Annotated in this window: 35 protein-coding genes, 1 pseudogene and 1 riboswitch; of the genes and pseudogenes, 15 read left to right on the forward strand and 21 right to left on the reverse strand. The window is 72.4% G+C overall.

Annotation, left to right across the window (positions count from 1 at the left end; genetic code table 11):
• Nucleotides 1-975, reverse strand: a 975-nt coding sequence (locus ABD811_RS23060) for a hypothetical protein (RefSeq protein ID WP_344951323.1), incomplete at its 3' end; no start/stop codon positions are given.
• Between the two features lie 1,070 nt (nucleotides 976-2,045).
• Between ABD811_RS23060 and ABD811_RS23065 the strand changes: the two genes are divergently transcribed.
• Nucleotides 2,046-2,927, forward strand: coding sequence for an SCO4651 family lipoprotein (locus tag ABD811_RS23065; protein WP_344951326.1), 882 nt, complete (start codon nucleotides 2,046-2,048; stop codon nucleotides 2,925-2,927).
• 135 nt (nucleotides 2,928-3,062) lie between these two features.
• Here ABD811_RS23065 and ABD811_RS23070 read toward each other — a convergent pair whose 3' ends face one another.
• From ABD811_RS23070 to ABD811_RS23085, 4 genes are all read right to left on the reverse strand, one after another.
• On the reverse strand, nucleotides 3,063-3,452 hold the full coding sequence (locus ABD811_RS23070) for a hypothetical protein (RefSeq protein ID WP_344951329.1): 390 nt from the start codon (nucleotides 3,450-3,452) through the stop codon (nucleotides 3,063-3,065).
• A gap of 39 nt (nucleotides 3,453-3,491) precedes the next feature.
• Complete coding sequence (locus tag ABD811_RS23075) at nucleotides 3,492-5,132, reverse strand: polymorphic toxin-type HINT domain-containing protein (protein ID WP_344951331.1); 1,641 nt, start codon at nucleotides 5,130-5,132, stop codon at nucleotides 3,492-3,494.
• 141 nt (nucleotides 5,133-5,273) lie between these two features.
• Nucleotides 5,274-5,927 carry a hypothetical protein gene (locus ABD811_RS23080; protein WP_344951334.1) on the reverse strand — a complete coding sequence of 218 codons (654 nt, stop codon included), beginning with the start codon at nucleotides 5,925-5,927 and terminating at the stop codon, nucleotides 5,274-5,276.
• Nucleotides 5,928-5,971: 44 nt separating this feature from the next.
• Nucleotides 5,972-6,388: an RNase A-like domain-containing protein gene (locus ABD811_RS23085; protein WP_344951337.1), complete on the reverse strand. Its 417-nt coding sequence runs from the start codon at nucleotides 6,386-6,388 to the stop codon at nucleotides 5,972-5,974.
• Here ABD811_RS23085 and ABD811_RS23090 point away from each other — a divergent pair.
• On the forward strand, nucleotides 6,369-6,902 hold the full coding sequence (locus tag ABD811_RS23090; protein WP_344951340.1) for a hypothetical protein: 534 nt from the start codon (nucleotides 6,369-6,371) through the stop codon (nucleotides 6,900-6,902). The two genes, ABD811_RS23085 and ABD811_RS23090, sit on opposite strands and share 20 nt — an antisense overlap.
• A gap of 13 nt (nucleotides 6,903-6,915) precedes the next feature.
• Nucleotides 6,916-7,587: a hypothetical protein gene (locus ABD811_RS23095; protein WP_344951343.1), complete on the forward strand. Its 672-nt coding sequence runs from the start codon at nucleotides 6,916-6,918 to the stop codon at nucleotides 7,585-7,587.
• A gap of 122 nt (nucleotides 7,588-7,709) precedes the next feature.
• Here ABD811_RS23095 and ABD811_RS23100 read toward each other — a convergent pair whose 3' ends face one another.
• Complete coding sequence (locus ABD811_RS23100; protein ID WP_344951346.1) at nucleotides 7,710-8,393, reverse strand: hypothetical protein; 684 nt, start codon at nucleotides 8,391-8,393, stop codon at nucleotides 7,710-7,712.
• Nucleotides 8,394-8,747: 354 nt separating this feature from the next.
• Between ABD811_RS23100 and ABD811_RS23105 the strand changes: the two genes are divergently transcribed.
• The 6 genes from ABD811_RS23105 (at nucleotide 8,748) to ABD811_RS23130 (ending at nucleotide 16,791) form a co-directional block, all read left to right on the forward strand.
• On the forward strand, nucleotides 8,748-9,215 hold the full coding sequence (locus ABD811_RS23105) for a DUF4282 domain-containing protein (RefSeq protein ID WP_344951349.1): 468 nt from the start codon (nucleotides 8,748-8,750) through the stop codon (nucleotides 9,213-9,215).
• Nucleotides 9,216-9,417: 202 nt separating this feature from the next.
• Nucleotides 9,418-11,661, forward strand: a complete 2,244-nt coding sequence (locus ABD811_RS23110) for a protein kinase domain-containing protein (protein WP_344951352.1) — start codon at nucleotides 9,418-9,420, stop codon at nucleotides 11,659-11,661.
• Nucleotides 11,662-11,728: 67 nt separating this feature from the next.
• Nucleotides 11,729-12,877, forward strand: coding sequence for a response regulator receiver protein (locus ABD811_RS23115; protein ID WP_344951355.1), 1,149 nt, complete (start codon nucleotides 11,729-11,731; stop codon nucleotides 12,875-12,877).
• 94 nt (nucleotides 12,878-12,971) lie between these two features.
• A complete protein-coding gene (locus ABD811_RS23120) occupies nucleotides 12,972-14,873 on the forward strand; it encodes an AAA family ATPase (RefSeq protein ID WP_344951358.1) in 1,902 nt (633 codons plus the stop codon).
• Complete coding sequence (locus ABD811_RS23125) at nucleotides 14,870-15,607, forward strand: 4Fe-4S single cluster domain-containing protein (protein WP_344951361.1); 738 nt, start codon at nucleotides 14,870-14,872, stop codon at nucleotides 15,605-15,607. Before ABD811_RS23120 ends, ABD811_RS23125 begins: the two co-directional genes overlap by 4 nt.
• Nucleotides 15,595-16,791, forward strand: a complete 1,197-nt coding sequence (locus ABD811_RS23130) for an FHA domain-containing protein (RefSeq protein WP_344951364.1) — start codon at nucleotides 15,595-15,597, stop codon at nucleotides 16,789-16,791. Before ABD811_RS23125 ends, ABD811_RS23130 begins: the two co-directional genes overlap by 13 nt.
• 1,075 nt (nucleotides 16,792-17,866) lie before the next feature.
• Here the strand turns inward: ABD811_RS23130 and typA are convergent.
• Nucleotides 17,867-19,720 carry a translational GTPase TypA gene (gene typA / locus ABD811_RS23135; RefSeq protein ID WP_344951367.1) on the reverse strand — a complete coding sequence of 618 codons (1,854 nt, stop codon included), beginning with the start codon at nucleotides 19,718-19,720 and terminating at the stop codon, nucleotides 17,867-17,869.
• A gap of 195 nt (nucleotides 19,721-19,915) precedes the next feature.
• Nucleotides 19,916-20,100, forward strand: a riboswitch (cyclic di-AMP (ydaO/yuaA leader).
• A gap of 40 nt (nucleotides 20,101-20,140) precedes the next feature.
• On the opposite strand from typA, the gene ABD811_RS23140 reads away from it, so the two are divergent.
• Nucleotides 20,141-21,115, forward strand: a complete 975-nt coding sequence (locus tag ABD811_RS23140; RefSeq protein WP_344951369.1) for a C40 family peptidase — start codon at nucleotides 20,141-20,143, stop codon at nucleotides 21,113-21,115.
• 54 nt (nucleotides 21,116-21,169) lie between these two features.
• Here the strand turns inward: ABD811_RS23140 and ABD811_RS23145 are convergent, their stop codons facing one another.
• The 3 genes from ABD811_RS23145 to ABD811_RS23155 all read right to left on the reverse strand — a co-directional run bounded on the left by ABD811_RS23145 (nucleotide 21,170) and on the right by ABD811_RS23155 (nucleotide 23,736).
• Entirely contained in the window at nucleotides 21,170-21,553 is a 384-nt protein-coding gene (locus ABD811_RS23145; RefSeq protein WP_344951411.1) for a (deoxy)nucleoside triphosphate pyrophosphohydrolase, read from the reverse strand.
• A gap of 29 nt (nucleotides 21,554-21,582) precedes the next feature.
• Complete coding sequence (locus ABD811_RS23150; protein WP_344951414.1) at nucleotides 21,583-22,374, reverse strand: Mut7-C RNAse domain-containing protein; 792 nt, start codon at nucleotides 22,372-22,374, stop codon at nucleotides 21,583-21,585.
• Between the two features lie 66 nt (nucleotides 22,375-22,440).
• Nucleotides 22,441-23,736: an amidohydrolase family protein gene (locus tag ABD811_RS23155; protein ID WP_344951372.1), complete on the reverse strand. Its 1,296-nt coding sequence runs from the start codon at nucleotides 23,734-23,736 to the stop codon at nucleotides 22,441-22,443.
• 59 nt (nucleotides 23,737-23,795) lie between these two features.
• Here ABD811_RS23155 and ABD811_RS23160 point away from each other — a divergent pair, with 59 nt between their 5' ends.
• Together ABD811_RS23160 and ABD811_RS23165 are read left to right on the forward strand one after the other, a co-directional pair.
• Nucleotides 23,796-24,320, forward strand: a complete 525-nt coding sequence (locus ABD811_RS23160; protein ID WP_344951375.1) for a MarR family winged helix-turn-helix transcriptional regulator — start codon at nucleotides 23,796-23,798, stop codon at nucleotides 24,318-24,320.
• 11 nt (nucleotides 24,321-24,331) lie between these two features.
• Nucleotides 24,332-24,802: a YkvA family protein gene (locus tag ABD811_RS23165; protein ID WP_425549449.1), complete on the forward strand. Its 471-nt coding sequence runs from the start codon at nucleotides 24,332-24,334 to the stop codon at nucleotides 24,800-24,802.
• On the opposite strand, the gene ABD811_RS23170 is transcribed toward ABD811_RS23165, so the two are convergent.
• The 10 genes from ABD811_RS23170 to ABD811_RS23215 form a co-directional block, all read right to left on the reverse strand.
• Nucleotides 24,791-25,024 carry a Tn3 family transposase gene (locus ABD811_RS23170; protein ID WP_344951378.1) on the reverse strand — a complete coding sequence of 78 codons (234 nt, stop codon included), beginning with the start codon at nucleotides 25,022-25,024 and terminating at the stop codon, nucleotides 24,791-24,793. The two genes, ABD811_RS23165 and ABD811_RS23170, sit on opposite strands and share 12 nt — an antisense overlap.
• A 391-nt stretch (nucleotides 25,025-25,415) precedes the next feature.
• The gene (locus tag ABD811_RS23175; protein WP_344951380.1) at nucleotides 25,416-26,480 is read right to left on the reverse strand and encodes a C40 family peptidase; all 1,065 of its coding nucleotides are present in this window, start codon (nucleotides 26,478-26,480) and stop codon (nucleotides 25,416-25,418) included.
• On the reverse strand, nucleotides 26,477-27,124 hold the full coding sequence (locus ABD811_RS23180; RefSeq protein ID WP_344951382.1) for a hypothetical protein: 648 nt from the start codon (nucleotides 27,122-27,124) through the stop codon (nucleotides 26,477-26,479). The genes ABD811_RS23175 and ABD811_RS23180 overlap by 4 nt, the downstream gene beginning before the upstream one ends.
• Nucleotides 27,125-29,572: a type IV secretion system protein gene (locus ABD811_RS23185; protein ID WP_344951384.1), complete on the reverse strand. Its 2,448-nt coding sequence runs from the start codon at nucleotides 29,570-29,572 to the stop codon at nucleotides 27,125-27,127.
• Nucleotides 29,573-29,898: 326 nt separating this feature from the next.
• Nucleotides 29,899-32,400: an ATP-binding protein gene (locus ABD811_RS23190; protein WP_344951387.1), complete on the reverse strand. Its 2,502-nt coding sequence runs from the start codon at nucleotides 32,398-32,400 to the stop codon at nucleotides 29,899-29,901.
• Nucleotides 32,397-35,450: a TcpE family conjugal transfer membrane protein gene (locus tag ABD811_RS23195; RefSeq protein WP_344951390.1), complete on the reverse strand. Its 3,054-nt coding sequence runs from the start codon at nucleotides 35,448-35,450 to the stop codon at nucleotides 32,397-32,399. Before ABD811_RS23195 ends, ABD811_RS23190 begins: the two co-directional genes overlap by 4 nt.
• Nucleotides 35,451-35,539: 89 nt before the next feature.
• A complete protein-coding gene (locus ABD811_RS23200; protein ID WP_425549450.1) occupies nucleotides 35,540-35,824 on the reverse strand; it encodes a hypothetical protein in 285 nt (94 codons plus the stop codon).
• 72 nt (nucleotides 35,825-35,896) lie between these two features.
• Nucleotides 35,897-36,928, reverse strand: a complete 1,032-nt coding sequence (locus tag ABD811_RS23205) for a conjugal transfer protein (RefSeq protein ID WP_344951393.1) — start codon at nucleotides 36,926-36,928, stop codon at nucleotides 35,897-35,899.
• A 544-nt stretch (nucleotides 36,929-37,472) separates the two neighbouring features.
• Nucleotides 37,473-38,564 carry a redox-regulated ATPase YchF gene (ychF, locus tag ABD811_RS23210; protein ID WP_344951396.1) on the reverse strand — a complete coding sequence of 364 codons (1,092 nt, stop codon included), beginning with the start codon at nucleotides 38,562-38,564 and terminating at the stop codon, nucleotides 37,473-37,475.
• A gap of 67 nt (nucleotides 38,565-38,631) precedes the next feature.
• Nucleotides 38,632-39,639 (reverse strand): alpha/beta hydrolase, encoded by a 1,008-nt coding sequence (locus tag ABD811_RS23215; RefSeq protein WP_344951399.1) that lies wholly within the window; start codon nucleotides 39,637-39,639, stop codon nucleotides 38,632-38,634.
• 155 nt (nucleotides 39,640-39,794) lie between these two features.
• Here ABD811_RS23215 and ABD811_RS23220 point away from each other — a divergent pair, with 155 nt between their 5' ends.
• Both ABD811_RS23220 and ABD811_RS23225 read left to right on the forward strand, forming a co-directional pair.
• The gene (locus ABD811_RS23220) at nucleotides 39,795-41,177 is read left to right on the forward strand and encodes a DNA recombination protein RmuC (protein WP_344951402.1); all 1,383 of its coding nucleotides are present in this window, start codon (nucleotides 39,795-39,797) and stop codon (nucleotides 41,175-41,177) included.
• 56 nt (nucleotides 41,178-41,233) lie between these two features.
• Nucleotides 41,234-41,806 (forward strand): DUF6542 domain-containing protein, encoded by a 573-nt coding sequence (locus tag ABD811_RS23225; protein WP_344951405.1) that lies wholly within the window; start codon nucleotides 41,234-41,236, stop codon nucleotides 41,804-41,806.
• 45 nt (nucleotides 41,807-41,851) lie between these two features.
• On the opposite strand, the gene ABD811_RS23230 is transcribed toward ABD811_RS23225, so the two are convergent.
• The gene (locus ABD811_RS23230) at nucleotides 41,852-42,811 is read right to left on the reverse strand and encodes a 4-hydroxy-3-methylbut-2-enyl diphosphate reductase (RefSeq protein ID WP_344951408.1); all 960 of its coding nucleotides are present in this window, start codon (nucleotides 42,809-42,811) and stop codon (nucleotides 41,852-41,854) included.
• 244 nt (nucleotides 42,812-43,055) lie between these two features.
• Here ABD811_RS23230 and ABD811_RS23235 point away from each other — a divergent pair.
• A pseudogene (locus ABD811_RS23235) lies at nucleotides 43,056-43,424 on the forward strand (hypothetical protein); the annotation flags it as partial.

Below are 43,424 nucleotides of genomic sequence, written 5' to 3' on the forward strand. Positions count from 1 at the left end.
GGGAGGCGCCGCGGCGAACGGCGCCGCACCGGGGGCCGCCGCACCCGGCTGGGCCGGTGCGGGCTGGGCCGGTGCGGGCTGGGCCGGTGCGGGTGGAGCACCGCCCGGCGGGTGCGGCGGGTGCGGCATCTGCGGCAGGCCCGCCTCGGCCGCGGTCTCGGGCTTGACCATGCCGCAGAACGGGCACGCGCCGAACATCACCATCTCGCCGCACCATCGGCACGGGACGCACGGCTGGGAGCGCAGCAGCCCGGGCAGTTCCTGCGGATGGCCGCTGAAGGCGACGAACTCGACGTACTTCTTGGTGCCCCAGTACGCGGCGCTGCGGGGCTGCTCTTCGACGAGCAGCAGGCGGGACACGCCCAGCGCGGGCTGCAGCCGCTCGCGCAGCCAGTCCATGTCGCCGTTGCCCCGCGCGGCCAGCAGCAGGACTGGGTCGATCGGCCGGTGGGGAAGCTCGGAGACCGGTTTGGAGGAGGTCACCCGGTGCACTCCCGGCGCGGGGGCGGCGGTCACCATGAACCCGCTGCCGGGCAGATACGAGGTGACGTGCTGGCCGATCCCCGTCTTGACCCGTTCCAACTTGGCCACGCTGTTGACCCACGCGCCGGCGACGATGCGCTGGGTCAGCGGCGTGGCGATGCTCGCGACGACGCCGGGCCTGACGTACCGCGCGACGAAGGCGAGCTGGTCGGCGATCAGGGACAGGGCCAGCGGGGGCAGCTCGAGGGGCACGCCCGCGATGCGGTCGGTCCTCAGCAGCCCGCGCGCCATCCGCAGGATCCGGCCGACCTCGGGCTGTTCGGTGGCCGAGTAGACGGCCACGACGGCGCCGCTCTGGCCCAGCAGATGCGTCATCTGGTCGACGAAGGCCAGCAGGCCCTCGGGCGTGTCCGCCACGGGCAGACGAGCGGCGCTGACTCCCTGGATGACCTGGGTGCTCGGAACGTCCCCGAGCAGCACCACCGCTGTCATGGCGACCCCAGATGGTTCACGAGCCTCACTGCGTCGCTCCTCCGTCCACCCGACGTCGTATTGACGGCTGACCGTGGCTTCTGTTATGCGGATCCCGTTGACGGTAACCAGCACGTTGATAACAACTCAAGGCGCTTTCTCCGCGATGGGGCGCCGCCGACACCATCGGCTCACCGCTCTCTGATGCACGCTGCGCTGATCTGGTTCGCGGTGAGAGTCGAGCATGCCGGGGCTCCGTGTCAGGATCTCCTGGGATCGCCTCTGGAGATCACGTCCAGACCTTCCACCCCGATGTCGCCGACTGGGTCCAACATTAGCCCCCAGGGCCCTTGACAGCATTCCTGCTCGACGCTAGAGGAAATCCTCGTTCGCCCCCGTCGCCGCGCACACCGGGAGCAGTGCGCCGCCGGACGCCGTTCACGGCCGGATCCCGTCGGCCCCGCCGGACCTCACGCACGGTCACCTGTCTCCCATGTCCCCCGTCAAGCCACGGATGCGGGCCCTCCCTTCGGCAAAACGCAGACGACGTTAGCGGCTGACCGAAGACGATCTCAAGAGTAAGTTTGTAACGCTGAAGAGAACTTTCGGAACGGCGGCCTTACCCCCGGGGCCACCGTCAACGCGGAAGAAGCCGTAAGGCATACGACGGGGCACCCCGCCGGGTCCGCCTTCCCGCACGTGTCCCCGGCCCAAGACCAGCATGCTCCGCACCGCCGGAGGGCCGGCTCGACTTCCACAACCGGCCACCGGCCGCTTCGCCGTCGAGTGATCGACACCACGCAATGACGAGCCGCCGCGATGAATTGCCTCTTCACCGTCGACTTCCCGACCGTCATTCACTTTTCAAGCAAATTCCGCCGCCCAGCGGATGCTCAGGCGGGGGGCGGTCACAGGGGCGGGCCGTGGTCCCCGGCGGCGGTCCACCGAGCACGCCGTCCCCTGGCAGCGACGTCCGAGCGTCACACCCGGCCGGCGCGGCCGGCGCGGCACGCAGGCCCGAGGACCCAAATCCGGCCCCAAAAATCGGTTGAACGTGTCGTAAGGCGACACCGCCTCCTAGGCTTCTCGCCATGAGGCTCCTCACGACCGCCCTCGCCGTCAGTGCTGTCGTCGGCATGGCGGCGGCGTGCTCGGGCGGGGAGGAGCCGAAGAAGAACGGCGGCTCCCGGGCGAGCCAGGCCGCGCTGCCCGCCCCGGTCCCGGCCGCCTCGCTGCGTCCGGTCGCCCTGCCCGACCAGCCGGGACCGCTCATCGACACCATCGCCCGCCAGGTGCGCACGGCCGGGACGGTCCGCACCGACGTGGTCTCCAGCGGCGAGGAGGGCGGCGGGGCGCGGCAGCAGGAGAAGATCAGCGCGCAGGTGCGGATCGGCGCCCGGCCGCCGCAGGCGCAGATGACGATCGTCGACCAGGACCCCGCCGACCCCTCCACCACCGAGGCCGTGGTGACCGGCGGCATCGTCTACACCCGCGTCGACGGCCAGGAGCAGGCGCCGGGCAAGCCGTGGGTGCGGCTGTCCCGCCAGGACCTGCGCAACCCCGAACTGGGGCCGTTCGCCAAGATCCTCACCGGGATCCTGGACTCGGTCGACACCGGCCTGGCGCAGATATCCGTCGACAGCGGGTTGCAGGTGGTGCGCGCCGGACGGTTCGACAAGGCCGCCGTGACGGAGACCGTGGACGGGGTGCGCACCCGCCGCTACTCGGGCCGGACGCCGACCGCCGAGCTCGCCAAGACCGACACCGCCTACAAGGCCATCGCCCAGCTCGGCGGCGACGAGGTGCCCTGGACGCTGTGGGTGGACGACAAGGGCCTGCCGCGCCGCTTCCGGGTCGACATCAGGACCGAGCGCGGCCTCGGCGCGACGCAGGACGTCCGGTACCGGCAGTGGGGCGAACCGGTCAGCATCCAGGCCCCGCCCGCCGCCCAGGTCCACACCATCGGCTCCTGAGACCTCGGCGGCACGAGCGATCCCCGACGCCTCACGCGCGCCAGAGGCGCAGGGGATGGCGCGTCCCGACATCGTCGGCCGTCACCGAAACGGCCACCTGTCCCCCGTTCGGGACGGCCGGCCACCGGGCGTTCATCATTCCGTCAGCCCGCGCTCCGGCGTGTAGACGGCCTCCAACGTCTGAAGGTCGTCGGTCAGGAACGCCCGCCACCGACCTGCGCGCACGACGGCGTCGAAGACGCTCCGTGCGACCTCCATCTGCCGCGCGTAATTCTTGTCCAGGTCGCGCACCTCGAACCAGTAGGGATGCGCCTCATAGCACGGGAAGTCGTCGTCGGCCTCGGGATCGTCCCTGAAACCGTGCCGGCTCAGGTTCACCGCCACCGCACCACCGCAGGTCACCAGTACGAGCGTCCCGTCGGCGTCCGGAGCGAAGGAGCCGCCCAGGGCCTTGGCGCCCACCGCCGCCAGGTCCTCAAGCGTGGCGTCCGCCCCGCCGACGAACACAAAAGCATGTCGCGACATGACTCCCCCTCCACCGACATCCGCCGACACGCCAGGTCATCATGTGCACCACATCTGTCCGCCATGCTCAGGAGACGGGGCACAGTTGATCTCCCAGCCGTCGCCGAACACCCGGATGCTTTTCTGGTTGGCATGCGGCTGGCCGAGGTATCGTCTGATCCCCTTCATCGCCTGGTCGCGCGACATGCCGGAGCCCTGCGCGTTGAGGACGGAGTGCTGCGCCTGGCCGGTGGCGCTGTCGAGGGTCCGCTTGACCGTGTTGTGGTTCGGAGTCGGATTCTTCTTGTCGCCTCGGAGCGTCTTGAACTCGGTCGGCACCCCGTCGACCTCCGAGTCCCCGGTCCGTCCGGTCTCCCCGCGCTGTGCCCTCTCCTCCTTGGCCTTGACGATCTTGCCCTCCTCGGCAAGCTTCTCGGCGATCTTCCGCTCGTCGTCGTCGAAGCCCTTCTCCGACTCGTCGATGATGCCCCTGCCGTGACGACGCACTCCCGACGGCAGCGGATCCGTGTACCCGGCTTCACGGATCTTCTTCTCGATCGGGTCGTTCGGGTCGACCCCACAGCCCCCAGGGCCGGGCGTGGGGTCGTTGTGGACGAGGAGGTGCCGGGGGCCTGCCGCGACGAAGTAGGTGTGGAGATCCTCGACGGTGAGGTTGTAAACCGTCAGGTCGCGGTGGCGGTGTCGGAAGTCGATGACCATCGCTCGCCCGCTCCGGGCGCCGAGGGCGTCCCCGAAGACGAGGTCACCCGCGTCGATCCAGTCGTCGGCGCCGACCACCCAGAACGGGTGGTTCGCGGTCGCGGTGACGTGTGCGGTCGGGCCGCCCAGCACCCCGTCGAGATCAACGGTGACGTCCACCAGGTCCTTCGCCCCGGTGCCGACGATGCGGGCGGTGACCCGTCGTGGGCCGCCGCGGCCGGTCAATGGGTCGTTCGCCCACACCAGATCGCCGACCCGGACCCGTTCGATCGGTCTTCGCGTGCCATCGGCCATCAGTACCGGTGTCCCCGGTAGGAAGCTGTTGCCGGGCTTCTTGCGCTGACATGCCTCCAATGCCCTGTCCAGGCGGGACCTGGCATCCTTACGGGCCTTACGGGCCTTGTCCAGCCGGCGTTTCAGGTCGAGGAACCGGTCGATCAGCTTGGCGATCTTGGGAATCGACTTGAGGAACTTCCCGATCTTCCCCCACGGGACGATGCCGATCAGGGCCCAGATGCAGTCGCCGAAGTTGGGCTTCTTGACGCAGTTGATGATGTCCCCGGCCAGGAAGTCGAGACCGAGCTTGCCGATCTCGGCGAGCAGGTTGAAGTTCGCCCATTCCTGTTCGAGCGGTCCGAGCTCGTTCTCGGCTCGGCTCAGGGCGTTCTGGGCCGCCTCGTACTCCTGCTGCTCCGGCGTGGTCGTGCCCGCAGGGGAGACCGAGGGGGCGGCCGAGGGGGACGATCCCGACGTGGACGGCTCTGCAGACGGCGACGGGCCGACATCGCCCCCTCGTCCGTCACCGCCGCTCGGATCGCAGTCGCCGCCGCGGGTGATCTCGCACACGCCGGCCCTGATGTTCGCGATGACCGAGTCGGGGATCGCCACCACCGTCACCGCGGCGGCGATCGCACCCACCAGAAGGGCGATCGCGACGTACGAGAGCGCGCCCTCGCCCGAGTCGCCGAATCGTTGCAGCATGCCATGTCCCCGCATCCAACGCCGCAGCGCAACAGACAAAGGCAAGCAGACAAGCTCCCGCCGCGCATGAGCCCCTGGGCCCAAACCGAACCCGAGATCACCGCACGGGCGCGGAATGCGAACGGCCGGGCTCCCGCGGGTTCACCCGCCGGAGGTCTCCTCCTCGGCGCCGATGTCGATGACGTCTTCGAGGCGCTCCACGATGAACGGGCCGTAGCCGAACGCGGCGCCCACGCGCTTGATCTCCGCATACAGCGACCGCGGGACGGGGCTCAGATGTTCCATGGCGAGGCTCAGGAAGAAGCGCAGTGCCAGTTCGGGGAAGCCGCCCTCCGCCAGCTCCACGAGCGCCCGGCGCAGGTGCCGTTCGTCGACGGGTGCCGCCCCGAGGTCCCGGCGCACCGACAACGTGCGGACGACGGCGACCACGCCCGACACCGCCTCGGGCCGCAGGTCCCTGGCCGCGTCGGCGTCGAACACCGCCGCGTCCGGCACGGCGGGGGCCAGGATCTCGGCCATCCGCGCGAACCACTGCCGTCCGTCCCGGCCCTCGACCGACGGCGCGTGGTGCCCGCCGGTGGCCGACGTCCACAGCGCCGCCAGCTGCGCGCCCGTGAGCGGGGACGCCACCAGCGACGACGCGTCGTGGACGTACTGTTCCAGGACCTCGGGCGGCGTGCGCCGCGCGACGTCCCGCAGCAGCGCGTCCGCCGAGGCGTGGCGGTCCCACCAGCCGGGGACGAACTCTCCCGCCGCGAGGCGGGTCAGCCCGAAGTCGTCGGACCTGTCCTCCACGTCACCGCCCTCGTTCGTCGTCTGCGAACCGCCGCCGAGGCGGGTCACGGCTCGGGATAGGCCGTGTAGACGTAGTAGCCGGGACTGTGCCCGGGCGCGCGTTCCAGCACGATCGTGTACCTGTTGCCGGACGCCACCTTACGCCCGTCGGCGTACATGACCTCCCCGAGCGGCGAGCTGCCCCGCGGCCCGAACTGCCCGGACAGGGACAGCCGCGGGTTGCCGCCGCGGCCCTGCCGCAACCAGTTCTGGATGCGCCGCTGGTTGCGGGCCTCGGCCAGCGCGTAGTCGATGACCTGTTCGGCGGTCGAACGGTCGGCCCACCGGCTCGCCCGGCCGGAGGGGTTGTTGGGTGCGCGCGCGTGCCGCAGCAGCTCGTCGTCGGTGGCGTCGACGTGGTCGCGCAGGGTGTGCCCGAGGCGCAGCGGGTCGGGCCGTCCCGTGCGGGTCGGCGGGTCCACGCTGCGCGCCCCCGGCGGCGAGATGCTGCGGGTGCTGCGCACCGCGCACGTCCCCGGCCACCCGCTGGTCTACGACATCACGGTCGCGGACCTGCACACGTTCTACGCCCGGGCCGGGGGCGCGGCGGTGCTGGTGCACAACGAGGCGCCCGCGTGCATCGCCCTCAGCAAGCTGCCCGGCCCCGGCAACCGGTACCGGTCGCCCAGCGGCTTGGTCTATGGCGAGGGGTCGAACGAGGGGCACCGGATCCTTCACGTGCTCGAACACGGGCGGGAGAACCCCAACAAGCCCCTGCACTCGGTGTTCAAGCACGACAAGGGCGTTCTCGACTACGTCGATGAGGCATGGTCCAAGCGGTACAACGTCACCCCCATCCAGCAGGGCAACCGGCAGGTGTACATCGTCCCCATGGGTCGGACCGTGGGAACGCAAGGGGAGAAGTACATTCGTATAGTCGTACAGAACGGCAACGAGGTGGTCACCGCCTTCCCGCAGAAGACCGGCCACCTGTAGGCGCGAGGGGACGATGAAGCCAACGGACCGGGAACCGAGGGACGGCGTCGAGGTCTGCCCCGACTGCGGGCAGGACATCATTCGCCGCTACCGGGTGCGCGCCACCGGCGAGCAGTTCTGGCTGTGCGAGGAATGCGACGCGGTCTGGCGCGCGGGCGCCGACCGTTCGGTGGCCGACTTCTTCTACCTGTCCGACTTCCTCCCCGCCGAGCCCGACCCGTGGAAGGTGATCGAAAGGGCGGAGGGCACGCAGCAGCCGGGGCCCCTGCAGGCCCTGGTCGATCTGGCGGCGAAGGGCGAACTGTCCGGGCTGGCACTGGGCATGCACCGCGCCGACGCCCTGACCGTCGTCGGCGTCCCACCGGATCCGGCACCGATCGGCGTCGTAGAGGCCGGTGACGTGTCACTGACCTTCGAGGCCGACACGCTGGTGGGAGTCTCGGTCCGCTTCCCGCCGACCGGCGTCCGCTGGCCCGGCCTGATGCCCGCATCGACCGCGCCCCGCCTGACCCCTGTCCCCCGGCCCGAGGCCCTGGCCGCCCTACGGGACGCGGGCGTGGAATCCCTGTCCGCCACCTGGCCCGACGACCGCGCCGCCGAGTTCTGGATCGACGGACGGCGCGTGCGCCTCGAATTCGATCAGGGTCTGCTGAGCGCCGTCGGCGTCTCCAGGGCAAGTAACTGACCACCGGATCCCCGGGGCGCGGGGCCGCGCCGCTCTCACCGTCGGGTCATCCGATCCGGCCCGACGGTCGGCACCGCGCGCATGACCCCCTGCCCCCGGCAAAGGGGCACGGACGGCGCGGGTCATGCCAGGGTGAGGGAGGCGGCGATCCGGTCGGCTTCGGGCGGCATGGCGCCCTGGCGGGATTCGATGTCGACGTAGCAGAAGCGGTCGGCCGACAGTGGGACGCGGACCGTCAGCCCGCTGACGGGGCCGGACTTCTTCGTCGAGTCGTAGGCGGCCCGGAAGGCGGGCTTGCCGCCCACGGTGACGTCGGTGATGCGGGACGTGGGTTCGAGGGCCTTTTGCTTGGCCTTGAGCTGTTCCAGCGACGCGCCCACCGCGCCGCCCCGGTCGCAGCCGGCCGACAGGTGCGGCGCGAACCCGGAGGCCGCCGAGCCGTCGATGGCGAAGACGACGCCCTGCTCGATCTGCTGGGTGGTCAGCTGCCGGACCAGTTCGCCCATCTCGTCGTCGAAGCCGAAGGACGTCCGCACGACCGGCGAGGAGTCCTTGGTGGGGTCGACCTGCCGCCAGCCCGAGGGCAGGGTCAGGGTGACGCCGGTCTTCGGGCCGCCGATGCGGGTGCCGCCGCCCGGCCGGGCGGCGCTGGGCGACGGCGCCGCGGCGGACGCGGTCGAGGACGCGGCGGAGGGCGTCGCGCTCGCCCGGCCATCGCCGCCGCCGGAGTCGTCGCCGCAGGCGGCGAGGGTCAGCGTGACGAGCGTGCCGATCACGCCCGCGGCGAACGCGGTGAGACGGCTCATGAGGGCGCTCCGTGTCCGGTCGGGGGTTGCGCCCGGACCATAGCAGGAAGGTCACGAAGGAGTCAGGTTCTTTCTGACCGGCCAGGTCCGGTGCGGGGGCCGCGGGCAAGTCGGCGGCGGCGCGGTTCGGTGTCTCGGAGACACGGGCCGGTCGGGGGTTGGCGCCCGGACGATACCAGGAAGGCCGCGGGGACGGTCGAGCCCTTTCTTCTTATAGGGGCGAGGAGCCCGGTGCGGTGCGGAGACGGCGACGAGACGCGGAAGGGGCGGTTCGGTGTCTCGGAGACTCGCTCCGCTCGGCCTAGAGTCTTCCTGTAGGCGGAGCCTTGGTGGACGATCCAGGAGTCGACGGCGATGACGAACCCTTCCGATCCCGGCCAGTACCAGCGTCCTCCCGGGCCGCCGGGCGGTCCGTACATGCAGCCGCCCCAGCCGCAGCCGGCGTACGGCGCCGGGCCCGGCACGCCCGGCGCGGGGCAGACGGCGTTCGGGCGGCAGGGCGAGATGGGCGGCGTCCCCGAGAACAAGGGGCTGCTCGGCGCGCTGTTCGACGCGAACTTCGACCATCTGGTGACGCCCAAGCTCATCAAGCTGTGCTACGTGCTGGCACTCCTGCTGGTGACCCTGTCCGCGCTGATCGTGCTGGTCCTCGGCGTGTGGGTCTTCCAGCTGCGCAACGGCTGGCTGCTGGGGCTGCTGATCATGCTGTGCGCCCCCGTCATCTGGATCTTCGAGGCCGTCCTGGTGCGCATCTTCATGGAGGCGGTGGTGGTGCGCTTCAAGGGCGTCGAGCATCTGCGGGTCATCAAGGACAAGATCTGAACGGCCGGGTTAGGCTCCCCAGGAGTCACGCGACATAGACGGGGCAGTGCAGGTGGCCGACTTCGAGCCTCAGGGTGGCGGCGAGGACGCTCCCCCACGCGAGACACGGCGGGACCCCGGTGTCACACGGCGCGAGGCGCACGTGCCGGGGCCGCGGCCCGGGGAGACCCGGCGGGACGGAACGGCGGCCGGCGATCCGCTGATGCGGCTGCCGGCCGTGCTGGCCGAACGGTTCGAGACGGTGGCCGAGCTGCCCGTGCAGGGCGCCGAGTCCGACCTGCTGCTGGTGCGGGACGCGCGGGGCGTCCAGTACGTGGTGAAGGTGTTCCGCCGCGGCTTCAACGCCGACCGCGACGTGTGGGCGAAACTGCCCGCGCTGGACTCGCCGCACGTGGTGCGGGTCCTGGAGACCGGGCACGCCGAGGGACGCGACTACGAGATCACCGAGTACGCGCCCGCCGGGAACCTGCGCGCGCTGGCGGACGGCCCGCTGCCGCCGGGCACGGTCGCCGCGGTGGCCGCCCAGCTCGCCGACGGGCTGGCCGCGCTGCACCGGGCGGGCATCGTGCACCGCGACCTCAAACCGGAGAACGTGCTGGTGACCGGCACCGATCCGGTGCGGGTGGCGATCACCGACTTCGGGCTGAGCCGGGTCATCGAGCAGAGCGTGGTGTTCGCCTCGGCGTCGCGCACGCTGGCGTACGCGGCGCCCGAGTCGCTGTCGGGGCAGGTGTCCCCGGCGCGGGACTGGTGGTCGCTCGGCATGATCCTGCGCGAGCTGGCGACGGGACGGCCGCCGTTCGCGGGGCTGAGCGAGACCGCCGTGATCGACCATCTGGCGACACGTCCGGTCACGGCGGACGACGTGGCCGAGCCCCGGCTGCGGCTGCTGTGCCGAGGGCTGCTCACCCGCGACCCGCGGCGGCGGTGGGGCGCCGAACAGGTGGCGCAGTGGCTGGACGGGGCGTCGCCGCCGGTCGCCGAGCCGGCGCGGCCCGTCCCTGAGCCCGGGCCGGGCGTGCCGTTCGCCGGGCGCCGTTTCACCGACCGCGGCGAGTTCGCCCGCGCGCTGGTCGAGCGGTGGGACGAGGCCGCGCGTTACTTCTTCGGCGGCGGCCAGGAGGCGTTCCGCGTCCTGCGCGAGTGGCTGTCGGGCCTGCCGGACGACAGCCGTATCGAACTGGTCGACGGGCCGTTGTCGTCCAGGCAGCCGCCCGACGTGAAGCTGCTGCACCTGGTGCGCTGGCTCGACCCGTCGCTGCCCCCGCACTATCTGGGGCGGCGCGTCACCGCCGACGACCTGGCGGGGCTCGCGGTGTTGGCCGGTGACGCGACGCACCCCGACCACCGCACCGCCTGCCTGCTGGGCCGGAACCTGTGGGAGCACCGGCTGTTGCCCGTCCTGGCGGGCTTCGAAGGCGCGCACGACTTGGCGCGCGTCGACGAGCAATGGCGCGCGCACGTGTCCGCGTGGAACGACCTGGCGCGGTGGCTGCGCACCCAGAACGCGCTACCGGCCGGGGCCAAGGCGCGCTTGCCGGATGCGGGGACGACGTCCGACACGCGTGTGGCCGGTCCGCCCGCCCCGGCCGACGACCCGCCCGTGGTGCTGCTCACGTTGCTGGCGCTGGCCGTCCAGCCCGGACAGACACGTCAGATGTTGAGCGATGCCGCCGCCCGCGCGCGCGCAGGTCTGCACGAGCCGGTGCCGTGGCTGGAGTGGCTCGCCGACGGCGCGGGGGACGATCCGCTTCGGCTGCTCGCCGTGGCCCGCACCTCCCCCGAGGCCGTCCTCGAACTGGAAGCTCGGTCCCGTGACGTCAGAGCGGCCGAGCAGCGAGCCCAAGCGTTGCGCGAGCGTTGGGCCGAACGCGAACGCCGGCGCCTGGCCGGACGCAACAGCGCCGTGGCACGAGCCGTGGGCTGGTCCCTGCCCCTGCTCGCTTTCTGGCTGCTGGGCAGCTGGATCGTCGGTGCGCTCTTCGGCGGGGAGGACCCCGATGTCCAGTCGGTCTACACCTTCCTGCCCGGTTCCGGCGTGCCGTTCGGGGCGCTGGCGGTGTTGTCCGTGCTCGCGTGGGGCATGCAGTGCGGCAGCGAGGTTCTGCTCGCCCGCGCCCAGGGACGCGACTACCTGCCCTATGGCCCCTGGTCCTGGCTGTCACGGGTGCTCGGGGCCAGCGGCCGCGGCCTGTCGAAGGCGTCGCAGACGGTGTCGGGCGCGGCGCGCCGTACGGGCGGACGCGGCTGCGGGCTGCTGCTGCTCGCCGGGACCGTCCCGCTCCTGCTGATCCTCCTGCTCCTGGCCGCGCTCACACCGGTGGCGAGCCTGCTGTGGCTGCTGCTGCTCGTCGCCGGCCCGGCCGCGCACGCGGTGGCCGCGGGCGTACGGCTGCACCGGTGGCGGCAGCGGCACGCGGAGGACGAGCGGAGGGCGCTGGCGTGACGCCCCACATCCACGGCCCCCGACGCACGACGGCGGGGGCGACCCAGCACGGCCCTGGAGGAGCATCATGAGCAGTGGTGTCGAGGCCGACATCGCGTTGGACGCGGCAGTGGTCCTGACCCTGGGAATGAACCGGGCGCTGGGCCGTGCCGCGGGCGTGGCCGGACGCGGCGCCGAGGCGCTGGCGGCGCTCGCCGCGGGAAAGGCGGAGGAGCGGGCGGCGGCCCTGGCCGCAGTCGAGGCGTACGAGCGCGCACTGCGCAAGGTGCTCGAACGCAACGCGCGCATCGCCGCTCTGGCCGAGACGAGGGAGCGCCTGAAAGCCGACGTGGCGCTCCCCCAGCCCCTCCAGCCGGACGAGCAGGATATCGCCGAACTCGACGCGTGGTGCGCCGCGGCCGACACCGCCCTGGACGAGGCCGAGGCACGCCTGTCGCACCACCTGGCCTCCGAGATCGGCGCGCAGATCTTCCCGCGCGCCGCGACGTCACTGCGCACCGAACTGGGCCCCAGCGGCGAGCGTCCAACGCAGGGGGAGACGCGACCGGCGCAGGCCGAGGCCGTTCGGCAGCGCCTTGAGCGGGTGGTGGGCCGCCTGCTGCCGGACGTCTCGGCCGAGGACCGGCGCGCGGTCGCCGAGGCGGCCGCGCTGCTGCCCGGCGCGTCCGGCGAGGAGGAGGCCGAGGGGGTGCTGACCGAGGTGCGGCTGCGGGTGCAGGCGGCCAACGCCCGCACGCGGCAGCGGCGCGAGGAGGAACGGCGGCGCGCCGCCGAACGCGAGGCCGCCGAGCAGGCCGAGGCCGAGCGGCGCTACGTGCTGGACTCGATCACCTCGGCGTTCCAGGACCTGGGCTACGAGGTCCAGGCCGGGTTCGAGACGCTGACCGCCGCCGGCGGCGAGGTCGTCCTGACCCGCGGGTCGTGGCCCGACCACGGCGTGCGCATGCGCATGGACGACGCGGCGCAGATCCGCGCGGCCATGGTCCGCACCCGTCCCGCCGAGAGCGAGGACGACCGCAGGCTCGACGTCGAACGGGAACGGGAGTGGTGCGAGGCGTTCGAGGCCGCGCGCGCACGGCTGGCCGACGCGGGTGTGCGTTCCGAGGTCACCTGGCGGCTGGAGCCGGGGGTGAAGGAACTGCCCGTCACCGACCGGGCGCGGCAGACCGGGGCCCGTACGGCCGCCCCGCGCGAACGCCGCCGGGAACGCGGATGAACCCCGGAGCGGGGGACGCGGAACAATGGGACGTGCTTGAAAGGGACGCGAACGACCAGGACGCGGCCACCGCGGGCCGCGAGCGGAGCGAGGAATGACCACTGAATCACCCACCCTCGGCGGGCGGCTGCCCGGCTGGCCGCCGTTCATCCGCGAGCTGGACGCGACCCTGTCCGTGCACTCCCAGTACGTCCTGTCGGGAAATCTCTACGACAGCTTCCTGGCCCCTCCGCTGGACGCCGCCGGGGCGGGCCGGCTGCTGCCGCTGCGCGACCTGCTGTGGGAGTCGCTGCACTCCAGCGGCTACTCCTGCCTGGTGGTGTACGACCCGGTGGACGGCCTGCAGGTGCACCCCGACACCGAGGACGAGGCCGGCGACGAGGCGGCGGAGGCGGCCGAGCGGCTGCTGGGCAAGCTGAAGGGCGAGCAGAAGCCGTCCCTGGAGGGGCTGACCAAGCATCTGGCGGCGGTGGCCCGGCCGTCGGACAACGTCCGCGCCGCCGTGCTGATCGACTCGGCGTCCCGGATCGCCCGCAGCCCCACCGACCTGGAGCCCGCCGAACGCGACTTCTTCCGGTTCTGCGCCAAGCTGTCGCGCACCGCCCGGCCGGTGCGGGTGGTGGGCGCCCGGCCCAAGCCGCTCTACAACCCCGTCATCTGGCTGGTGGAGCGGCCCGGCGACCTGCCGCCGTGGCTGACCGCCGACAACGAGAACATCCGCGAGATCACCATCCCGCGGCCGCATCTGGGCGACCGGCAGGAGACGGCGCGGCTGCTGGCCCGCGCGTTCGGGATCAGCGACGTGGACGCCGACCAGGCCGCCGCCGAGGCGTGCGACGCGTTCGCCGAGCAGGCCGACGGGCTGACCCTGCAGTCGATGATCGAGGTGACCCGGCTGGCCAAGGAGCGCAACGTCCAGCTGGCCGACCTGCCCGACGCGGTGCGCACCTACAAGCTGGGCGTGCTGGACAACCCGTGGAACCGCGGCCACCTGCGCCGCCGGGTGCTGGACGGCGAGCGCCGCGTCCCCGAGCGGGTGATCGGGCAGCCGCAGGCCGTCACCAAGACCCTGGACATCCTCAAGCGCGCCGTGCTGGGCCTGTCGGGCGCGCAGGCCACCCGGTCGGGCAGCCGCCCGCGCGGGGTGCTGTTCTTCGCCGGTCCGACCGGCACCGGCAAGACCGAGCTGGCCAAGGCCATCACCGAGCTGGTGTTCGGGGACGAGTCGGCCTACCTGCGCTTCGACATGAGCGAGTTCTCCGGGGAGGGCTCGGGCGACCGGCTGATCGGCTCGCCGCCCGGGTACGTCGGCCACGAGGCGGGCGGTGAGCTGACCAACGCGGTGCGCGAGGACCCGTTCCGGGTGATCCTGTTCGACGAGATCGAGAAGGCGCACCCGCGGATCCTGGACAAGTTCCTGCAGATCCTGGAGGACGGCCGGCTGACCGACGGACGCGGCAACACCGTCCACTTCTCCGAGTCGATCCTCATCTTCACCTCCAACCTGGGCATGTTCGTGCGCGGTCCGGAGGCCGGACCGGACGGCGCGCCCGTCCGCGTGCGCAACATCACACCCGGCATGACCTACGACGAGGTGGAGCGGCGCATCAAGGCCGCCGTCGCCGACCACTTCACCGAGGTGCTGAACCGGCCCGAGCTGCTCAACCGGTTCGGCGACAACATCGTGGTGTTCGACTTCATCGGCCCCGAGGCCGCCAACAAGATCTTCGACCTGCAGTTCGCCAACATCTGCCGCCGCGTCACCGAGGAGCACCGGCTGGTGCTGGCGGTCAAGGGCGACGCCCTGGAGACGCTGCGCGAGTGGTGCACGGGCGACCTGGACCACGGCGGCCGCGGTATCGGCATGAAGCTGGAGTCCTTCTTCGTCAACCCGCTGGCCCGCGCCCTGTTCGACCGGGAACTCACCCCCGACGAGCGCATCACCGTGACCGGCGTCCGCCGCGAGGGCAGCATCGTCCACCTGGACCTGCAGTGACCGGGCCGTCCTCGAACACGCAGACGCTGCTGCTGGCCAAGGCGCACTATCCTGTCACCACGCTGGGGCCGGGCGTGCGCGCGGGCATCTGGACGCAGGGGTGCACGCTGCACTGCCCGGGCTGCCTGTCGCGCGACACGTGGGAGGCCGACCCGGGCAAGGCCGTGCCGGTCGCGGCGGTGCTGGGCTGGCTGGAGTCGCTGCCGGGTCCGCTGGACGGCGTCACCATCTCCGGTGGTGAGCCGTTCCAGCAGCCCGAGGCGCTGGCCGCGCTGCTCCGGGGCATCCGCGCGTGGCAGGACACCTCCGGACATGAGACGATTCCGTTGGACATACTCGTCTACAGCGGATATGTCTACTCTCGGCTTTTGCGTTCGGCGCGGACGAGCGAGATCCTTGGGTTGTGCGACGCGGTCATCACCGGGCCGTACGTCGACCGGCTCAATCCGGGGGGGCGACACTCCCCGGACGGCTCTCTACTCTGGAGGGGGTCGTCCAACCAGCGCATCGTCCCGCTGTCCCCGCTGGGGCACGAGCGGTACGGGGCTCTGGCCGACGGCTCCGAGCAGACCGGTCGCGACGCAGCGCCCCGAGTTCAGGTGTCCGTGGACGAGGGGCCGGAGGGAAGGCGGGTGTTCTACATCGGGATCCCGCGGAGGGGTGACATGGAGCACCTCACAACGAGGCTCGAACGTGCCGGCGTACGTGCGGGGGAAGTGTCATGGCGACCTTGAACTGTCCTGTCTGTGACGAGCCCTACCAGCAGGGCGATCTGGTCTGCATGAGCTGCGGTGCCAACCTGGCCCGCAGCGGCGGTGCGCGTCGTCCGGGTGCCGGCTACCCGCCGCCGCCCCAGCAGCAGGGTTCTCCGCAGTACCCCCATCAGCCGCCGTACGAGCAGCAGGCGCCCGGGCAGCCCCAGCACCAGGTCCCGCCGTACCAGCAGCAGGACCCGCCGTACCAGCAGCAGGACCCGGGCCAGTACGACCCCGGCCAGTACCAGCCCGCGGGCGGTCACCCGCAGCACCAGGCGCCGTCGCCCTACCAGCAGGCGCCGCAGCACCAGGCGCCGCAGCACCAGTCCCCGGCCGCTCCCCAGGACCCGTGGGCCCAGCAGCGGCCGGAGGCGTGGAACCCGCCCGTGCAGCCGCCCGCCCCGGCCCAGCAGCACGCGCCCCAGCACCAGCAGCACCAGCCTCCGGGCCACCAGCAGCAGGGCGGCCTGAGCGGCGGCCAGCAGATGCCCGACAACGCCTGGGGGCAGCCCGCGCCGCAGATGCCCGACCAGCAGTGGGGGCCGCCTCAGCAGCAGGCGCCGCCCGGGCACGACCCGCACCACCACCAGCAGCACGGTCCGGGCCCGCAGCCGCACGCCCCGGCGGAGCACCAGTACGCCCCGCCGTCGCACCAGCCGGACCCGCGCGCCCCGATGCCGCCGACCTACGGCCGCGAGGCGACGCTGCTGCCGCCCGAGGCGCAGCAGCACCAGCAGCAGGCCCAGGCCCGCCCGGACTCCACCGCGTTCATGTGCCCCTACTGCGAGGCGGTGCTGACCAACCCGGGCGCGGCACAGTGCGAATCCTGCCTGCGGCCGCTGCCGTCCCAGGGCACGCCGGTGCTGCGCGTCCAGTTCCCCAGCGGCGAGATCAAGGTGTCGGTGGGCCAGCACCTGGTGCTGGGACGCGACGCGGGCCAGTCCCCCGTCGCCTCCACCTTCACCCAGTTCGACAACGTGTCACGGCGCCACTCGACGGTCTGGCTGGACCCGTCGGGCACCGCCTGGGTGCGCGACGAGGGCTCCACCAACGGCACCTTCGTCAACGGCGAACGCCTGCCGCGCGGCGTGGAGGCCCCCCTCCGCGACGGCGACCAACTCCGCTTGGCCGCCGACGTAACCGGCACCGTCCAGCTCAAGTAACGCGACGGGGGCGGCCCTCTCCGGAGGCGCCGCTCCTCCTCGCTCGACCACCGTCGCGTAGGCCGGAGTCCCGAAGAAGACCCGGGATCGTTGACAGATCGAAGCCGTGGATCTCCTCGGCCCCGCGCCGGATTCGGCGAACGAGTCGTGGAAGACGTCCTTGTACGCGCATCACCATGCCGCGTTGGCGGGCCTGGCGAGTGACTGTCAGCGGCCTGCAACAAGCCTTTGAGATCGTCGGCATCCATACCGCGGCTCGCCGTGCTTGTAGCGGCGGTACTGGCGCTGGCTGACGCTCGTCGAAACGAGCCACACGAATGACGAACGACTGGCACAAAAGGAGGCTCCGACGCCGTCGCATAGCGACGGACGCCGGAGCCGATTAGGCGCCGCCGGGGAAACGCCGCCGGCGCTGTGCTAGATCATCACTTGCCGCATTGCTGGCACGTGCTGTTGCTGCGGGGGTTGTTGGCCCCGCAGTGCTGGCAGATCCAGTTACCATCTCCGTCATCCGCCTGGGACAGGACGGCGAGAAGAGGCGCGGTCCGACGGATCGCCTGAGCTGTCACGCGCATTTGAGTGCCTTTCACTCGAGGGTTGGCATGACGACCTTGTGTCGAAAGCCAACAGAGACTGTTCGCACTCGCCGGACTTCGGCAACTCCGTGTAATCCAGATCACATTCGGCTGCTGGACTCGTGTCGTTCAAGCTGACGTCGTGGGGAGTCCCCATTCCGGTGCCGTGCTTGCCGCGGGTGCCCGGGTTCGTTGGGGTCGGTCTGACGTCGGCAGGTAGCGACGCCGGGGTCGAGGTGTGTCCGTGTGCCGCCGTCGGTTGGAATTGGATGACGACGAGGATTGCGCTCCGGAGCCAGGTCGAGGGCAAGGCGCCGACCAGACTCGATCTCGGCGATGGCAGGCGGGCGCGGGCTGGTCATCGGGGGCGGCGGGCTTCTCGGGGCGGCGGCGATCCCGCGAAGGCGTGCCGGTACTTTGGCGGTCTTCGCGGGAATCGCCGCGGGAGTCTGCCCTACGTCCTCGCAGGGCTGGTCATCGGCGTGTTGTCGTAGCCGCGGTCAGTTGGAGCGCTTGGTGCGGGCGCGGATGCGTTCGCGTTCCTTGGCGTCCAGGACGACCTTGCGCAGGCGCACGGCGGACGGGGTGACCTCGACGCACTCGTCCTCGCGGATGAACTCCAGGGCCTGTTCCAGGCTCAGCGGACGCGGGGGCGTCAGCGTCTCCGTCGTCTCGGCGGTGGACGAGCGGATGTTGGTCTTCTGCTTCTCCTTGCAGATGTTGACGTCCATGTCGTCGGCGCGGGAGTTCTCGCCGACGATCATGCCCTCGTAGACCTCGGTGCCCGGGCCGACGAAGAAGGTGCCGCGTTCCTGCAGGTTGATGAGGGCGTAGGCGGTGGCGGCGCCGGTGCGGTCGGCGACCAGCGAGCCGGTGGGGCGGGTGCGCAGCTCGCCGAACCACGGCTCGTAGCCCTCGAAGACGTGGTGGGCCATGCCGGTGCCGCGCGTCTCGGTGAGGAACTCGGTGCGGAAACCGATCAGGCCGCGCGCCGGGACCAGGAACTCCAGCCGGATCCAGCCGGTGCCGTGGTTGGTCATCTGCTCCATGCGGCCCTTGCGGACGGCCAGCAGCTGGGTGACGGCGCCCAGGTGCTCCTCGGGGATGTCGATGGTGAGCCGCTCGACGGGCTCGTGCTTCTTGCCGTCGATCTCTTTGGCGACGACCTGGGGCTTGCCGACGGTCAGCTCGTAGCCCTCGCGCCGCATGTTCTCCACCAGGATGGCCAGGGCCAGCTCGCCGCGGCCCTGCACCTCCCAGGCGTCGGGACGGTCGGTGGGCAGCACCCGGATGGACACGTTGCCGACCAGCTCGCGGTCCAGGCGGTCCTTGACGAGCCGGGCGGTGACCTTGGTGCCCTTCTCCCGGCCGGCCAGCGGTCCGGTGTTGGTGCCGATCGTCATGGAGATCGCGGGCTCGTCCACGGTGATCAGCGGCATCGGACGCGGGTCGTCCGGGTCGGCGATGGTCTCACCGATCATGATGTCGGGAATGCCGGCGATGGCGATGATGTCGCCGGGCCCGGCCTCGTCGGCGGGCTTGCGCTCCAGCGCCTCGGTCATCAGCAGCTCGCTGATGCGCACCCGCTCGACGCTGCCGTCGCGACGGCACCAGGCGACCTGCTGGCCCTTCTTGATGGTGCCGGCGTGCACCCGGCACAGCGCGATGCGGCCGAGGTAGCTGGAGGCGTCCAGGTTGGTGACGTGCGCCTGCAGCGGGGTGTCGGGGTCGTAGGACGGCGCCGGGACGGTGTCCTTGATCACCTGGAAGAGCGGCTCCAGGTCGGGCGAGCCGGGCAGCTCGCCGTTGCCGGGGGCCTCCAGGGACGCCCGGCCCGCGCGGCCGGAGGCGTAGACGATCGGGAACTCGATCTGGTCGTCGTCGGCGCCGAGGTCCATGAACAGCTCGTAGGTCTCGTCGACGACCTCGGAGATCCGGGCGTCCGGCCGGTCGGTCTTGTTGATCACCAGGATGACCGGCAGCCGGGCCTCCAGGGCCTTGCGCAGCACGAACCGGGTCTGCGGCAGCGGGCCCTCGCTGGCGTCGACCAGCAGCACCACCCCGTCGACCATGGACAGGCCGCGCTCGACCTCGCCGCCGAAGTCGGCGTGGCCGGGCGTGTCGATGATGTTGATGGTGAGCCCGCCGTGCCGGACGGCGGTGTTCTTGGCCAGGATCGTGATGCCCTTCTCCCGTTCCAGGGCGTCGGAGTCCATCACGCGCTCGTTGACGTCCTGGTTCGCGCGGAACGCCCCGGACTGCCACAGCATGGCGTCGACCAGCGTCGTCTTGCCGTGGTCGACGTGGGCGACGATCGCGACGTTCCGAAGGTCGTCGCGGGTGGAGATGGGCATGCGATTCTCGCTCTGGTGGAGGATCAGGGAGTCGCCGCGGAGCCGCGGCCGTCCCGATTCTACTTGCCGGTCCGTACCGCCCCAGCGAACCGCCCGCTGAATTCGTCCCATATGCCCCGGTTGCCGTGATTTACGGTTTCTTTGTACTCTCTCCGGACCCGGCCGTCCCGAGCCCGCCGGACCACTGCGCGGGCTGCGGCCGGACCGCCGAATCCCCCCACGGGGAGCCGGGGAACCACATCCCGGGGCGCCGCCGCCCCCGGGACTCGGGGTGAATCGACGCAGGTCGCACCGTCAGCAGTGACGCGCGCCCATGTCGTAGGGCGAACTCCCCGCCCGAACCCGTCAGCTAACCCGGTAGGCGGACGAGGAGAGGAGTGCACGCCCTTGCCCCCCGGTCACCGTTCACGGCGTGTCGCCGTGTCCACCATCACAGCGGCCGCCGCGGCCTCGGTCGCCCTGGGCTGGGCCGTCGCGCCCGCCGCCGCGACCGCCCCGGCCGCCGCGCCGCGCCTGGCCGATCCCGGCCGTCCCAGCGAGAGCGAGCTGCGTGAGCGGCTGGACGCGCTGAACACCGAGGCCGAGCGGCTCACCGAGCGGTACAACAAGACGCGCGTCGAGCTGGACAAGGCCCGGCGCGCCGAACGCGACGCCGCCCGGGCCGCCGCCGCTCTGCAGGACCAGGCCGCCCCCGCCCGCGCTGAGCTCGGCAAACTCGCCGCCGCCAACTACATCAGCGGCGGTCCGGACGCGCTGTTCTTCTCGACCGGCGACGCCAAGACCCTGTCCGCGTCGGCGTACCTGGTGCAGAACCAGACCGCCACGCTCGGACGCCTGCAGACGCAGATCAACCGGGCCAACCTGGCGCAGCGCGAGGCCGTCGCCAAGACGGCGCAGGTGCAGCGCGCCGCCGCGCAGGTGGAGACCGCCCGCAACGCCGCCAAGGCCAAGGTCGAGGAGGTCGAGAAGCAGCTCGACAAGCTCACCACGACCAAGGCCAAGGACCCCCGGACGGGCCTGTCCGCCACCATCAAGGGCTCCGGACTGCCCGCGAAGATGGCGCGCAAGGCCTACTCCAAGCTCGGCAGCCCGTACGTGTGGGCCGCGGCCGGCCCGAAGAGCTTCGACTGCTCGGGCCTGGTGGTGTGGGCGTACGCGCAGGTCGGCAAGAAGGGCCTGCCGCACTACACCGGCGCCCTCTACGAGCTGGGACGCAAGGTCGACCGCAGCGAACTGCGCTCGGGCGACCTGGTCTACTTCGGCGGCGACCTGCACCACATGGGGATCTACCTGAGCGACGGCAAGTACCTGCACGCCCCGCAGACCGGCGACGTCGTCAAGATCTCCAAGCTGTCGGACCGCTCCGACTACGCGGGCGCCAACCGCATCTCCTGACCCCGCCCGGACCGCGCCGGGCCGGTCAGGCCGTCCGGTCGGCCCGGGGCGGGTTCAGGCCGAGCCGTTCAGGTAGGGGCGGATCGCCTCGACGATCGGCAGGTCGCCGGGCAGCCACGCCACGTCGTACAGCTCGTCGGGGGCCAGCCAGCGCAGCGCCAGGTGCTCCAGCGGCTGCGGCCGGCCCTCGACCAGCTCCGCCGTCCACACCCGCAGGACGCTTCCCGCGCCGAGCGCGAGCGGCCAGTCGCCGCCGATCCGGTCACCGAGCGCGATCTTGACGCCCAGCTCCTCGTGGCACTCGCGGACCAGGGCGTCCCGGTCCGACTCGCCCGGGTCGACCTTGCCGCCGGGAAACTCCCAGCCCCCGGCCAGCTCCGGGGGCTCGCCGCGCTGGGCGGCCAGCAGCCGTCCGGCGGCGATGATCGCCGCGCCCACCACCACGTTGATCGTGACCAGCCCCTCTCTCAGGACGCGGCGCTGTCGACGGCGCCGCCCGTCCCCGGTCCCGGCGCGCCGGGCGAGGAGGCCGGGCCAGCGGCGCGGGCCGCCGCGACCGTGCGCGCGGCCTCCCGGACGATCTTCTCCAGGTGCCCGCCGTGCGCCCCGCGCCAGTAGACCTGGCCGCACTCGGTGCACCGACCGTACACGTCGTAACTGCGCCGCGTCCCGTCCGCCAGCTCGCGCGCGACCTCTTCTTTGCCAACCGGGACCAGCCGCCCGTTGCAGGCGGTGCAGCGCGTCCACGGCGACAGCGCCGGCGCGAACCGGTCGAGCAGGTCGCGCAGCTGGTCGTCGGGGCGGGCGCCGCGCACGTACGCGCCGAACCACAGGGCCCGGCGGCGCAGCAGGCCGCGGTCCTGGGTCAGCAGCACCCGCCGCTCCTCGTTGGCCTGCACGACCAGGGCCGGGTCGTCCATGTCGTTGTGGTAGGCGGTGTCCAGGCCGAGCAGCCGCATCCGCCGCGCCAGGGTGCCCAGGTGCACGTCCAGCAGGAACCGCGGCGCGTCCTGGCCGGGCTCCAGCGGCACCGGCTGGGGACGCGGCACCGACGCCACCTCCACCCGCTCGCCCGGCGACGGCTGGTGCGACGGTTCGACCCGCGCGCCGTCGGCTGTCAGCGCACCGACCTCGGGCAGCGGAACGCCGAGGGCCTCCACGATGTGCCCCAGCGTCGAGGTCCCGTCGCAGGCCACCGTCTGTTCCTCCCGCCTGCGCGCGGCGGGCAGGAACAGCAGCAGCTCGGGGTCGACGTGCATCCGGATCTCGGGTGTCTCTGGCTCCACGCGGCCAGCATGCCACGCGAACCCGCCGCCCCCACCTGATTAATCGGCGGCGATCACGTGACGGGCCGAGGCAGCCAGCGATTCCAGCAGGCCGGCGACGTCGTGGTGCAGCAGGCGCCCGTCCCGCTTCACCACCCGTCCCCCGACGATCACCGTGTCGACGCACCGGGTGTCGCCCGACAGCACCACCGCGGCGATCGGGTCGTTGCCCGCCATGGCCGTGCCGAGCAGGTCCGTGCGCAGCAGGACGATGTCGGCCTGCTTACCGGGACGCAGCGAGCCGGTGACGTCGGCGAGCCCCACCGCCTCGGCCCCCTCGATCGTGGCCGTGCGCAGCGCGTCGCGCGTGGTGAAGCCCATGCCCGCACCGCCGGGACGCGCGCGTTCCAGCAGGTAGGCCGCCCGCATCAGGCTGAACATGTCGCCCGGTCCGCTGGTGACCGTGTCGGCGCTGAGGGAGGTGGGGACGCCGGCGGCGCGGGCCCGCCCGGTCGGCGGGTAGCCCATGCCGAGCGCCGCCTCGCTCGTCGGCGCCACCGAGACCGTCCCGCCGCCGCCGGCGATGACCTTGAAGTGCTCGTCGGTGTAGTAGGTGCCGTGCACGTGCGTCGCGGGGTGGTCCAGCAGGGCGTTCTCCCGCAGGAACGCCAGGCCGCGCGCGGCGGCCTCCGTGTCGAGGCCGCCCATGTGCACGGTGACGGGCAGGTCGAGGTCGCGGGCCAGCCGCCACTCGTGCAGCGCCCTTTCGGCCCCGCCGAGATCCGGCCCCAGCGCGGCGATCGCCATGGTGAGCAGGCCGGGGCCGGAGTCGTCGAAGTGCTGGGTGCGGACGCGGCGGCCCTCGGCGGCCATCCCGTCGAAGCCGCCGTCGCCGCCGTAGCAGTAGCCGAACACCGCACGGATGCCGGACGCGCGCAACGCAGCGACGTTGGCGTCGGTGTGCTCGGGCGTGAACTGGATGTTCGACCAGTCGACGAGGGTGGTGATCCCCGCGTCCAGGCACTCCAGCGCCCCGGCGAGCACGCCCGTGTACACGTCCTCGGGCCGGTGGCGGGGCGCGTACCTGCCGAGGATCCGCTCCAGGTAGTCGCCCAGCGTGGCGTCGGGCAGGATCGCGCGGATCGCGGGCTGCCAGGTGTGCCGGTGACTGTCCACGAAACCCGGCAACACGATCATGCCGGTCGCGTCGATCACCTGGGCGTCCGCCGGCGCGGGCAGGCCCGGCCCGACGCCCGCCACCCGTCCGCCTTCCACCAGCACGTCCGCGGTCCCCACGACGGTGGGCTGCGGCTCGGTGTCGATCACCAGTCCGTTCCGGACCAAGAGGTTGTTCATGAAGAAAGCTTAGAAAGAAGCTTTTCAGAAAGCAATACACTGACGGGTATCCTCGACTCGTGGGAGCTGCCGACGATCGTGTGCGCGACGAGGTGGACGCCATGGCCGCCGCCTGGGAGCGCGACGGCCTGCCCCCGTCGGTGATCACGCTGACCATGCTCAGCAAGCGGGTGGCACGCCTGAACCAGATGTTCGAGCACGCCGCGCGCGCCGAGCTGGTCGAGATCGGTCTCACCTACGCCGAGTTCGACGTGCTGGCGGCCCTGCGCCGCGTGGGCGAGCCGTACCGGCTCCGCCCCAGTGAACTGGCCCGCTCCCTGTACCTCACCTCCGGCGGAACCAGCAACGTGCTGCAACGCCTCACCAAGGCCGGCTACGTGGAACGCGAACCCAACCCCGGTGACGCGCGCAGCCGCTGGGTTCAGCTCACCCCCGACGGCCTGGACATCGCCGAGACCGCCCTCAACGCCGTGATCCGCTCCCACGGGGAGGCCATGGCGGGCGTGCCGGAGGAGGCCCTCCACCGCGCCGCCGACGCCCTTCGCGAGATCACCGCCGTCGTCGGCCGCCGCCGGTACCGCTGAGGGGAAGGACGATGCGCGGGTGGCTCATCGGGCTCGCGATCACCGTGGCGGTCGTCGTCGCTTCGTGGGGCGTGCTCGTCCTGCTGGCCCGCCGCCTGCCGCCCGGCCTGCTCCGCGACCTGGTCGCGTTCCTGCCCGACTGCGTCACCGCGGCCCGCCGTCTGCGCCGCGACCCCCGCGTCCCGCGCCGCGCCAAGGCCGCCGTGGTGTTCGCCGCCCTGTGGGTGGCCAGCCCCATCGACCTGATCCCCGAGTTCCTGCCGGTCATCGGCCCGCTCGACGACATCGTCGTGGTCGCCCTGGCCCTGCGCTACGCCGCACGCCAGATCCCCCGTGAGGTCATTCTGGCCGCCTGGCCAGGCGAGACTCACCTTCTGGAACGCCTCCTGGGCCGCCCGGCACAGGCCACGTCCACCGAGCCGCCGCCTTCGGAGAACGCCCACCTCCCGGAATCGCGCCCCGACCAGCCCTCACCCTCCTGACACCGCCCAGGCCACTCCGACGCGATCACCCGACAAGCGGTCGCCGAACGCGATCCGGCGGGCCGGCCGGTGCCTGGCCTCCTGGACGTTGAGCTGGGTGCCGATCATGCGGCGGTAGCCGGCGTCGGCCAGGAACTGCAGCAGGTGCAGGGTCTGGTAGATGCGGCTGTAGTGGGCGAAGGCGTCGCCCAGGCCGGTGGGGCGGCCCTCGCACGACAGCATCCGGATCAGGCGTAGGCGCCCACCGTGCCATGGGGCGCCACCCGGCGCAGCAAGCCGACGGGATCAGCCTGGACGATCAGTCGACAGGGCCACCGGCGGACAACAGGCACGGCCAGCCAACCGGCCGGCCGGCGCGAGCAGCCGACCCGATCAGCGGCCACGGCCAGCGGACGCGACGAGCCAACCCGGTCGGCCGACGCGAGCAGCAGCGGGCACGGCCAGCAGACGCGACCAGCAATCCGGTCGGCCGGGGCGAGCAGCCGACCCGATCAGCGGGCACGGCCAGCAGACGTGACCAGCCAATCCGGTCGGCCGACGCGAGCAGCTGGCAGGGGCACTCGGCGCGGTCGGCCAACACGGTCGGCCCACTCGGGGCGGTCGGCGGGCTTGGTCAGCCGGCGGGGTTGCTGCCCAGCTGGGCGAGCTGCTTCTTCAGGTTGTCGGTGGCCAGGGGGCGGGTGGTGCCGACCCAGTCGCCGCGCTTGTACGGCTTGACGCCGATGTTGGGGACGCAGGTCGAGCAGCTCGCCACGATCATCTTGCCGTTGCCGATGACCATGCCGACGTGGCCGGGGTTGTTCGCGCTGGTGCCCGGGCCGGAGTTGAAGAACACCAGGTCGCCGGGCTGCTCCTTGCCCTTGGGGATCTTCACGCCGAACGGCCACTGCTCGAAGGTGGTGCGCGGGATCCGCAGGCCGACCGAGCGGTAGGCGCCCTGCAGCAGGCTGGAGCAGTCCCACGCGTCGGGACCGTTGGCGCCGAAGATGTACCGCTTGCCGCGCTGCGCCATCGCGAAGGCGATGATGCGCTGCACCAGGCCGTCGACGCCGGGGGGCAGCTGGTTGTCCTGGCACTCCACGCCGTTGGACTGCACGACCTTGAAGTCGCCGTCCGCGTAACGCTCCGCCCAGCTCAGGACGAGGTTCACGTAGTCCCAGGAGTGGTTGTACATGAAGATGGCGGTGCGCATGCGCTGCGGGGCGCCGTTGTGCTTGAGGTAGCGGGCCGCGGACGGGATGGCGTCGGCGGGATCGTAGCGGTCCTTCTTCTTGTCGCCGTTGCCGTCGACGCCGAACGCGCGGAACGTGGCGGCCAGGAACTGCATGGGGCCGCCCGCGCCCGCGTAGTTCTCCCCGCTGGACACGCCCGGCAGCCGGGACGTGCCGTGGTTGGTCTCGACCTTCCCGACCCCCGCCAGGACGTTCCACGGGATGCCGTAGTCCTCGCCCGCCTTCTTGTAGAGCGCCAGGTAGTCCGCGGGAATGGAGCGGGCGTCGGACGCCTCGGCGGGCTGGGCGCCGGCCCGGGAGGTGTCGACGCAGCCCGCGCCGCCCGCGCCGCCCCCGCCGAACAGGAACTGGGTCGACCCGAACAGCACCGGGACGACCATCAACGTCAGGAAGAGCATGCCGACCGCGCCGAACGCCGTGGCCAGCAGAACGGTACGACGGTTCATCCGGTGTCACCCGCCTGTCCCTCGTCGGCGGGCGCGACCGCGTAGACGCGCAGCGACGCCCCGTCGCGCGCCACGGTCACCGCCCACTGCCGGCTGTTGTCGCTCGTCTGCCCCCCGCGGGTGATCCGTTGCTTGCCGGTCACCAGGAAAATGATCGAGTTGTCTTCGATGTCGCGGATCCGGTCGAGCGTGGCGGTGCACTCGGCGGTCTCCTGGTGGCGGCGCCGCTCCTCCAGTTGCCCGGGGGAGCTCTCGCCGCGCACCAGCTCGGTCAGCAGGTCGTTGGTGACCAGCCCGGACAGCCGCCCGGCGTGCGTCTGCGGGTCGTCGTCGTACCGGTACGTCCCGTGCGCGGCGACGAACCGCTGTGCCACGTCGGCGGCCGTGGCGAACTCCCGCTGGGAGAACGGCAGCAGCCGGTAGATGTCGAAGGTTCCCGGCGTCACCGCCGAGGAGATCCCGGGCGGCGGGGACGCGGGCCCCGTCGGGCCGGTCGGGCCCGGCAGGGCCACCGACGACCGGCCGCCCGACCCCTTCTTCCCCTCGTCGTCGGGCGCGGCCACCGTCAGGTACACCCCGATCGCGGCCAGAAGCACCACCAGACCCGCGAAAAGAAACCTGCGCTGACGGTCGGACAGGTTCATCTACTCGTCCCGCTGCCGCTCGCGTTCCACCGGACGAAGCCAGAACGGCATGGGCGGGCCCTCCTCACCGCCGCGGCGCCCCCACAGCGGCGGAGGCTGCGGCCTGCCGCCGCCTCCCGACCCGTTGCCGGAGCCGCCGGAACCCGAGCCACCGGAGCCCCCCGACCCGCCGCCCGAACGGCCGGAGCCGCCGCCCGACGAGGCGCCGCCGCCGGACGAGCCCGAACGCGGCCTGGGCACACCGGCCGCGGCGTCACGCGGCCGACGCGAGACGCCCGACCCGCCGCCCGAACCGGAACCACCGGAGCCCGAGCCGCCGCCCGCCCGGACGCGGCTGCCACCGCCCGACGCTCCCCCGGACGAACGTCCGCCGCCCGAGGCTCCGCCGTTGGAACGGCCGCCACCGGCGAACCAGCCGCCACCGGACGACCCGCCACCGCCGGACGAAGCCGTGCCGCCCGAGGACGCCCCGTCACCGGCCGCGACGGCGCCGCCCCGGCCCGCCCACGAGGTGGGGCGTCCCGTCCCCGTCCCGGCGCCCGACGACGCGCCACCGCCACCGCCACCGCCACCGCCACCGCCGGAGCCTTCACCGCCGGCGGCCCGCGCGGTGACCGCGCGGTCGGACAGCCCGCCGCGCGTCGGCAGGTTGAGCGGCGGGGCGCCGCGCCGTGACCGTCCGGTCGCCGCCGCGTTGCGCGGCTTGGCCGCCAGCACCGGCGCCGCGTCCGGGGAGGAGCCCTCTCCGGCCCCCGCCGCAGCGCCGGCCGCGCCGCGCCGTTCGGTCGCCGCGCCGGTGCCGACGGACGCGTCCGACAGCCCCGCCGCGTCGGCCCCGGCCTCGTTCTTGCCAAGGCGGCCCAGCCGGTACCCGGCCGCGCCCGGCACCACCGCGGTCGCCACCGACGTGGTGCTCTTGCGCGCCTCCATCACCGACTTGTCGAGCTGCGCCTCGCTCTTCTCCCGCGCCCCCACGGCCGAGTAGCCGACCGCGGAGAACAGGTGCTGGAACGGCTTGCGGTAGACGAACGCCGCGAACGTGACCAGCGCGATGAGCAGGATCTGCAGGCCCCACGGGAGCGTCTCGCCGAGGATCAGCCCGTACGCCCACAGCAGCAGCGACAGCACGCCGATCAGTGCGGCCTGCTTGAGCAGCATCGACAGCAGCAGCTCCAGCCAGCGCACCGCGATCACCCGGCCGATGCCCGGATGGATGCCGATGCCCAGGAAGATCGGCCCGGCCACCAGCAGCAGCAGGAACGCGATCTTCACCACGATCAACGCGATCGCGATGACCAGGATGAGCAGCCCCGCCACCAGCGCGGCGAACAGCCCGCCGAACGCCACCGCGAGCCGGCTCTCCCAGTTCTTGCCCTGGAACAGCGGGTAGACGTCGGCGTGCTCCTCCTTGATGTTCTTGGCCACGTCCTTGTAGCTGTCGTTCTTCTTGGCCAGGTCGATCCGCTGCCCGCCGTAGGTCTCGGGCATGTCGACCGCCTGCGCCCACAGCAGCTTGTCGGCGTTGTCCTTGACGATCTTGGCGTTGGGGTCGGTCGTGCCGAACTCGCCCATCAGCCACGGCTTGCACACCAGCGCGACCCACAGCCCGTTGGCGTTGCGGGTGGTGGCGTCCACGTTCGCCGAGGTCGCCGGGTCCGGCTTGCCGTCCGGCCGCGGGATGCAGGTGCCGCCGCGGGTGTCGCTCTGCGGCAGCGCCGCGTTGAACGCGGCGCTGGTCGCCTCCGACACCTTGGTGCCGAGCGTGGTGAAGTCCGCCGGCCGGGCGATCAGCCAGATCAGCGCCACCATGGCCGCGACCATCCAGATCACGCCCTCGGTGACCTTGCTGGCGCGCTTGCGGACCAGCCCCCACCAGGCCAGCCACATCGCGCCCAGGATCACCACCCAGGACCAGTAGCGGGCGTTGAACGTCGTGCCGATGTCGCTGATGACGCCGTCGACGGTGTTCTTCAGCCAGCCCAGCAGCGAGTCGGACGCGGCGGCCTGGTACACGGTGATCGTGGTGCGGTCGATGACGCGCACCAGCGTGAACGTGGTGTTGGCCAGCGCGTTGCCCATCATGGCCATCGCGTCGGAGCAGCCCATGTCGACCGCGTACCAGAACTGGCCGGCCATCCCGTACCGGTCGTAGGAGGTCATCTGGTCGACCGGGGTCTCGCGCAGCTTCTGGTCGGGGTAGCCGGGCGGCTTGATCATTCCGTCGAGGCCCGACCCGTACCGCTCGGGAGGCGGGTAGTCGGCCGGACGGCAGGCGTCGCCCGGGCTTGGCAGCGGGATCGACGCGCCCGCGGGCGCCACCGGGCTGAGCAGGAACACCGCCAGCAGCGCCAGCAGCACCGCCGACCGGCGCCGCGCCGGACGCATGCGACGGCGCCGCCGCGCCCCCAGACCGGCCGGGTCGAGCCCTTCGGCCGGAGAGCGCTGCACGCGCACGCGCGTCGGCCGCCCGACCGTCCGCCGCGCCGGTCGCCCGGCCACACGATTCAGCACGCCACGACAAACGGCACCCCGCTCCACCGCGCGTCCCCCACCCCGGCCAACGACGGTCACACGGCCACCGGGCACACCGCGCCCGGCACTTCGAACGGCGGCCACGCCTTCGCCGGGCACACCACGCCCATCATCGCGACCAGCGGATACGCCGCTATCGCGCACACCGCGTGCGACACCGCGGGCGGTGCCGCCCGCCGCGGCGCGCGCGGGGCGGGCCATCGCGCGGACGCGGCGTGCCGCGGCCGCCAACCGGGGACCCCTCATCGACCGACCTCCTCGATCTCCGCCCCCGCCGCGGTGAGCTCCGACTCCGGACGCGACCGGGTCGGGTTGGTGTCCAGCCAGCGCAGCAGCTCCTCGGAGATCAGGTCGACCCCGATGCGGCCCGCCCGCCCGTCCAGGTCACGGAAGATGCACTCGCCGTTGCCCAGGTTGCGCAGCACGGCCTTGTGCTCGTCGGAGTTCTCCACCCCCAGCAGCGACATCACGTTCCCGACCTCCACCCGTTCGGAGGAACGGAACGAGAACACCGACGACAAGCAGTTGGTCACCTGTTCGTTCAAGAGGTCTCCGGCGTTCTGCGACACCAGGATCAGGGCCGTGTTGCGGGACCGGCCCATCCGCGACACCTCGGGGATGAGCTTGGCGCCCTCGGGAGTGGAGGTGATGGCCCACGCCTCGTCCAGGAAGATCGCCTTGGGCAGCCGCCGGTCCAGGCCGTGCATCAGCCGCCGCGCGAACTGCGACACCAGGTACATCAGCGCCACCGACAGACGCTGCTCGTAGGAGTAGTCGTCCCGCGAGATCGCCATGTCGGGCAGGGTCAGGCCGCTCAGCGTGAACACCGTCGTCCAGCCCTCGGTGTCGATGCGCTCCCCGCCGGACGGGTCGAAGCACAGCCGCGCGAGCCGCATCTCCGACATCGACCGCAGCACCGCGCCCAGGTTCTTGGACGCCGGGTCGTCGGCCTGCTCCAGGAAGTCGACGACCTTGCCGAGCGAGGGCCGTTCGGCGTTGGCGACCGCGCCCACCGCCTGGATCATGGCCGACTCGCGTTCCTCGGACATGCGCGGCAGCAGCAGCCGCAGCGTCTCGGTCGCCATGGTCTTCTTGGCCGCCAGGTCGTCGCCGAACGAGAACGGGTCCAGCAGGCCGGGCGCCGCCGACCCCAGCGGCAGGATCCGCGCCTTGCGGCCGCGCGCGCGCAGCAGCTGCACCAGCGACTCGGCGTCGCCCTTCGGGTCGATCGCCGCGATCGTCACCCCGCGCAGCGCCATCTGGTAGAGCAGCAGCAGTGCCAGCGTGGTCTTGCCGCCGCCCGGCTCCCCCGTGATCGCGACCGCGGTGGGACGGTTGCGGGACGCGGCGACCAGCGGGTCGAAGTGCACGATGGACCGTGCCCGGCCCAGCGTCTCGCCGATGTACGGGCCGACCCAGCCCTCGCCGTTGTCGTCGGGACGGTCGCCGAGGTCGACGGTCGCGGTGGGCATGCCGCCCGCGATGGTGCGCAGCGGCTGGCGCTGCGCGTAGGCGTTCAGCCTGATCCGGTCGCCCGGCAGCGACTCGCAGAACAGCGAGAACTGGTCGCCGGTGGAGTTCACCACGTCGATGCCGATGTCGCGGTAGTGCTCGACGACCGCGTCGACCCGTTGCGCCAGCAGCTCCTCCGTCGGCGCCGACACGATCAGCCGGTGCCACCCGTACACGAACGGCAGCCGCTCCTTGGTGATGCCGTGCTCCAGCATCCGCGCCGCGTCGATCTGCTCGGCCAGCGCGATCGGCGCCTCGGCGCCCGCCTCCCGGATGTGCTGGTCCATGTCGCGGGCGTGCGCCAGCTTGCGGGAGACGTCCTTGGACGCCTTGGCCGGCGGGATCAGCTTCATCCGCGAGCTGATCTCCACGGGGAACGGCAAGGCGTCGGCGTAGTGCAGCCACGGCTCGCCGTCGGGGAACGGCATCATGTCCGGGAACCGCGCGAACGACAGGTACGCCACGTACGACTGCGCGGTGGCGCCCGACCCCACCCCGCCCACGTTGGGCTGCTCCACCCGCAGGTACGAACGGCCGTTGTGGATGGCGCCCTCGACCAGCGCCTCGATCTCCCCCTTGCCCCAGGTGCGGCGCGGCACCGCCGACGGCGGCGGGTCGGCCAGCGACGCGGTCACCGCGTGCTGGAACAGCCACGCCACCTCCGTCGAGGTGGCGTGCCTGGCGTACAGCGCCGACGACGACAGCGCCCGGCCGATCCGCTCGGCCTGCTCGGTCCAGCGGGCGATCTCCTTGCCGTCGATCGCGTCGTCGTCGATGCCCAGCGCCTGCTCGCTGCGCTTGTAGAAACCCAGCAGCTGCGCCAGCACCCCGCCCGACAGGTGCGCGCCCATGCCGCGCGGGCCGAGCCGCACGCCCAGGTAGACCTCCTTGGTCCAGAAGTCCTTGGCCCAGACGTGCGCGTAGGTCTCCTCCAGGTACTCCCGCCAGCCGGACCCGCCGTCGGACGTGCGGTCGAGCGCCAGCGCCCAGTCCGCCGCCGGGTACGTGCGGTGCGCGATGCGCAGGTGGATCTCGGCGTCCTGCATCCGGATCCCGGCCAGCGCGATGGTGATGTTGGTGGCCAGCGCCTCGCGCTCCTCGGCGGTGGTGAACTCGTACGACACCGTCGGCAGCCGGAAGTACGCCCACGCCGCGCTGTCGGTGAGCAGCACCCGGTCGTCGAAGTACCGTACCGCCAGCCGGCTCGCCCGAGCCTTCGATGCCCTGCTCATCGGGTGGCCTCCTGCTCCTGCTGCTGCGGCTCCTGGTAACGCTCGGGTACGAGGGTGAACCCGCCGGCGACCACACCGGCGAGGGCGAGGTAGGCACGCCGCGTCGGCGCCCGCAACGACCTCAGCTCGTTGCGGGGCGCGCGGTCCATGCTGAGGTGATCGTCCCACGGGATGCGCACGAGCGCCCGGCAGCGCCCGCGGGCGACCGACTCGGCCTGCTCGACGTCGTCCATGCTGCGGCGGCTCACCCCGTTGATCACCGTCACGGCGCGGGAGCGCAGCTCGGAGTAGCCGTGCCCGTCGAGCCACTCGAACGTCATCGCCACCGCGCGCGGCGCGTCGGCGCTGGCGGGCGCCACCAGCACCAGCTGGTCGGCGTACGGCAGCACGCGCGCCACCACCGCGGCGGCCGCGTCCAGCAGCGTCACCGAGTAGAACTTGTCGATCGTGCGGATCGCCAGGGCGTAGTCGCGGTCGTCCAGCGCCTGCAGCGGGTTCTTGCCCGCCGCGATCACGTCCAGCCCGGACCTGGCCTGCGAGGTGTACCGGCGCATCGCGGTGAGGCTGGTGACCTGGTCGGCGCGGGTGATGAGCCCGGTGAGCGTCTCGTTGGTCTCGCTGCGGGTGCGGCGCGCCAGCGCGCCCGGCCCCGGATTGATGTCGATCGCCACCACCGGCTCGCCGTTGTGCTGGGCGAACGTGTGGCCGAGCATCAGCGCGGTGACGGTCTGCCCGGCGCCGCCGGTGCAGCCGAGCACCACGATGTGCCGGGTGCCCTGGAACGGCTGCTGCAGCCGCTGCTCGTACTCGGCGTCGGCCTCGCCGTGCCCGCCGCCGACCGCCTGGAGCAGCCGCCGCAGCCCGCCCGGGGACGCGTGCTGCTGGTCGGGGTCGGGGGGCGTGATGGCGGGCCCCTGCGCGGGCGGCTCCGGCGGAGGCGGCACCGGCCGCGGTCTGGGGCGCGGCGGCGCGGGCGGCGGCCCCGGCCGTATGGGCGACGCGGGCCCCGACCGCACCTCGCGAGGCGGCTCGTCCGCCTCCGCTTCCGCGTGCACCTCGGCCTGGTCCTCTGCCTGTTCCTCCGCCTGTTCCTCTGCCCGCGGCGCCGGTTGCGGCGCCGGCTCGGCGTCCTCACGCCGTGGCGCCGGCACCGACGGCCACACCCGCGCGTCAGTGGTGGCCGGACGCAACGGCTTGGGCGCCTGCTCCGCCGGGGGCCGCTCGACGCCCTCGTCGTCCTCGACCGGCCGCGGGTCCTGCTCGGCGTGCCGCTGGGGCTGCTCCCGGGGCTCCGGGGGTTCGGGCGGTTCGGGCCGCCCTCCGCCGCCGAAGGCCCCCGGCACCATCGGGATGTCGGGCCTGGTCTCCTTGGGAGCGGCGGTGCCGTCCCCCTGTGGCGGCCGCACCGGGATGTCCGGCCGCGTCACCGGCGCGGGAGGCGTGACACGCGGAATGTCGGGCCGCGTCGCGGCGGGCGCGGGGGCGTCCTGCCGCGGGATGTCGGGACGGGTCTCCTGCGGCGCCTGTGCGGGCGGCTGCTCCTGCCCGCCGGACTCCGCCGCCTGCCAGAACTCCGCCGATCCCCCGGGACGCCGCACGCCGGAGGCGAAGGCGCGTTTGCCGGACCCGGCCGCCGGGGCCTCCTCCGAGGGGGACGCCTCGAGTCTCGGCGTGGCCGGCGGCCGGTCGAGCTCGCCGGGCCGGTCTTCGGCGTCCGCCGGTTCGGCGGGCGCCACCCACATGTCGTCCTCGTGCGCGATGTCACGGGACTTGCGACGCCACGGCTTGTACTTTCTCGTCGTCAGCGACTCCGGGCCGGCGACGCGCACATCGTTCTCGGTGCCGACCACATAGGCCCTGCGCGACGTCGACGCCGGGCCCTGCTCCTCAGCGCCCTGCCGCGGCCCCGCGTCCTCTGCGCGCGGCGCACTCTCTTCCCGCGCGGCACCGCGGCTGGCGCCCACCTCAGAACCATGGCCCCGGTCGCGCGCCTGCGCCAACGCCTCACCAGAGGACCGCTCGCCGCCACCTGCCGCGCGAGCGCGGCCGGGCGCGTCGGCTTCGGGCTCCTGGACGGGCGACGCCTCAGAGGCCCCCGCCCACCGCGACGAGGCGCGACCTGCATCCTCGGCGGGAGCGGCAGTTTCAGGCGAACGCCCGCCTCCGTCTGCGGCGCGAGTGCGGGCGGGTGTGTCGGCCTCGTTGGGGGTCGCGTTGGAGGGGGGCTGTGCCCAGGGGGTCGTCGTGTCGTTGGCGGGGGCTTCGGTGTGAGGCAGTGGCTGGTCTGCGCCCGTCGCACGAGGACGGGGGGCGGGCGCTTCGGGCCACGGCGATGTGCGTGGGGCTGTGTTATCGGCGGTTGTGCGGGCTCGGGGTGCGGCCGTGTCCGCGGAGGTTGGGCGCGCCCACGGTGGGGTGTGGCGGTGAGGTGTGGCGGAGAGTTCGCCCGAGTGGACGTGGCCGTCTTCGGTGGGGCGTGTCGCGGCCAGGGCGGGCCGGGGGCCGTTGGCGGTGGCCTGGCGTTGGGCGGAGTACTCGGCCAGGGGTTGGGGGGCCGAGGCCACGGCGGGGCTGGGAGCCAGGACGGGGACGGGGGCCTCCTCCACCGCCGGCTGGGCGCGGCGGGACTTGCGGCGGGACTTGATGGCGACGCGTTCGGGGGCGGCGGCCGGGGCGGGGGCGTCGGCGCGGCGCCAGACGCGGGCCACGACGACGACCTCGCGCGGTTCGCGGATCGGGGTCAGTCGGCACCAGGTGCGCGGCTCGGCCAGGAAGCGCGACTGCGACAGCAGCAGCTCGGTCAGCCGCTTGCCCTCGATGACCGGGCGGGTGGCCAGCCAGGTCAGCACGCCCGGCGGAACGATGTAGAGCACGTGCCACGGGGACGCGAAGGGGACGCCGACGAATCTCAGCAACACGATCCACGGCACGAACACGCCGGCGAACACGCCGATCTGGACGAGCGGCAGAGGCATCGGCAGCCGCAGGTCGTACAGCTTGTACAGCCGCTTCTCGATGCGCCATATGTTCGTGTACGTGGGTAGATCCACGCCCCAACTCCCCTAACTGTGCAAGCACAGTGCCGCCTGCGGCCCGCGCGGGGCCGTTCCGACCTCCCTCGGTAACCGCGGTCCCCCGCTCAGGTCAAGTCGACCCCGAGGGCCTTGGCGATCGCTCTGGCCGTGGTCTCGATGATGTTCGGCACGTAGAAGACCACCCCGATTCCGATGGCCAGGACGATGAATTGCACGAAACGGGTGATCTCCCGGGTGAACAAGAAAAAGATCGCGACAATGCCCACGATGACGAGGAACAACGGGCCGAATATCTGGCGTAGCCAGTCCGCGAGCTGGTCGGTCCGCAGTTCGTCGTTCGGCGCCGCGACGACGTCAAGCGGAATCGACGCCATGATGTGCTGCAGCATCGACTGACTAACCTCCTGGTCGGGGGGTCCGGCGCGAGGTCGGGCCCCGGTGTGGTCTCACGTCGTGGCCTCTCATGATCCGCTCGGTGGGGTGGCGCCGCGGATGTCTCGCACGTACCAGGTCGACCCCTTCTTGATCATTACGAGTTCGTAGGTCTGCTCCAGCTCGCCGCCGGCGCCGGCGGGACCGGTGCCGGGCAGCTGCCAGGCGACGGTGGCGGTGACCGTCCGCTCGCCCGCCGGCCCGCGCGGCGCGATGATCTCGCGGACCTGGTAGAAGGTCACCGTGTCGGCGAGCCCACCGATGGTGGCGCCGTCGGAGAAGCGCGACAGCGTCGCCTGGTTGCTGCTCGCGTACGCCGGGAAGAAGGTGCCGAGGATGGGCTGCAGCTCGGACTCCAGCGCGCCGTCGCGTTCGCGCACGCCCTGCTGCGGGAGCGCGGCCTTGCCGGGGGGCGGCAGCAGCGCGGGACGGCCGGAGACGACCAGCGACGAGGCGTTGGCGGCGTAGACGGGCACGGCCAGCCGCAGCCACTTGTCCTGGCTGCGCGCGAGCACGGTGACGACGCCGTTGTGGTCGTCCTTGGCGTCCACGCCGGCGACGTTGACCGACTGGACCTGCAGCCGCCCGACGCCGTTCCAGCCGAACTGCCCGTCGGAGCCGTCGGGGAGGAACGCGCGCAGCTGCTCCTCGCGGGCCGGCGCGTTCTTCTGGTCGTAGTTGAGGTAGACGTTGGCGAACTGCAGCGCGAAAGCGCCCGCCGCGCTGCTGGGGAACCGGGCGCCCTTGCCGGGACGGGGCGCGCCGGACGTCCCGGTCTCCTCGGCGGTGAAGCGTTCGAACGGGGCGCGCACGCCGTTGACGACGATGACGATGATGAGCGCCCACAGGACCGCGCGGCCGACCCAGACCCACCAGCGGCCGCCGGAGCCGCCCCAGCGGCCTCCCCGCGGGCCGGAGCCGCCGCCGGAGCGCTTCCGGCGGCCGTCGCGCTCCGGCGCGTCCCACGGATCGACGGCCTGGCCGAGCGCGGCGCCTGCCGGCGCCGTCTCCTCGACCACGGCGGTCTCACGGCCGTTTCCCACGGCCGACCTGCGAGCCATCCTGCCTCCGCTCGCGCCTCGCCCCCGGTCGGCGCGGTCGTTGCCTGTGCCTGGTCCTGCTCTGGTCCTGTCCTGGTGCGGCCCCGCCCGCCCGAGGGGCGGACGACACGGTTTCTGGACCCCACTACGGGCCCAGGGTAACCACGAGCGTCAATTGTTCCAGCGCATCGCGACGAAGCACAGCCCCGGCACGCGGTTGTGGATAATGCAATCCACCTCAGTCGGAACGGGGAAGATTGCCAAACGGTGACGATCCCCTATCCATGGCGCCGAACGGCGCGCCGCACCCCCTTCGGGACGAGCGCCCCGGCACGGCAGGGTGCTTACCTACCAGGTCAGGCAATACTTCGGCACACCATTCCCAGAAAACCGACACTGTGGTATGAAAACGGACAAAACACCACGGTCGGCGATAGGCGGCCACCGCCACGCGGGCAAGGGCGCTCAACCCGCCGGGCCACACTCCCGGCCGCGGAGCGCCGAAGCGGTCCACCCGGCGGTGGGGCTGCAGGTTGCGGTGCAACTGCCGGAGTGCGTCCGGCCGTCAGACGTTGAAGCGGAACTCGACCACGTCGCCGTCCTGCATGACGTAGTCCTTGCCCTCCATGCGGACCTTCCCGGCGTTGCGGGCGGCGACCATGGAGCCCTCGGCGACCAGGTCGTCGTAGGAGACGATCTCGGCCTTGATGAAACCGCGCTGGAAGTCGGTGTGGATGACCCCGGCCGCCTCGGGCGCGGTGGCGCCCTTGCGGATCGTCCAGGCGCGGGCCTCCTTGGGGCCGGCGGTCAGGTAGGTCTGCAGGCCGAGGGTGTCGAAGCCGATGCGCACCAGCTGCGACAGGCCGGACTCCTCCTGGCCCATGCCCTGCAGCAGCTCCAGCGCCTCGTCGTCGGGCAGCTCGATCAGCTCGGCCTCGATCTTGGCGTCCAGGAAGATCGCCTCGGCCGGGGCGACCAGCTCGCTCAGCCGGGCGCGCAGGCCCTCGTCGCCGAGCTCCTCCTCGTCGAGGTTGAACACGTACAGGAAGGGCTTGGCGGTCAGCAGGTGCAGCTCGCGCAGCAGCACCAGGTCGATCCCGGCCGCGGCGGCGCCCGCGAACAGCGTGACGCCCTCGTTCAGCACCTTCTGCGCGGCGGTGACCGCGTCGACGACCGCGAGCTTGTCCTTGTCCTTGCTGGTGCGCGCCTCCTTCTCCAGGCGCGGCAGGGCCCGCTCGATCGTCTGCAGGTCGGCCAGGACGAGCTCGGTGTTGATCGTCTCGATGTCGCGGGAGGGCGCCACCTCGCCGTCCACGTGGGTGACGTCCGGGTCCTCGAACACCCGGATGATCTGGCAGATCGCGTTGGTCTCGCGGATGTTGGCCAGGAACTTGTTGCCCAGGCCCTGCCCCTCGGAGGCGCCCTTGACGAGCCCGGCGATGTCCACGAACTCCATGGTCGCCGGGACGGTCCGCTGCGAGCCGAACATCTCCGCCAGCCGGGTCAGCCGGGGGTCGGGCACCCCGACCACGCCGACGTTGGGCTCGATGGTCGCGAACGGGTAGTTGGCGGCCAGCGCCTCGTTCTTGGTCAGCGCGTTGAACAGGGTGGACTTGCCGACGTTGGGCAGCCCGACGATTCCGATGGAAAGGCTCACGACCCTCAAGTTTATGGGCCCGGGCACGTCGGCCGGACGCCGGACGGGCGGCCGGCGGATGAACGGCTCAGGCGCCCGCGGCCCGCAGGAACTCGGCGATGTGCCGGAAGGCCGCCCTGCCCTCGGGCACGAACTCGGCGAACACCGGGAAGACGTGCGTCAGACCGTCCCATTCCTGGTAGACGGCGTGCACCCCGGCCGCGCGCGCCCGTTCGGCCACGTCGCGGGCGTCGTCGCGCAGGATCTCCGAGCCGCTGGCCATGAACATCAGCGGCGGCAGGCCCGACAGGTCGCCGCGCCGCGGGGAGAACACAGGATCGTCGTCGTCCTTGTCGCGGCAGTACAGGCGGCCCAGCCAGGCGAGCTTGTCCGCCGGCAGGAGGTGGTCGGTACGGCGGTTGAGACGGTGCGAGTCGGCTTCGCAGTACAGGTCGACCCACGGGGACAGGCAGACCGCGGCGGCGGGCAGGGCCGTGCCCCGCTTCTTCAGCGTCAGCAGTAGCGCGAGGGTCAGGTGCCCCCCGGCGGAGTCGCCCGCGACGACGACGTCCTGCGGCCTGTACCCGCGGCACAGCAGGAAGTCGTAGGCGGTGAGCGCGTCCTCCAGGGCGTCGGCGGGGGTGTGGCGGGGCGCCAGCCGGTAGTCGAGCGCGAGCACGGGGCGTCCCGTAGCGGCCGACAGGCGCCAGTTGAACGGGCGGTACAGGCGGGGGCTGCCGAAGAAGTACGCGCCGCCGTGCAGGTAGAGGACGACGCGGCGTTCGTCGGGCGTACCGGCGCGCACCCACTCTGCCGTGCACGCCCCCAAGTCCTGCGGTGCGGTGGACACGCCGGGCGGGACGGCCTGGAGACGTCCGAGGACGTCGGTGGCGCGCTGTATGCGGGTCATGCCCGCCTCGGAGTCGGGCGCGCACTGCCAGGCCGTCTTCATCACGGCGCGGATGACCTGGTTGGCGATGCGGGCGCGCAGGGTGGGCGGGCCGCCCGGTTCCATCGCCAGCGTCCGGGCGACTCTGCGCTGCGCCGCCGTGGCCGCGACGAGACGTAGCGGCCGTGGGCTGGTGCTGGTCGTCATCCTGTCGGTCTCCTCTGTGGCGGCCCCACCGGCGCCACCGGACGCTACCGTGCCCGCTTCACTCGTGTAAGTAGTCGCTGAGGTCATTTGTCCGGGGCGGCGTCGTCTCGGCGCGTCGCTCCGGCGGCGCCGGGCCGCGCTGTCACGATGAACGGATGGATCTCGCGCTGTTCGCCGGCCTGCTGCTGGGGGCCGCCCTCGGCGTGGTGGTCGGTTTCGCGCTCGCCACCGGCCGCCAGGCCGGTCTCATCGCCCGGGCCAGGGCCGCCGAGGAGAAGCTGGCCTACGCCGAGGAGCGGATGGCCGAGCACTTCGAGAACCTGTCCGCGCGTGCGCTCGACGCCAGCAACGAACGCTTCCTGGAGCTGGCCGACGCGCGGCTGAAGGCGGCGGGGGCGGAGGCCGCGGGCGAGCTGGAACGCCGCAAGCAGGCGGTGGAGCACCTGGTGGCCCCCCTGCGCGAGACGCTGGCCAAGGTGGAGGAGCAGCTGCGCGAGGTCGAGACGGGCCGCCGCGAGTCGCACGCGATGCTGGCCAAACAGGTCGACTTCGTCCGGCAGAGCTCCGAGCAGCTGCGCAACGAGACCCGGACGCTGGTGCGGGCGCTGCAACGTCCCGAGGCACGGGGACGGTGGGGCGAGCTGCAACTGCGCCGTGTGGTGGAGCTCGCCGGGATGACGCACCACTGCGACTTCGACGAGCAGGCCGCCGCGTCCACGGTGGACGGGACGGTGCGTCCCGACATGGTGGTACGGCTCGTGGGCGGCAAGAACATCGTCGTTGACTCCAAGGTGTCCCTGGCCGCGTACCTGGAGGCGGCCGCCGTGGACGACCCCGCCGTGGAGCGCGCGCGCTTGGACGCGCATGCGCGGCACCTGCGGGACCACGTGGACCGGCTCGCCGCCAAGTCGTACTGGCAGGCGTTCAGTCCCGCCCCCGAGTTCGTCGTGCTGTTCATCCCGGGCGAGGCGTTCCTCGCACCGGCGCTGGACCGCGACCCCGGCCTGCTGGAGTACGCGATGCGCCGCCGGGTGCACATCGCCACGCCGACCACCCTCATCACGATGCTGCGGACCGCCTCGTACGCCTGGCAGCAGGCGGCCCTGTCGCGCAACGCCCGCGCGGTGTTCGAACTCGGCAAGGAGCTGTACGAGCGCCTCGGCACGATGGGCCAGCACGTGGACGAGCTTGGCCGCTCGCTGACGAACGCCGTCAGGTCCTACAACCGCACGGTGGGTTCGCTGGAGACGCGGGTACTGGTCAGCGCGCGGCGCCTGAACGAGCTGGGGGTGGTGGAGGCGACGCTGGACGGTCCCGAACCGGTGCAGGAGAGCCCCCGCGCCCTGTCGGCCGCCGAGTTCCGCGGCGCCGGCGAGAACACCGCGGGCGAGAGCGGCACCGGCGACGAGCACGGCGGTGCGGCCGGTGGTGATCCAGGCGGAGACGGGCGTTCCCGGCCGGGACAGGCGACCGAACCGGTAGGTTTCGGCGGACGGGCCATCCCTGATCAGATTGATCGGCGAAAGAGGTGGCAATGAGTTCATCGACGGTACGCGACGCGTCGGGGGACGCCTCGCCTGCCTCGGGGAGGGCTGTGCGACGTGGGAGCCGACGCGGGCGCGGCGCCGCCGCACGCTCCCGCGCGGGCGGTGCGGGCGGTTCGGGCGGCTCGCCGGTCGCGTTGACCGGGCGCGGCGGCATTGTGGTGATCTTCGCCGCCGGGCTGGTGGGCGCGTTGCTGTCGCGGTGGCTGGACTGGCAGGTGCTGGCGGGCGCCGGGTTCGTCGCCGGATGCGTGCTGGCGGCCCTGACCACTCGTCCCGCCGACCTGCTGACGCTGGTGGTCAGTCCGCCGCTGGTGTTCCTGGCGGTGACCGTTCTGGCCGAGTTCCTGACCACCCTCGGGCAGGGGTCGCTGCTGCGCGGGGTGACGGTGGGACTGCTGACGGCCCTGGCCGGCACGGCGCCCTGGCTGTTCCTGGGGACGCTGCTGGTGCTGCTGCTCTCGCTGCCGCGCGGGCTGCCGGCCAACGTCCGGGAGCTGCGCGCCAAGCTGGCCCGCACGCGGCTGTTCGAGGAGGAGGAGAACGAGAACCCGGTCCGGTGGGAGGAGTCACCGGACTCCCCCCGCGACCGTCGTCGCCTCCACCACGGCGAGGTCGACTGAACAGCGCCCCCGGCGAAGCCCGGCGGGCCGTCGGGCGGCGGACCGTCAGGCGGAGCGCAGGTCCTTGCGCAGCTCGTGCGGCAGGGCGAAGCGCATGCTCTCCTGGACGGACTCGATCTCCTCGACGTCGCCGTAGCCGCGTTCGGCCAGCCAGGCCAGCACTCCCTGCACCAGCTCCTCGGGGACGGAGGCGCCGCTGGTGACGCCGACGGTGGTGACGCCCTCCAGCCAGGCCGGGTCGATCTGCTCGGGGTAGTCGACCAGGTGGGCGTCGTCGGCGCCGTGCTCCTTGGCGACCTCCACCAGCCGCATGGAGTTGGACGAGTTCGTGGAGCCGACCACGATGACCAGCTCGGCGCGGGCCGACATCTCCTTGACGGCGGTCTGGCGGTTCTGGGTGGCGTAGCAGATGTCGTCGGACGGCGGGTCCATGAGCTTGGGGAACCGCTCGCGCAGCCTGTCGACGGTGGCGATGGTCTCGTCCACCGACAGCGTGGTCTGCGACAGCCAGGCGACCTTCTCGGGGTCGCGGACCTTGACGTTGGCGACGTCGTCCGGGCCGTCCACCAGGTGGATGTGGTCGGGCGCCTCGCCGGTGGTGCCGATGACCTCCTCGTGGCCCTCGTGCCCGATCAGGAGGATGTCGTAGTCCTCCTTGGCGAACCGGACCGCCTCCTTGTGCACCTTGGTGACCAGCGGGCAGGTGGCGTCGATGGTGCGCAGGTTGCGGCCGCGCGCCTCGTCGTGCACGACGGGGGCGACGCCGTGGGCGGAGAAGACCACGATGGCGCCCTCGGGCACCTCCTCGGTCTCGTCCACGAAGATCGCGCCGCGTTCCTCCAGCGTCTTGACGACGTGCACGTTGTGGACGATCTGCTTGCGCACGTAGATGGGCGGCCCGTACTTGTCGAGGGCGATCTCGACCGTCTGCACGGCGCGGTCCACACCCGCGCAGTAACCGCGTGGTTTGGCGAGCAGAACCTTGCGCTGGCTGGTGGAGGTCATGGCCCTATCGTACGGGCCGCACCACTGCTCCCGTACGGCCGTCGGCGTCATGCCGCCGGGCCGCCCCGGCGCGGAAAGCTCTGGTGAAGCCCGCTCGCTGTGACCCACTCCACGCGCTTGTTGGACGGAAATCCATTAACCCGGGGTGACCGGTCTCGCACCGATACGGCAGAGTGAAAGGTGACGAACGGTGCAGTAGCCGACCGACCAAGCCAAGGATCCCGACAGCAGGGAGTGGATGACGATGACGAGATCGCCGCGCCGCCTCAAGGAGCGGGTCCGCGACACCGTCGGCGAGCAGGTTCGCGACCTCCCGCTGCACGCCGTCCGTCTGGCCATGTTCGGCGTGGGCCGGGCGCTGCTGCTGAGCGACCGGCTGACCAGGGACTACAAGGAGCTGACCGAGGGCGGCGGGGTCCGTCCCGTGCTGGGCCGGCTGGGCTCGGACGTCCGGCACACCGCCGAGAAGGTCGTCGGCCAGGTGGTGGAGCGCGTGCGCGGCGGCGAGGCCGAGTCCGCGCCGTCCCCGGCGCCCGCCCGAAGCCGGGTAGCCGAGCCGCCCGCCGGGCCCGGGCCGGCGGCGCGGCCGAAGCCGGCGCCGAAGCCGGCGGCC

The organism is Actinomadura miaoliensis, from assembly GCF_039536785.1.
Taxonomy (GTDB): domain Bacteria; phylum Actinomycetota; class Actinomycetes; order Streptosporangiales; family Streptosporangiaceae; genus Spirillospora; species Spirillospora miaoliensis.

What these genes read in the sequence shown, in the direction of transcription:
- ABD811_RS23075 (WP_344951331.1), bottom strand. Translation starts at nt 5,132, where the DNA reads ATGCTGCAACGATTCGGCGACTCGGGCGAGGGCGCGCTCTCGTACGTC.
- ABD811_RS23105 (WP_344951349.1), top strand. Translation starts at nt 8,748, where the DNA reads ATGACGAACCCTTCCGATCCCGGCCAGTACCAGCGTCCTCCCGGGCCG.
- ABD811_RS23110 (WP_344951352.1), top strand. Translation starts at nt 9,418, where the DNA reads ATGCGGCTGCCGGCCGTGCTGGCCGAACGGTTCGAGACGGTGGCCGAG.
- ABD811_RS23155 (WP_344951372.1), bottom strand. Translation starts at nt 23,736, where the DNA reads ATGAACAACCTCTTGGTCCGGAACGGACTGGTGATCGACACCGAGCCG.
- ABD811_RS23065 (WP_344951326.1), top strand. Translation starts at nt 2,046, where the DNA reads ATGAGGCTCCTCACGACCGCCCTCGCCGTCAGTGCTGTCGTCGGCATG.
- ABD811_RS23120 (WP_344951358.1), top strand. Translation starts at nt 12,972, where the DNA reads ATGACCACTGAATCACCCACCCTCGGCGGGCGGCTGCCCGGCTGGCCG.
- ABD811_RS23215 (WP_344951399.1), bottom strand. Translation starts at nt 39,639, where the DNA reads ATGACGACCAGCACCAGCCCACGGCCGCTACGTCTCGTCGCGGCCACG.
- ABD811_RS23070 (WP_344951329.1), bottom strand. Translation starts at nt 3,452, where the DNA reads ATGTCGCGACATGCTTTTGTGTTCGTCGGCGGGGCGGACGCCACGCTT.
- ABD811_RS23190 (WP_344951387.1), bottom strand. Translation starts at nt 32,400, where the DNA reads ATGAGCAGGGCATCGAAGGCTCGGGCGAGCCGGCTGGCGGTACGGTAC.
- ABD811_RS23165 (WP_425549449.1), top strand. Translation starts at nt 24,332, where the DNA reads ATGCGCGGGTGGCTCATCGGGCTCGCGATCACCGTGGCGGTCGTCGTC.
- ABD811_RS23130 (WP_344951364.1), top strand. Translation starts at nt 15,595, where the DNA reads ATGGCGACCTTGAACTGTCCTGTCTGTGACGAGCCCTACCAGCAGGGC.
- typA (WP_344951367.1), bottom strand. Translation starts at nt 19,720, where the DNA reads ATGCCCATCTCCACCCGCGACGACCTTCGGAACGTCGCGATCGTCGCC.
- ABD811_RS23200 (WP_425549450.1), bottom strand. Translation starts at nt 35,824, where the DNA reads ATGCTGCAGCACATCATGGCGTCGATTCCGCTTGACGTCGTCGCGGCG.
- ABD811_RS23220 (WP_344951402.1), top strand. Translation starts at nt 39,795, where the DNA reads ATGGATCTCGCGCTGTTCGCCGGCCTGCTGCTGGGGGCCGCCCTCGGC.
- ABD811_RS23175 (WP_344951380.1), bottom strand. Translation starts at nt 26,480, where the DNA reads ATGAACCGTCGTACCGTTCTGCTGGCCACGGCGTTCGGCGCGGTCGGC.
- ABD811_RS23115 (WP_344951355.1), top strand. Translation starts at nt 11,729, where the DNA reads ATGAGCAGTGGTGTCGAGGCCGACATCGCGTTGGACGCGGCAGTGGTC.
- ABD811_RS23230 (WP_344951408.1), bottom strand. Translation starts at nt 42,811, where the DNA reads ATGACCTCCACCAGCCAGCGCAAGGTTCTGCTCGCCAAACCACGCGGT.
- ABD811_RS23170 (WP_344951378.1), bottom strand. Translation starts at nt 25,024, where the DNA reads ATGCTGTCGTGCGAGGGCCGCCCCACCGGCCTGGGCGACGCCTTCGCC.
- ABD811_RS23205 (WP_344951393.1), bottom strand. Translation starts at nt 36,928, where the DNA reads ATGGCTCGCAGGTCGGCCGTGGGAAACGGCCGTGAGACCGCCGTGGTC.
- ABD811_RS23150 (WP_344951414.1), bottom strand. Translation starts at nt 22,374, where the DNA reads ATGCACGTCGACCCCGAGCTGCTGCTGTTCCTGCCCGCCGCGCGCAGG.
- ABD811_RS23095 (WP_344951343.1), top strand. Translation starts at nt 6,916, where the DNA reads ATGAAGCCAACGGACCGGGAACCGAGGGACGGCGTCGAGGTCTGCCCC.
- ABD811_RS23180 (WP_344951382.1), bottom strand. Translation starts at nt 27,124, where the DNA reads ATGAACCTGTCCGACCGTCAGCGCAGGTTTCTTTTCGCGGGTCTGGTG.
- ABD811_RS23100 (WP_344951346.1), bottom strand. Translation starts at nt 8,393, where the DNA reads ATGAGCCGTCTCACCGCGTTCGCCGCGGGCGTGATCGGCACGCTCGTC.